Source organism: Clostridium sp. X, from assembly GCF_055755365.1.
Genome location: NZ_CM146912.1, coordinates 2,878,674 through 2,936,344 on the forward strand (window position 1 = coordinate 2,878,674; position 57,671 = coordinate 2,936,344).

At 29.8% G+C, this 57,671-nt stretch carries 57 protein-coding genes, 2 riboswitches and 1 other annotated feature (2 of these 60 cut by a window edge); of the genes, 14 read left to right on the plus strand and 43 right to left on the minus strand.

All coding sequences use genetic code 11. The features are described from left to right. The 3 genes from ACX0KU_RS14470 to ACX0KU_RS14480 form a co-directional block, all read right to left on the minus strand. Positions 1 to 1,318 carry the 5' portion of a P-type ATPase actuator domain-containing protein gene (locus ACX0KU_RS14470; protein WP_472990674.1) on the minus strand. The gene continues 1,271 nt to the left of window position 1, outside the view, so 1,318 of the gene's 2,589 nt are visible here — the first part of the coding sequence; its start codon is at positions 1,316 to 1,318; its stop codon lies beyond the left edge, outside the window. Positions 1,319 to 1,464: 146 nt separating this feature from the next. Continuing rightward, positions 1,465 to 1,704, minus strand: coding sequence for a hypothetical protein (locus tag ACX0KU_RS14475; RefSeq protein ID WP_472990675.1), 240 nt, complete (start codon positions 1,702 to 1,704; stop codon positions 1,465 to 1,467). A gap of 187 nt (positions 1,705 to 1,891) precedes the next feature. Beyond that, positions 1,892 to 2,554 (minus strand): helix-hairpin-helix domain-containing protein, encoded by a 663-nt coding sequence (locus ACX0KU_RS14480; RefSeq protein ID WP_472990676.1) that lies wholly within the window; start codon positions 2,552 to 2,554, stop codon positions 1,892 to 1,894. 154 nt (positions 2,555 to 2,708) lie between these two features. Between ACX0KU_RS14480 and ACX0KU_RS14485 the strand changes: the two genes are divergently transcribed. Next, positions 2,709 to 4,016, plus strand: coding sequence for a D-alanyl-D-alanine carboxypeptidase family protein (locus tag ACX0KU_RS14485; protein ID WP_472990677.1), 1,308 nt, complete (start codon positions 2,709 to 2,711; stop codon positions 4,014 to 4,016). Positions 4,017 to 4,039: 23 nt separating this feature from the next. Here the strand turns inward: ACX0KU_RS14485 and ACX0KU_RS14490 are convergent, their stop codons facing one another. The 7 genes from ACX0KU_RS14490 to ACX0KU_RS14520 form a co-directional block, all read right to left on the minus strand. Next, complete coding sequence (locus tag ACX0KU_RS14490) at positions 4,040 to 4,951, minus strand: RluA family pseudouridine synthase (RefSeq protein ID WP_472990678.1); 912 nt, start codon at positions 4,949 to 4,951, stop codon at positions 4,040 to 4,042. Then, positions 4,944 to 5,327 carry a RidA family protein gene (locus tag ACX0KU_RS14495; RefSeq protein ID WP_472990679.1) on the minus strand — a complete coding sequence of 128 codons (384 nt, stop codon included), beginning with the start codon at positions 5,325 to 5,327 and terminating at the stop codon, positions 4,944 to 4,946. The genes ACX0KU_RS14490 and ACX0KU_RS14495 overlap by 8 nt, the downstream gene beginning before the upstream one ends. Before the next feature lie 24 nt (positions 5,328 to 5,351). Beyond that, complete coding sequence (locus tag ACX0KU_RS14500; RefSeq protein ID WP_472990680.1) at positions 5,352 to 6,620, minus strand: LCP family protein; 1,269 nt, start codon at positions 6,618 to 6,620, stop codon at positions 5,352 to 5,354. Positions 6,621 to 6,631: 11 nt separating this feature from the next. Beyond that, positions 6,632 to 7,201, minus strand: a complete 570-nt coding sequence (gene yqeK / locus ACX0KU_RS14505) for a bis(5'-nucleosyl)-tetraphosphatase (symmetrical) YqeK (protein ID WP_472990681.1) — start codon at positions 7,199 to 7,201, stop codon at positions 6,632 to 6,634. 15 nt (positions 7,202 to 7,216) lie between these two features. Further along, positions 7,217 to 7,819 carry a nicotinate-nucleotide adenylyltransferase gene (gene nadD / locus ACX0KU_RS14510; protein ID WP_472990682.1) on the minus strand — a complete coding sequence of 201 codons (603 nt, stop codon included), beginning with the start codon at positions 7,817 to 7,819 and terminating at the stop codon, positions 7,217 to 7,219. 116 nt (positions 7,820 to 7,935) lie between these two features. Beyond that, entirely contained in the window at positions 7,936 to 9,066 is a 1,131-nt protein-coding gene (locus tag ACX0KU_RS14515) for a Ger(x)C family spore germination protein (protein WP_472990683.1), read from the minus strand. Next, positions 9,063 to 10,463, minus strand: a complete 1,401-nt coding sequence (locus ACX0KU_RS14520; RefSeq protein ID WP_472990685.1) for a spore germination protein — start codon at positions 10,461 to 10,463, stop codon at positions 9,063 to 9,065. Before ACX0KU_RS14520 ends, ACX0KU_RS14515 begins: the two co-directional genes overlap by 4 nt. 120 nt (positions 10,464 to 10,583) lie before the next feature. Here ACX0KU_RS14520 and ACX0KU_RS14525 point away from each other — a divergent pair, with 120 nt between their 5' ends. Then, the gene (locus ACX0KU_RS14525) at positions 10,584 to 11,678 is read left to right on the plus strand and encodes a GerAB/ArcD/ProY family transporter (protein WP_472990686.1); all 1,095 of its coding nucleotides are present in this window, start codon (positions 10,584 to 10,586) and stop codon (positions 11,676 to 11,678) included. 47 nt (positions 11,679 to 11,725) lie between these two features. Here the strand turns inward: ACX0KU_RS14525 and yhbY are convergent, their stop codons facing one another. From yhbY to ACX0KU_RS14625, 20 genes are all read right to left on the minus strand, one after another. Then, a complete protein-coding gene (gene yhbY / locus ACX0KU_RS14530; protein WP_472990687.1) occupies positions 11,726 to 12,016 on the minus strand; it encodes a ribosome assembly RNA-binding protein YhbY in 291 nt (96 codons plus the stop codon). 11 nt (positions 12,017 to 12,027) lie between these two features. Continuing rightward, positions 12,028 to 13,302, minus strand: coding sequence for a GTPase ObgE (gene obgE, locus ACX0KU_RS14535; RefSeq protein ID WP_472990688.1), 1,275 nt, complete (start codon positions 13,300 to 13,302; stop codon positions 12,028 to 12,030). A gap of 54 nt (positions 13,303 to 13,356) precedes the next feature. Beyond that, complete coding sequence (locus ACX0KU_RS14540) at positions 13,357 to 13,896, minus strand: Spo0B domain-containing protein (protein ID WP_472990689.1); 540 nt, start codon at positions 13,894 to 13,896, stop codon at positions 13,357 to 13,359. 52 nt (positions 13,897 to 13,948) lie between these two features. Then, on the minus strand, positions 13,949 to 14,248 hold the full coding sequence (gene rpmA, locus ACX0KU_RS14545) for a 50S ribosomal protein L27 (protein ID WP_472990690.1): 300 nt from the start codon (positions 14,246 to 14,248) through the stop codon (positions 13,949 to 13,951). A gap of 3 nt (positions 14,249 to 14,251) precedes the next feature. After that, positions 14,252 to 14,578 carry a ribosomal-processing cysteine protease Prp gene (locus tag ACX0KU_RS14550; protein WP_472990691.1) on the minus strand — a complete coding sequence of 109 codons (327 nt, stop codon included), beginning with the start codon at positions 14,576 to 14,578 and terminating at the stop codon, positions 14,252 to 14,254. A 2-nt stretch (positions 14,579 to 14,580) separates the two neighbouring features. After that, on the minus strand, positions 14,581 to 14,892 hold the full coding sequence (gene rplU, locus ACX0KU_RS14555) for a 50S ribosomal protein L21 (protein WP_472990692.1): 312 nt from the start codon (positions 14,890 to 14,892) through the stop codon (positions 14,581 to 14,583). Between the two features lie 122 nt (positions 14,893 to 15,014). Further along, positions 15,015 to 16,460: an Rne/Rng family ribonuclease gene (locus ACX0KU_RS14560; RefSeq protein ID WP_472990693.1), complete on the minus strand. Its 1,446-nt coding sequence runs from the start codon at positions 16,458 to 16,460 to the stop codon at positions 15,015 to 15,017. A 23-nt stretch (positions 16,461 to 16,483) separates the two neighbouring features. Then, the gene (locus tag ACX0KU_RS14565; protein WP_472990694.1) at positions 16,484 to 17,104 is read right to left on the minus strand and encodes an exonuclease; all 621 of its coding nucleotides are present in this window, start codon (positions 17,102 to 17,104) and stop codon (positions 16,484 to 16,486) included. A 162-nt stretch (positions 17,105 to 17,266) separates the two neighbouring features. Continuing rightward, positions 17,267 to 17,965, minus strand: a complete 699-nt coding sequence (locus ACX0KU_RS14570; RefSeq protein ID WP_472990695.1) for a TIGR03936 family radical SAM-associated protein — start codon at positions 17,963 to 17,965, stop codon at positions 17,267 to 17,269. Next, positions 17,940 to 19,811 carry a TIGR03960 family B12-binding radical SAM protein gene (locus ACX0KU_RS14575; protein ID WP_472990696.1) on the minus strand — a complete coding sequence of 624 codons (1,872 nt, stop codon included), beginning with the start codon at positions 19,809 to 19,811 and terminating at the stop codon, positions 17,940 to 17,942. The genes ACX0KU_RS14570 and ACX0KU_RS14575 overlap by 26 nt, the downstream gene beginning before the upstream one ends. A gap of 81 nt (positions 19,812 to 19,892) precedes the next feature. Then, positions 19,893 to 20,840 carry a M50 family metallopeptidase gene (locus ACX0KU_RS14580; RefSeq protein WP_472990697.1) on the minus strand — a complete coding sequence of 316 codons (948 nt, stop codon included), beginning with the start codon at positions 20,838 to 20,840 and terminating at the stop codon, positions 19,893 to 19,895. 3 nt (positions 20,841 to 20,843) lie between these two features. Beyond that, positions 20,844 to 21,569, minus strand: a complete 726-nt coding sequence (locus ACX0KU_RS14585) for a peptidoglycan DD-metalloendopeptidase family protein (protein ID WP_472990698.1) — start codon at positions 21,567 to 21,569, stop codon at positions 20,844 to 20,846. Positions 21,570 to 21,716: 147 nt separating this feature from the next. Further along, positions 21,717 to 23,489: a M3 family oligoendopeptidase gene (locus tag ACX0KU_RS14590; RefSeq protein WP_472990699.1), complete on the minus strand. Its 1,773-nt coding sequence runs from the start codon at positions 23,487 to 23,489 to the stop codon at positions 21,717 to 21,719. Between the two features lie 168 nt (positions 23,490 to 23,657). Then, on the minus strand, positions 23,658 to 24,083 hold the full coding sequence (locus ACX0KU_RS14595; protein WP_472990700.1) for a SoxR reducing system RseC family protein: 426 nt from the start codon (positions 24,081 to 24,083) through the stop codon (positions 23,658 to 23,660). A 99-nt stretch (positions 24,084 to 24,182) separates the two neighbouring features. After that, positions 24,183 to 25,739: an ABC-F family ATP-binding cassette domain-containing protein gene (locus ACX0KU_RS14600; protein ID WP_472990701.1), complete on the minus strand. Its 1,557-nt coding sequence runs from the start codon at positions 25,737 to 25,739 to the stop codon at positions 24,183 to 24,185. Positions 25,740 to 25,927: 188 nt separating this feature from the next. After that, the gene (gene gdhA / locus ACX0KU_RS14605) at positions 25,928 to 27,271 is read right to left on the minus strand and encodes an NADP-specific glutamate dehydrogenase (RefSeq protein WP_472990702.1); all 1,344 of its coding nucleotides are present in this window, start codon (positions 27,269 to 27,271) and stop codon (positions 25,928 to 25,930) included. A 190-nt stretch (positions 27,272 to 27,461) separates the two neighbouring features. Next, positions 27,462 to 28,220 (minus strand): tRNA threonylcarbamoyladenosine dehydratase, encoded by a 759-nt coding sequence (locus ACX0KU_RS14610; RefSeq protein ID WP_472990703.1) that lies wholly within the window; start codon positions 28,218 to 28,220, stop codon positions 27,462 to 27,464. A 108-nt stretch (positions 28,221 to 28,328) separates the two neighbouring features. After that, positions 28,329 to 29,498 carry a glycosyltransferase family 4 protein gene (locus ACX0KU_RS14615; protein WP_472990705.1) on the minus strand — a complete coding sequence of 390 codons (1,170 nt, stop codon included), beginning with the start codon at positions 29,496 to 29,498 and terminating at the stop codon, positions 28,329 to 28,331. Between the two features lie 160 nt (positions 29,499 to 29,658). Beyond that, positions 29,659 to 30,597 (minus strand): SPFH domain-containing protein, encoded by a 939-nt coding sequence (locus ACX0KU_RS14620; RefSeq protein ID WP_472990706.1) that lies wholly within the window; start codon positions 30,595 to 30,597, stop codon positions 29,659 to 29,661. Positions 30,598 to 30,637: 40 nt separating this feature from the next. Continuing rightward, complete coding sequence (locus tag ACX0KU_RS14625; RefSeq protein ID WP_472990707.1) at positions 30,638 to 31,066, minus strand: NfeD family protein; 429 nt, start codon at positions 31,064 to 31,066, stop codon at positions 30,638 to 30,640. Between the two features lie 380 nt (positions 31,067 to 31,446). Between ACX0KU_RS14625 and ACX0KU_RS14630 the strand changes: the two genes are divergently transcribed. Further along, positions 31,447 to 33,351 carry an NAD(+) synthase gene (locus ACX0KU_RS14630; protein WP_472990709.1) on the plus strand — a complete coding sequence of 635 codons (1,905 nt, stop codon included), beginning with the start codon at positions 31,447 to 31,449 and terminating at the stop codon, positions 33,349 to 33,351. Between the two features lie 36 nt (positions 33,352 to 33,387). Here the strand turns inward: ACX0KU_RS14630 and ACX0KU_RS14635 are convergent, their stop codons facing one another. Continuing rightward, positions 33,388 to 33,810, minus strand: coding sequence for a YaaR family protein (locus tag ACX0KU_RS14635; RefSeq protein ID WP_472990710.1), 423 nt, complete (start codon positions 33,808 to 33,810; stop codon positions 33,388 to 33,390). 187 nt (positions 33,811 to 33,997) lie between these two features. Here ACX0KU_RS14635 and ACX0KU_RS14640 point away from each other — a divergent pair, with 187 nt between their 5' ends. Beyond that, positions 33,998 to 34,510 (plus strand): chromate transporter, encoded by a 513-nt coding sequence (locus ACX0KU_RS14640; RefSeq protein ID WP_472990711.1) that lies wholly within the window; start codon positions 33,998 to 34,000, stop codon positions 34,508 to 34,510. Further along, positions 34,510 to 35,040 (plus strand): chromate transporter, encoded by a 531-nt coding sequence (locus ACX0KU_RS14645; RefSeq protein ID WP_472990713.1) that lies wholly within the window; start codon positions 34,510 to 34,512, stop codon positions 35,038 to 35,040. Before ACX0KU_RS14640 ends, ACX0KU_RS14645 begins: the two co-directional genes overlap by 1 nt. A 32-nt stretch (positions 35,041 to 35,072) precedes the next feature. Here ACX0KU_RS14645 and ACX0KU_RS14650 read toward each other — a convergent pair whose 3' ends face one another. The 3 genes from ACX0KU_RS14650 to ACX0KU_RS14660 all read right to left on the minus strand — a co-directional run bounded on the left by ACX0KU_RS14650 (position 35,073) and on the right by ACX0KU_RS14660 (position 37,496). After that, positions 35,073 to 35,534, minus strand: a complete 462-nt coding sequence (locus tag ACX0KU_RS14650) for a GAF domain-containing protein (RefSeq protein ID WP_472990715.1) — start codon at positions 35,532 to 35,534, stop codon at positions 35,073 to 35,075. A 53-nt stretch (positions 35,535 to 35,587) separates the two neighbouring features. After that, positions 35,588 to 36,766: a cation:proton antiporter gene (locus ACX0KU_RS14655; protein WP_472990716.1), complete on the minus strand. Its 1,179-nt coding sequence runs from the start codon at positions 36,764 to 36,766 to the stop codon at positions 35,588 to 35,590. A 73-nt stretch (positions 36,767 to 36,839) separates the two neighbouring features. Beyond that, a riboswitch (Fluoride riboswitch) is annotated at positions 36,840 to 36,912 on the minus strand. 50 nt (positions 36,913 to 36,962) lie between these two features. Continuing rightward, complete coding sequence (locus ACX0KU_RS14660) at positions 36,963 to 37,496, minus strand: gamma carbonic anhydrase family protein (protein WP_472990717.1); 534 nt, start codon at positions 37,494 to 37,496, stop codon at positions 36,963 to 36,965. Between the two features lie 251 nt (positions 37,497 to 37,747). Here ACX0KU_RS14660 and ACX0KU_RS14665 point away from each other — a divergent pair, with 251 nt between their 5' ends. The 5 genes from ACX0KU_RS14665 (at position 37,748) to ACX0KU_RS14685 (ending at position 45,307) form a co-directional block, all read left to right on the plus strand. Beyond that, positions 37,748 to 40,735, plus strand: a complete 2,988-nt coding sequence (locus ACX0KU_RS14665; protein ID WP_472990719.1) for a vitamin B12-dependent ribonucleotide reductase — start codon at positions 37,748 to 37,750, stop codon at positions 40,733 to 40,735. 189 nt (positions 40,736 to 40,924) lie between these two features. Continuing rightward, positions 40,925 to 41,416 (plus strand): hypothetical protein, encoded by a 492-nt coding sequence (locus ACX0KU_RS14670; RefSeq protein ID WP_472990720.1) that lies wholly within the window; start codon positions 40,925 to 40,927, stop codon positions 41,414 to 41,416. A 366-nt stretch (positions 41,417 to 41,782) separates the two neighbouring features. Beyond that, positions 41,783 to 43,405 (plus strand): tetratricopeptide repeat protein, encoded by a 1,623-nt coding sequence (locus ACX0KU_RS14675; RefSeq protein WP_472990721.1) that lies wholly within the window; start codon positions 41,783 to 41,785, stop codon positions 43,403 to 43,405. Between the two features lie 359 nt (positions 43,406 to 43,764). Next, on the plus strand, positions 43,765 to 44,721 hold the full coding sequence (bioB, locus tag ACX0KU_RS14680; RefSeq protein ID WP_472990722.1) for a biotin synthase BioB: 957 nt from the start codon (positions 43,765 to 43,767) through the stop codon (positions 44,719 to 44,721). A gap of 37 nt (positions 44,722 to 44,758) precedes the next feature. Then, positions 44,759 to 45,307 carry a biotin transporter BioY gene (locus ACX0KU_RS14685; RefSeq protein WP_472990723.1) on the plus strand — a complete coding sequence of 183 codons (549 nt, stop codon included), beginning with the start codon at positions 44,759 to 44,761 and terminating at the stop codon, positions 45,305 to 45,307. Positions 45,308 to 45,722: 415 nt separating this feature from the next. Here the strand turns inward: ACX0KU_RS14685 and ACX0KU_RS14690 are convergent, their stop codons facing one another. The 4 genes from ACX0KU_RS14690 to ACX0KU_RS14705 all read right to left on the minus strand — a co-directional run bounded on the left by ACX0KU_RS14690 (position 45,723) and on the right by ACX0KU_RS14705 (position 48,850). Next, complete coding sequence (locus ACX0KU_RS14690) at positions 45,723 to 46,187, minus strand: GreA/GreB family elongation factor (protein WP_472990724.1); 465 nt, start codon at positions 46,185 to 46,187, stop codon at positions 45,723 to 45,725. Positions 46,188 to 46,464: 277 nt separating this feature from the next. Next, positions 46,465 to 47,148 carry a YsnF/AvaK domain-containing protein gene (locus ACX0KU_RS14695; protein ID WP_472990725.1) on the minus strand — a complete coding sequence of 228 codons (684 nt, stop codon included), beginning with the start codon at positions 47,146 to 47,148 and terminating at the stop codon, positions 46,465 to 46,467. A 68-nt stretch (positions 47,149 to 47,216) separates the two neighbouring features. Next, on the minus strand, positions 47,217 to 47,660 hold the full coding sequence (locus ACX0KU_RS14700; protein WP_472990726.1) for a YsnF/AvaK domain-containing protein: 444 nt from the start codon (positions 47,658 to 47,660) through the stop codon (positions 47,217 to 47,219). A gap of 131 nt (positions 47,661 to 47,791) precedes the next feature. Further along, positions 47,792 to 48,850 carry an HD-GYP domain-containing protein gene (locus ACX0KU_RS14705; RefSeq protein WP_472990728.1) on the minus strand — a complete coding sequence of 353 codons (1,059 nt, stop codon included), beginning with the start codon at positions 48,848 to 48,850 and terminating at the stop codon, positions 47,792 to 47,794. A gap of 148 nt (positions 48,851 to 48,998) precedes the next feature. Between ACX0KU_RS14705 and ACX0KU_RS14710 the strand changes: the two genes are divergently transcribed. Further along, positions 48,999 to 50,258: a CehA/McbA family metallohydrolase gene (locus ACX0KU_RS14710; protein ID WP_472990729.1), complete on the plus strand. Its 1,260-nt coding sequence runs from the start codon at positions 48,999 to 49,001 to the stop codon at positions 50,256 to 50,258. Positions 50,259 to 50,319: 61 nt separating this feature from the next. Here ACX0KU_RS14710 and ACX0KU_RS14715 read toward each other — a convergent pair whose 3' ends face one another. Further along, the gene (locus tag ACX0KU_RS14715; protein WP_472990731.1) at positions 50,320 to 51,087 is read right to left on the minus strand and encodes a histidinol phosphate phosphatase; all 768 of its coding nucleotides are present in this window, start codon (positions 51,085 to 51,087) and stop codon (positions 50,320 to 50,322) included. A 56-nt stretch (positions 51,088 to 51,143) separates the two neighbouring features. Beyond that, on the minus strand, positions 51,144 to 51,527 hold the full coding sequence (locus tag ACX0KU_RS14720) for a hypothetical protein (RefSeq protein WP_472990732.1): 384 nt from the start codon (positions 51,525 to 51,527) through the stop codon (positions 51,144 to 51,146). Between the two features lie 335 nt (positions 51,528 to 51,862). Between ACX0KU_RS14720 and ACX0KU_RS14725 the strand changes: the two genes are divergently transcribed. The 3 genes from ACX0KU_RS14725 (at position 51,863) to ACX0KU_RS14735 (ending at position 53,726) form a co-directional block, all read left to right on the plus strand. After that, entirely contained in the window at positions 51,863 to 52,327 is a 465-nt protein-coding gene (locus ACX0KU_RS14725) for an Lrp/AsnC ligand binding domain-containing protein (RefSeq protein WP_472990734.1), read from the plus strand. 154 nt (positions 52,328 to 52,481) lie between these two features. Beyond that, entirely contained in the window at positions 52,482 to 52,691 is a 210-nt protein-coding gene (locus ACX0KU_RS14730) for a DUF378 domain-containing protein (protein WP_472990736.1), read from the plus strand. A 126-nt stretch (positions 52,692 to 52,817) separates the two neighbouring features. Then, positions 52,818 to 53,077: a binding site (T-box leader), on the plus strand. Between the two features lie 121 nt (positions 53,078 to 53,198). Next, entirely contained in the window at positions 53,199 to 53,726 is a 528-nt protein-coding gene (locus ACX0KU_RS14735) for a tryptophan transporter (RefSeq protein ID WP_472990737.1), read from the plus strand. 57 nt (positions 53,727 to 53,783) lie between these two features. Here the strand turns inward: ACX0KU_RS14735 and ACX0KU_RS14740 are convergent, their stop codons facing one another. From ACX0KU_RS14740 to ACX0KU_RS14750, 3 genes are all read right to left on the minus strand, one after another. After that, a complete protein-coding gene (locus ACX0KU_RS14740) occupies positions 53,784 to 55,499 on the minus strand; it encodes a Na+/H+ antiporter NhaC family protein (RefSeq protein WP_472992471.1) in 1,716 nt (571 codons plus the stop codon). 128 nt (positions 55,500 to 55,627) lie between these two features. Continuing rightward, positions 55,628 to 55,802, minus strand: a riboswitch (Lysine riboswitch). A 92-nt stretch (positions 55,803 to 55,894) separates the two neighbouring features. Then, a complete protein-coding gene (gene argH, locus ACX0KU_RS14745; protein WP_472990739.1) occupies positions 55,895 to 57,232 on the minus strand; it encodes an argininosuccinate lyase in 1,338 nt (445 codons plus the stop codon). Positions 57,233 to 57,343: 111 nt separating this feature from the next. After that, positions 57,344 to 57,671: the 3' end of an argininosuccinate synthase gene (locus ACX0KU_RS14750; RefSeq protein ID WP_472990741.1), read on the minus strand. 875 nt of this gene lie beyond the right edge of the window; only the last 328 of its 1,203 coding nucleotides appear in the window; its start codon lies beyond the right edge, outside the window — the gene reads right to left on this strand; its stop codon occupies positions 57,344 to 57,346.

The window sequence follows — 57,671 nt, forward strand, 5'->3', positions numbered from 1 at the left end:
TTACATTAGCTCTATACTTATCTTCCACTCTATTCAATGTAGTCTTTATTCTTTTATCCATATCAAAAGGTATTTGAAAAAGTCTTACTTGTTCTTTATCTAAAACCATTTTATCTATTTTTTTTTGTAATCCATATTTTATAATTGCTTTTTCAATTAAATTTTCTCTTTCTATTTCAGAGTTTATTTTAGAATCATTACATAATAATCCTATACTTATGATTCTATCCAAATTATCCTTATCTTCTTCAATCTCTTCCTGACTTGACTCTATGAGCTTAGAGTTAGTATAGAAACTATCTACATACATAATCTCTTCTGAGAATGTACCTACTTTATCAGTAAACACAATATTCGCACTTGATAATAATTCAACAGAAAACAGTCCTTCAATTTTTACACCTCTTCTATCCATAAGCTTTTTAATTATAAAAGAAAGTATACTTATAGTTAGTATAAGTTCAATCGGGACTAAAATTAAATAACAAAGAACTATTAAATCTATTGCCTTTTTTAAGCTCTCTCCTATTGATATATTATAAATAAATACGCTAATAGATAAACCTATACATATCAAAGAAAATTTACTTACAAATTTGAAAATACTATTTTGAACTTCACTTTTAATATAGTTTGCTTCTAATAGACCCTTTATTATATCATCTATTTGAGCAGTGCTTCCTACTTCTACTACTACCCCTTTACCTCTTCCCTCAATTACAAAAGAGGACTTAAATGCTATATTTTTCATTTCACTTAAAGATATCTCTTTATCTTCAATTTTGGTTTCATACTTTTCTATTATTTCATTATTACCGGTAATTGCCGACTCTTTAATTTTTAAATCCGTACACTCTATAAGTCTTAAATCTCCTGGTACAATATCTCCCTTTTCTAAATATACTATATCTCCTACCACAAGCTCCTCAGCATTAATGCTAATTGTTTTACCAGCTCGAATTACTAAAGCCTTATTAGGTGTAATTTTTGTTATATGTTTTATCTTATTTTCATTATTAAAGTCCTTTACAGAAAAAAATATCGAAGACGCCAAAATAAAGATTAATAGAATCGAGGCAGTTGAATACTCATTAATATAACTTAGTAATAAAACTGTCCCCATTCCACTTAAAGAATATAATTTTGTTATATATTTGATAAATATCCTTATAAAACTCTTACTTTTTAAATCTATACTTTTATTTTCTCCAAATATTGATCTGTTCTCTTGAACTTTTTCTTCTGAAAGACCTTTTTTAATGTCTATATCTAATTCTTTAACTACATCATTCCAACTACTATTATACCAAGCTTTCATAAAAAACCTCATTCACTTATTTTCACTTATAAATTCTATAAATATAGTCGTCTATGGAAAAATATACTTTAGCCAATCTTTGCCATAGATTTTATAAATAATCTAGAAAGTATAAATGAGCCCTTATTAGGCTCATTTATACTTATTTATTTAACTCTAAAACAATTTGAAAGAAAATAGTGTTTCTCTCCTAAATCATCCTTTATTAAAAATAACATAGCATTATCAACTGCTGGCTTAATCTCATACTGAGCAGGCATTCTTACACTTAAAACTTCATACTCCTTACCTTTCGTTAAGTTAACTTCTACTCCTAACTGTTCTTGAGTATTACTATAAAATGTAACTTTTTGAATAGGTCTAATATTTTCTAACATTTCTTCCATAATATTATTCTCCTTTACCCTTTTCATTTTATATCCAATTATTTTTAGCATAAACATAGCTTTGGCTTTCTTTAGAGTCTTTACACTCCATCTTAAGCTTAAACATCGCTATTCCACTTCGGATAAACAGTATTATAACATTTTTATACACTTAATTCAAAATTGATTATTCTATTATATATTATATCTACCTAACTTCTATCTTATCTATAAATTTCTCTATGGTTTTATCTCCTATTCTACTTATGTTTTTCAACTCATCTATAGATAAAAATCCACCTTTTTCCTGTCGGTAATCTATTATTTTTTGAGCAGTTACCTCACCTACACCGGGCAAAGTCATCAATTCTTCTTTTGTTGCCCTATTAAGATTTATTTTATCATTCGAACTTCCTGTCAAATTACTTTTACTTAAATTTGTATTTATTTTATTGCTAGGAAGAGTTGTATTACTAAAATTCATGTCATAAACTTGTTCTCTACTATAGACTATTATACAATCCTCATCATTTAATTTCATAGAAGAATTTATATTCATAGTATCTGCTTTTTCTGTAAATCCTCCAGCTTTATTAATTAAATCATATATTCTGCTCCCATAGTTTAGGGTATAAACATTTGGATTTTTTACTTCCCCTTTAATTTCTACCATAATGCTTTTTAAATCTTCAATATTGGTATTATCTACAATAACTTTATTCTCCATACTTTTAAGATTTGTATTATTTTTAGCTAATACATCCTTTTCATTCTTATTGCTTGGTTGTGATAAGGTATACCCTATAATTAAAAATACTATACACCCTATAATCATTACAATAGACCCAATAAGTTTTTCTTTCTTTTCCATGATAAACCTCCAAATTATATAAGGTATGTTTTTAAAATTCTTGCCATTATTTTAAAAATAATAACCTACATTTGTAATATTTATAAAGGTGATTATCTTTGATATAATTCTCTTTTTTTGGTATACTATTGGTATAATAACAAGGAGGTAGTTTATGCGTAGACTTATAAATTTCATGCTAATATTTGTATTAACGTTATCCTTATTGTCATATAAATCATTTGCAAAGGATTCCATTTCTAATATATCAGCTGATGGAATCATATTAATGGATGCAAAAACTGGTGAAATTTTATATTCTAAAAATATAGATGTCCAGTATCCTCCGGCTTCAACCACTAAGATTATGACAGCCCTTATGGTACTTGAAAATTGTAAATTGGATGATATAGTTAAGGTTGGTAAAAAACCTCCCTTTGCAGACGGTAGTAAAATATACATATTCGAAGATGAAGAGTTTAAAGTAAAAGATTTATTGCATGCTCTTCTCTTGCGATCAGCTAATGATGTAGCAGAAGCACTAGCTGAACATATATCCGGCTCTGTTGAGGAATTCGCCGCTCTCATGAATAAAAGAGCTTCTGAACTCGGAGCCGTTAATACAAACTTTGTAAATCCTAGTGGTCTTTATGATGAAAATCATAGAACTACAGCTAAAGACTTAGCTATAATAATGAAAGAATTATCCAAACATCCTGAATTTATAGAAATTGCTACAACTCCTATGTATTATATTGAACCTACAAATAAAAGTGAAAAAAGACGCCCTCTATCTAACGAAAATAGACTTCTGCAAAAAAATTCTATTTACTATTATGAAGGTTGTGAAGGTGGTAAAACGGGTTACACCGTGCAGTCTAAACATTCTTATGTTGCTATAGCTTCTAAAAATGGTCAAAAACTTATAGCTGTATTACTTCACGACGCTAAGAAGACTTATTGGTCTGACGTTAGAAAGCTTTTTGATTATGGTTTTGAAAACTTCACTTTAAAGACCTTCTGCTCTAAAGGTGATTTATTAGGAAATTTTAATGTAACTGATACTATTAAACTCCCTCTTTTAGCAGCTGATGATTTTTATTATGTTGAATCTAAAGATAATCCTTCAACACCTGAATTCACTATTAATTCAAAAGACATAAGTAAAGATTCTTTTTCCAGAGGAGATAAGATCTTAACTGCTTCTATAACCTATAATAATAAAGAAATTGGCACCTTAGACTTAGCTAGCGGAGAAGATTATTCAACTAAATCTACATTTTTATCTTTAAATAGCGATTCTAATGAGGAATCTAATAATATATTTAATAGCATATTTAGAATTATACTGTCTATTTTCTCTACACTAGCTATTTTAGTTATGGCATTAAGAATTAGACGAAATAGAATTCACAGGAAAAGAAATAGAGAAAATAAATTAATTAGAGATATTTATACTCAAAGATATAGAGATAAAGATTAATTAAAGATAAAAACTGTTATGCATTAATGCACAACAGTTAATTTTTTTATTAAACTTGCAATATCTTCTGGTATTTGACTTTCTAACTTTATTATTTCTCTACTAGTTGGATGTGGAAATTCTAACCTATATGCATGTAGAGCTTGTCTATCAATATATTCTACCTCTTCTTCTCCATATATAGAATCTCCAAAGATAGGATGACCCATACTGCTAAGATGTACTCTTATCTGATGAGTTCTGCCTGTTTCAAGAGTTAACTTAACTAGATCTGCATCATTATAATTATCTATAACTTGAAATCTAGTTATGCTTCTCTGTCCTCTATCATCTATTATTCTTTTTATAGTGCCTTCCCCAACTCTATATATAGGTTTATCGATTACTCCGCTTTTTTCATCAAAATTTCCATGAACAACAGCTAAATAGCTTTTCACAAATTCATCTTTCACCATGTCTCTTGAAAGAGCCATATGACTATAAGAATTTTTAGCTACTAATATTAGCCCTGAAGTATCCATATCAAGTCGATTTACAAGTCTCACTATACTATTTTCACCTTTTTCTTTGAAATAATATAATAATCCATTTGATAAAGTTCCTGAAAAATGTCGTTTAGTTGGATGAACCACTATTCCTTTAGGTTTATCTACTACTATTATATCTTTATCTTCATATATTATTTTAAGTTCCATTTTTTCCGGAATTATATTCTGTTCTTCTTCTCTATTAATTTGTGCCTCTATTATATCTCCAACTTTTAATTTATAGGATAGTCTTTCAATATTTTTATTAACACTTATTCTTCCTTCTCTTATAGCTTTTTTAATGAATCTACTAGATAATTCTCCAACATTCCTTAAATATTCACTAAGTGCAAGACCTTCTTCTTCTTTTTTCACATTAAATTCCAAATTATTATTTTTACTATTCAATTGTAGCTATTACCTCTATTTCTAATAAAGAGTCTTTTGGAAGCTTCGCCACTTGAAAGCAAGATCTTGCAGGTTGTTTTTCAGCAAAAAACTTTCCATAAATTTCATTTACCTTATCAAAATCATCCATATTCTTTAGAAGAACTGTAGTTTTTACTACATTATCTAGATTTGTTCCACCTTCTTCTAATATAGCTTTAATATTTAACATAACTCTTTCTGTTGCCTTTGTTATATCATCATTAATTAGTTCTCCTGTTGATGGATCTAGAGGGATTTGACCTGAAGTAAATAGTAGTTTTCCAACTATAACTCCTTGTGAATATGGTCCTATTGCTGATGGTGCATTCTTTGTGTTTACTATTTGTTTTGTCATATTATTTCTCCTTACTTATTTAAATTATTTCTTATCTTCACCTAGCATGACTATTATATCAAAATCCTCATTATTATTATCAATATTTTTTGAAGTATTTATTTTAAAATCAGTTTTGATATAATTTTGTTGTTTTTTATTAAAACTATTGTTAATCAGAATTGTGCTCTTCTTTGAGGCACTGGTATTTCCTATTTTTATGTTACTATACCCCTTACTTTGAAGATATTTTCTATAACTAGATGCTAATCCTGATTTATTAGTTCCATTTAGCACTTTTATTTTTATATCTTTTTTATTTATATTTTCTTCTACTATATTATCATTTTCATCATAAATTTTATCTAATATTTCTTTATTACTATTCTTATCATATATAAAATACGATATGCCTTTTAAATACTGGGACTCTCCTTTTAGTGTTTCCATACTAACACCCCTAGCTCTTATAAAGTAAAATCCATATTTAATTATTTCATCTGCACTCATATTAGTTTCACAATACTTTGGCACTGTCATAAATATAGTAGGTATTTTAGGAATGATCCAAGGACTTTTTAGTTCTTCAAGAAGTTTTGCCATAAACATATGCTGATTTTCTATTCTTCCTAAATCTCCATCAGCAAGCCCTGTTCCATTATTATTTTTACGCCATCTAAAAAATTGTTCTGCTTTTACTCCATCTAAATTCACAATTTCACCTTTTTTAAAGTGAATGTGTAAGTTTTGAGAAGGATCATCATAGTTCATATTGTGTTCTATCTTCATTTCTACTCCTCCAATAGAATCAATAAGTTTCCTAAATCCTTCATAGTTGACTTTTCCATAGTAATCTATGTCTATATTTAATAGCTTTTCAACTGCATCTACTGCATATTCTACTCCACCTACAGCATGAGCTGAATTTATTTTTATATTTTTTCCATTAAGTCTTATTAATGTATCTCTTGGAATTGATACCACATTTATTTCATCTATTTCACCATTATAGTGAAGCAATATCATAGTATCTGTTCTTTTAGGATCATTTTTATCTTCTACTCCTGGTGTACCCGTATCTACTCCCAGAGCTAATATATTTATAGATCTTTTATTTTCCTCATCTTCTTCAGGAATAGCATTTTTTATCATGGAACTACTTCCATTTATTTTTTTATCGATTTTCTTTGCACCGTCACTTAACCTGGAAAGACCTTGATAAAAATACACACCTCCAACTACAATCACAAAAATCATCATGGTAGAAAGAGCTAATACTATTCTTTTAAATATATTTTTTCTTTTTTTCACCATAGTGTTTCCACCTATCTATTTTGAAGTAAATGATTCCTAGCTTCCACAGTATTTATATGTAAAAGTTGCCCTTTTTCAATTATGTATTTTATAGTTTTGTTAAACGACAACAAAAGCGCTTTATCTAATTCTCCTTTATATGCCATTTCTCTCACCTCATCAACTCCTGGAAAATTTCTGTATGGCTCAATATAATCTGCAAGATAAATTGTCTTTTCTAATAAAGTCATATTTTTTCTTCCAGTAGTATGATATGTTATTGCATTTAAAATATCCTCATCCTGTACTCCCATAGTTATTTTGGCTATGTAAGCCCCCACCGGAGCATGTAATATCTCTTTTATCTGAGTATCTGCTTCAATATTATTATATCCACATTTTTCTATAATATTTAACATTTCCTTGAAATTTACGTATTTTGCACAATCATGTATGATCGCTGCTATTGTAGCCTTTTTTACGTCTTCTCCATATATTTCTGCTAACTTAATAGCTGTATCTTTAACTCTTAGGCTATGTTTTACTCTAGCATCCTTTAGATTCTCTTTCAAATACTCTATCATTTTTTCTTCTGTCCACATATCCATTCCCCCACTTTATTTATATAAATTCATGCTTTCAATTAACATTTCTGCTTTTTGTGGCAATAAATAACTTATATTTTTTCCGCACTTAATTTTTTCTCTTATACTAGTAGAAGAAATATCAAGAATAGGCAATTCTAAAAAAATTATTTCCTTTTCATATATATTCTCTACTTCTTGCTTTTGTCTTAAAATATCTTCTCTATTGTAACCATTTCTACTGAAAACCACGAATTTGCAACTATTTAATATTCCCTGTATATTTTTCCAAGTATATAAATTCATTAGGCAATCTACTCCAGTAATAAAATACCACTGAGTATCGGGTTCTAACTTATTTAAATACCTTAAAGTTTCATATGTATAACTCAAGCCTTTTTTACATATTTCATAATCACTAATTTCAAATCTTTTCTCATTTCTGATTACTTCTTCTATAAGCTTATATCTTATCCATGCATCAGTAATAACTTTATCTGTCTTATGTGGTGGATTTCCTGAAGGCATAAATATAATTTTGTCTAAATTTAAATTATATAAAGCCTCATATACAATGTGTAAGTGTCCATTATGTATCGGATCAAAAGTTCCTCCAAATATGCCCTTTCTCATCATTTATCACCAGCCTTTATGTCTTTTATTATATTATAATGAAAAGTATATCATAAACAAGTATAAACTTATAATTTCCTATAAACTAAAAAAGTAAATTTTAAAGGTAAGAGGTTATATTATAACCTCTCACTCTCCTCTTCTTCTGCATTTATAAAATCTAAATCATCCACTCCTGATTCTATATCCACTTGTACATTAAGTATTAAGTCAGTCTCTTTAATAATATTAGATTTTTTCTTATTAGGAAATCTTCTTTCAAATTCTTCTTGAATATCAAAAATATCAGTTCCCTTTTCTTTATATTCCTCAAATATTTGGTAGCAAGCATCTTTAATATTATTTTCAGCTATCTCCTTAATTTCCTTTAGATTTTGTTCATTTATATGTAACCCCATTTGAACTTCACCTATAATTGTGCTAACTTTAACATTTTTTATAAGCTTTACTTTATCTCCTTCATACTTTAAATCAGTTTTTGTTTTACTTTTCAAAATCTCTAAAGTAACGAAATTCTTTGGAAATTCTGGATTTCTTATTTCAAGTGTTCCTGATTGTATAATATTAAGTAAGAAATTAAATCCTTGCCCTTTTTCTTTAGAAATAGTATCTATCATTTTGTCATTTTTTACTACCGCTCCACCATTTATGTATAATTTATCCTCTCCTCCAACATCCTTTAGAATCTCCAAAAGAGTTACAACACTAGTTCTATCACCTATTAATCTTTGTTTGTAATAATCATGCATTCTCATCTCTACAGCTCTAGATGCTGCTCCAATATTATCTAAAAGTCTATCAATGAAAAGACCGATATATTTAGTTTCTTTAACATCTAGTGCCATAAGTCCAGCAGGATCACCTGCATAAATGCAAATATAGGGCCTTATTAAAAACTCTTGATCCCTATGAAAAAAATCTATAAAGTTGTCTATCCCATATTCCGCTGCCTTTTGTGAAAATACATACACCTTAGCCTGTGTTACGTTAATTTTATAGCTAGTTCTTAAAGTTATTGTTCTTAAAGCTTCAAAAACTGTTTTTCCTTCTCCTCTAAAAGCCACTCGTTCTCCACTAGCAGTGCCTTCAACACTTCTAAAAGCTTCTATATATACAATAGGATTATTATTGTTATCTATATCTATAACTATAGCAGTTGCGAATATTAGCTTATTTATATCTCTGTAATTAAAGCATCCCGTAAATAGCAAAGATAGAGCTATCCATAAACATAATATAACTTTTCTCATTTATTATCATCCCCATCAAATAATATATTTGATATTTTGTTTAAGTCACCTCTAAATATAACATCTTTATATCCTAAAGTTTCCATACTACCTATAGGGTATAGATGTGGATAACCACAACTTCTTAGTGATGCCATGTGAGCTAAAAGTATAAACACTCCTGTATAAAAACCTGGTAATCCACACATTGCTGCTAGAATTAATATGAGGTTATTCCATATTCCTATAGCCCTATAAAGATTAGGAATTAAAAATGTTGAAATAGCCACTATGGATACCATAACTATAGTGGCTTGAGATGCAAGTCCTGCTCCAACTGCTGCCTCTCCTAGGATAAGTGCTCCAACTATACTCATAGTCTGACCTGTAGGCGCTGGAAGCCTAATTCCGGCCTCTCTTAATAATCTAAAGAAAAATGTCATTAGCAATACCTCTACCACTGTAGGAATAGGAACTCCAGCTCTTGATATTCCAAGCCTAAAAATAAATTCAGTAGGTACAAGCTGAAAATGGTGCGTTGTTAATGCCATATATAATCCTGGTAAAAACATAGATAAGAAAAAGGCTAACCATCTTTCTATTCTTGCAGCATAGGCGTAATACTTATTTAAGTAATAATCATCTGATGCCATTAGATTTTCTATAAAGAAAAAGGGAGCCGTTAGTACAGTAGGACTTCCTTCAACTATAATAGCTACTCTTCCTTCAAGTAATCTTGAAGATACCTTATCTGGTCTTTCGGTATATCCTATAGTATCAAAAATCGTGTGCTGTTGCTCAAGTGCTTCCTCAATATAATTACTATTCATCACAAAATCATTATTCATATTTTGAACCTTATTTTTTACATAGTTCACCAACTTCTCAGGTGCAACTCCTTTTATATACACTATTGCTACTGTAGTATTTGATTTTTTGCCTAAAATTAGGGTTTCAAATTTTAAATTTTCATTTTTTACTCTTTTTCTTATTAATCCTACATTATCAATAAATGATTCATTAAAAGCTTCTAGAGAACCTTTTATTACATTTTCCTTTACTGATTCCGGTACATTTCTTTTAGGATAATTTCTAGCTTCACAATATATAGCAGAATTCCAAAAATCAAAAATTAGCACTACATTTCCAGCTAATATTTGCATAACAGCCTCTTCTTTTGACTTTACATCTCCCAGAATATTTGCATGAAGAATTTGCTCTTTTACAGCATTTATGTCCGTATATTCATTATCTTCCATTAAACTTTGGAATATATGTTCACTTATAAATTTTTTGTCACTTAATGTGTCTATAAATACTCCATATATTGTGCCTTTTTTTACTGTAATTTCTCTAATATTAACATCAAAACTATCCTTCAATTTTTCTTTTATATAATCAATATAATTTTCTTTCATTTTAATCACCCTTAATATTGTTTGAGAGAAAGCAGAATATTATTCCTATGATTTGTTTATAATACTAATCATAGGAAATGTATTCCATAATTATTCACAAATTAATGAAAGGCGGATAAAATGGATAAATTCAATACAAAACATTTAATGTTTGCACTATGGGGCGTTTCTATAATTTCTCTTAAAACCTATCCTAATATTATTATAAAATACGGGAAAAGAGATTCTTGGATTGCTGTCATAGTAGCTTCTATATTAATTTTTCTCTTTATGGTTTATGTTATGAAGATTTGTGTTAAGACTAACTCTTATAATATGTATGAAATTTATACTAAAGCGGTTGGTAGAGATTTTGGGCATGTATTTTATTTTTTATTTATGTTCACCTTATTTTTAACCTTAATAGAGTGTGGTGCTGTAGAGTCAAATTCTATGCATCAAAATATGCTTTTGGAGTCACCAGTATGGTATATATTGATATTCTTTATTTTAGGAAGTATGTATTGTGTAAAAAAAGGTCTTAGATCTCTTATTATCATTACTATAGTAGGAATTGTAGGGGTAATGATAGCCGGAATCAACTTAGGAATATTAACCGCAAAGTATAAACAAAATAAATTTCTCTATCCTATTTTAGAGAATGGTTTCGATCTTAATATGGTTATGGCTAGTATTAAAGCACTAGGGTCCTATGCCGGTGTAGCTATTGTATTTCCATACATTAATGAAGTTTTCAATAAAAAGCACTTAGTAAGATTTTCTGCTGCGGCTTTAATTATAGTAATTCAAATGGAAGTATACGCTATGATAGGAATAATCACTACCTTCGGATATAAAAGAGCCCTAACAATTTACTATCCTAAACTTATACAAACTCAATTAGTAAGTCATTTTGACTTCCTAGAAAGTGGTGAGCTATGGGTAATGCTTCAAATCGTTGGAGGATGGTTTTTGAAGTACTGTCTTACTTTCTATGCTTTATTAAAGCTTTTAGAATCCATTTCTGACATTCCTAAGAAAATTCTCATCCCCCTTATTTCTATAATAGTATTTCCATTGTCTTATTTTTCTGGAAAAAATGGTTTTCTATTATTAAAGTTACTAGATATTTATAATTATATTTCTTTAGTAAATTTTGTAGTAATACCTGCTATAATATTTAGTATCTACATGCTAAGATCTTCGAAAAAAACATCTAAAAAAGAACAAAAATAAGGCTAAACTGTTATATATTTTAACAGTTTAGCCTTATTTTTGTTTGTTTAAGGTAATTCTATTTTAGGTTTATTTTTAGATCTTTTATATAAAACAAATATACTACCTATTGCCTGAACACCTTCACATCTTATTTCTTCACATATAATATCCGAAGCTTCTCTTGCCGTTATACCACTATTGTTCAAAACCTTTAGTTTAATAATTTCTCTAGCTTCTAATGCATCTTCTATTTGTTTTAAAAAAGTTTCTTCTATACCATTTTTTCCAACTTGAAAAATAGGTTCCATGGTATTTGCAAGCCCTCTTAAATAACTTCTTTGTCTACTACTAATCATTAATCTTCCTCCTACATTAAGAATTCGAATTCAAAATCATTAAGTTTAACAATATCACCATCTTGAATTCCTAATTCCTTTAACTTATCCATTACGCCTTTATTTTTTAATACTTTATGGAAGTATCTTAATGAGTCTGGATCATTTACATTTACACTAGCTAATAATCTATCCACAAAACTTCCTTCAATTGTATATACTCCATCTTGAACATGTATATCATAAGTAAATTTCTTCTCTTCTTCAATGTACATCTCTTCTGGATCTATTTCTAAATCTTTTACAGGTATAGTGCTCAATTTCCTTGCAACTTCTTTAATTAAAGAGTCTACTCCTTCTCTTGTTGCAGCAGAAATCTTAAACACTTCATTGTATCCCATTTCATTTAGCTTTGTCTTAAAAGTTTGAAAAACCTCTTCATCATATAGCATATCACTTTTATTTGCAGCAACAATCTGAGGTACATCTTCTAGTTTTATATTATAATTCTTAAGTTCTTCATTTATTTTTATAAAATCTTCAATAGGATCTCTTCCTTCAACTCCTGATATATCTACTACATGAACTAAAAGTCTAGTTCTTTCAATATGTCTTAAAAAGTCAAATCCAAGTCCAACACCTTCTGAAGCTCCTTCTATTAGTCCTGGAATATCTGCCATTACAAAGGCTGGTATTCCTTCTAATTTTACAACTCCTAAATTAGGTTTTAAAGTTGTAAAATGATAGTTAGCTATTTTAGGTTTCGCTTTGCTCACCATTGATAATAGAGTTGATTTACCTACATTAGGGAATCCGATAAGTCCAACATCTGCAAGAAGTTTAATCTCTAAGCGTATCCATCGCTCTTCTCCCGGCATTCCCGGTTCTGCAAAAGTAGGCGCTTGTCTTGTAGATGTAGCGAAATGAGTGTTTCCTCTTCCACCCTTACCTCCTCTAGATATTACATACGTATCCCCATCATGAGCTAAGTCTACCATTATTCTATTGCTATCAGCATCTCTAACAATAGTACCCATAGGTACACTTATATATAAATCTTCTCCCTTTTTACCATAACATTTAGAGCCTGAACCACTTTCCCCATTTTCTGCAAGATATTTCTTTTTATAAGTGAAGTCTAAAAGAGTAGTTAAATTTCTATCAGCCTTAATGATTACACTACCCCCATTACCGCCATCTCCACCATCTGGTCCACCTAAAGGAATATATTTCTCTCTTCTAAAAGAAATGGAACCGTTGCCGCCATCTCCAGACTTTACAAAAATTTTAGCTGTATCAATAAACATGTAATATCACCTTACCTTAATTATTTACTGAAAGTTTTTATGAATTTTTATGGATTAAATAAAAGTTAGCCTATACGCAAAAGTATTATTTACTATATATTTGTGTATTTTAACATCACTTAAGTCTGAGCTGATTTCTTCCCAATCATCCATCCATTCTAATTCATTTACACTAGATTCATTATTAGCTATTAACAAGCTTTCTCCAATTTCATCTTCAAAGATATATATATACACAAACTTAAATTTGTTATTTTCTATCTCATTAAATATATTATTTACTAAAATATTTTTTTTATTGTATTCGTATGAAAACACTTCTTTAGAAAAAACTTCAATTTCTATATCTAATTCTACTGTAATTTCTTTCTCCCATAAGTTTCTAATATTTTGTTCCATAAAGAAACCTAGATACTGATCTCCTAATGCATATATTTTACTAATGGTTTTATTTTCTTCTATAACCTTGTCTAGATATTTCTTCATCTCTTCTTCTTTTTTTAATTGCAAATATCCATAAATCACCTGGACATTATTCATAAAGTCATGTCTTTGTTTCCTATACAGATCTATAAATTTATGAAAATATTCCATTTTTCTCCCCCACCAATGAATTTTAAAAAAGCACCCTATTGGGTGCCTTTAATTATTCAGCTACTTCTTCAATATCAACAGGATATACGCTTGCTTGCTTCTTATCTCTGCCAACTCTTTCGTATTTAACTATACCGTCTACTTTAGCGAAAAGAGTATCATCTCCGCCTCTTCCAACGTTGTTACCTGGGTGGATTTTTGTTCCTCTTTGTCTTACAAGAATGTTTCCAGCAAGAACAAATTGTCCATCTCCGCATTTAGTTCCAAGTCTTTTAGATTCAGAATCTCTACCGTTCTTAGAGCTACCTACTCCTTTTTTATGAGCAAATAATTGAAGGTTCATTAGTATCATTGACTACACCTCCTCTACCTTTACATTTATATAATCGCAATAATTCATTTCCATACTTTTAAGTCCAAGTACCATCGTCTGAAGTAAAACCTGGCATCTATCTATGTCTTCCATGGATTTCTTCTCTAGGCTTAAACTTAAAAATCCATCTTTTATGTAGTATTCTACATGGATTTCAAGAACTTCTAGAATCCCAATTAGAGTGGTTTGTGAAATTGCTGATATAGCACTACATACTATATCTTCTCCCTCTACATCAAACCCTGCATGGCCTTCTATTTTAAAAGCTACTAGCTTTTCATTTTTCTTCTTAAAAATAACATTTGTCATAATTAAGCTTGTATTTTTTCGATTTGTAATTTAGTGTATGGTTGTCTATGTCCATTTTTCTTTCTTGAATCTTTCTTTGGCTTGTATTTAAACACGATTACTTTCTTAGCTTTTCCTTGTTTAAGTACTTTAGCAACAACCTTAGCTCCATCAACTACAGGAGATCCAACTACTAAACCTCCATCTTTGCTTACAGCAATAACTTCAGTTATTTCAACGTTTGAATCTACTTCAACATCAAGTTTTTCAACGAATAAAACGTCTCCTTCTTGAACCTTGTATTGTTTTCCACCAGTTTGAATAATAGCGTACATTTAAGAACACCTCCTTATAAGAGTCTCGCCGCCGTCGGTACACATAATATGTGATTTTAGACCTTATGCGCGCGGTTACAAATGCCATTTTATCACATATAATTTCATTTGTAAAGAAATTTTCAGCCATATATTTTGATATCTTCAAATTTCTTTACTTGACTTGCAAATATTAGAGCTTCTACTTTAAAATTCTCTAAATTTTTCATGAAATTTATATATACTTTTTTATCAAGAGCATCTATTTCTTTAACAAAATTTATAACGTCACCTAATATATCATTTTTATAAGTTTCATCCATTTCAATGTATATATCAGTAATTTCATACCCTTTATTAATTTTAATTATCTCATTCTTTATTAAACTATTAACATAAGAGAGTTTTACCCGAGTTCCTTTACTATTACAATGTTTACACTCTTCTTCAATATAATCATAGATTGATTTACCTCTTCTTTTTCTAGCAATTTGAACTAGGTTTAGCTGAGTAAATGGATATATAACTGTCTTCTTTTTATCTTGTTTAAATTCTTCTTTCAATATATTTAAAATTCGTTTTCTATTTTCATAGTTATCTATATCAATAAAATCAATAATTATGATTCCACTTAGATTTCTTATCATTATTTGCTTTGCAATTTCTTTAGCTGCCTCTAAATTAGTTATTAGTGCTGTTTTATCTATAGATGTTTCTTTTACATTTTTTCCCGAATTAACATCTATTACATACATAGCTTCTGTTTTCTCAATAATTATATTGCCTCCACTATGAAGCACTACTTTACTATTTCTTAATGATAATATTTCTTTCTCAATATTGTAATAACTAAATAGTCCTTGTTCATCGGTATAAAGAACTATCTCAAAATCTAAATCAGGTTTATTATCTATAAAATTTACTATATAATCATAATCATCTTTATTATTTACTATAACTTTGTCAGTATTGTCACTTAGTATATCTATTAATACTTTTCCTAAGCTTCCTCCGCCATTATATAAGAGTTTTGACTTTATAGAATATGTGCCTTCTCTAACTATCTTAGTGTATTTATTGTATAAATCTTCTATTTCTGTATTAATATGTTCAATATTAACTTCTATTGCATTTGTTCTAATCATTACTCCTACATCAATAGGTTTACTTATATTTTGTACTATATAATCTTTAAATTCTTCATTTTCTTCTATCTTCTTGGAAAAATTTATATCTTTATTATCCGTTACTAAAACTACATATCTTCCTGGTACACTTATTTGACTAGTTACCTTTGGCCCCTTTTCTCCAAGTGCTTCTTTCATAACTTCTACTAATATATCATCACCCTTTTTTATGTTGTCATTTTTAAATCTATGATGAAGATACATATAAGCATTTTTCTTGTATCCAATATCAATAAATGCACATTTTATAGCTGGTACTATGCTTTTAACTACACCCTTGTATATTTCTCCTGGCATAGGTTCTTCATTGTCTTCCTCAATAAAGCACTCAGTAATTTTGCCTTCTTCTCTAAGTGCAATTCTTAAAATCTCTTTTTCTCTTTCAATAAATATTTCTTCCAATCACTTCACCTCATTTTGTTATCCTAAAAAATTTTTATACTCCTATCATTGAGTCTATATCCATCTTGAAACATTTTATTTATTATATCTATCAGAGCCCTTGCATCTGGCAATGCTCTATGTCTTTCTCCACTTGAAATATTTAAATAGCTTAAAGCCTTATCTAAAGATACATTGTGTTCAATCCTATAAAACTCTTTTAATTCTATAGATAAATCCAAATAATCCTCTTTTAATAAAGGCATGTTTTTGTTATAATCCTTATATACTTTTTTTAAAGTATCATATTCTGCCTTTCCCCAAGATATCCAAATAGTCTCTTCAGGAACATACATATTAGTTATCTTACTCAAAATTTCTTTTAAATCTACCCCGTTTTTTATTTCTTCATAAGAAAATCTTTCTGAATAAATACTACTTTTATCTCTATTTTTGGATTCTATAAAATACCTTGGACGTACAATAGAACTATATTCATGGATTCCAATTTCATTTTCAAGAACTAAACCTGCCTCTACTATCTCTTGAAAATACTTTTTAGATTTATTTTGTATAACTTTTGTAGTTATAAATTCAAAATCTAAGGCTAGTAAATTATATGGAACAAAAATAAGTTCTTCTCCATGTATTAAATAAAAGCTCATTCCCCTCAATCGTCTCCTTAAAAGTCTAAAGTTTTTATTATAATTATACCCTAAGTTCACATGATTAGTAAGCATTTACCACTTTTTTCTTCAAAATTAAAACCATAAGTGTACTAAATATTACACTTATGGCCTTTTATTCTACAACTTTATAAATCTAATTTACTTTAAATACTCACTAAGTGGAAGAAGGTTCTCTCCTTTATATGCAAACATTTCTTCCCTTTCAATGTTTATAAAAGCATCTTTATTTATTCCATGTACCATTTCTCTTATATATTCTCCTAGAAGTTGCGCTGACAAATTTGATTTACTTCCACAATCTAATATTGTATTTATAACTAGCATATTGTCATCAAACTTATAGTTAATATCTTTAACTAAAGGCTTTATATCTACTTCTTTTTTTTCTCTCTTAGTTTCTTTTATAGTTGTCCATTGCTCTAATTTTAAAAGCTCTTTAATGCCTTCCTCAACTTTTTGATTTTCAAGGCACTTGAATTTTAATGTATATTGAGCAGCATCTATAAACGCCATAGACTGAGGAACTTTCTTTTCACTTTCATCTACTTTTACTACTTTTAAAAATTTAATAGTTGGAGTAGATGCTTCATTTAATTTTTCTATCATATCATTTTCATTTAGCTCCTCTTGAAAATGAACATCTAAGTATTCCCCTCTTGAATATACTCCTACAGCTAGTGGTTGCGCTATAGATAAAATCATATGTGGATTATATCCCTTTGAATATTCTACCGGCAATCCGGATCTTCTAATTATTCTTTGAATAGTTCTCATTAATTCTAAGTGGGCAACGTATTTGATATCGCTTCCCTTAGTGTATTTGATCAAATATCGCATTTTCGAAACATGCCCCCTCTTTAAAATTCTCTTTTGTATTCATTCCACAGTTACTACATCCAAGTCTACAATCTGGAGTTAATTCTACCCTTCTTGCTTTCTCATTTTCACTTATTAAGAATTCCTTTGTAACTCCTATATCTATAAAGTCCCATGGAAGTATTTCATCATATTCTCTTTCACGACAAGCATAGAAATCTCCATCTAATCCAAACTTCTCCATAGAATTCATCCATACATCAAACTTAAAATGCTCTCCCCATCCATCAAACTTAGCTCCATTTTCAAAAGCATCAACTATTACATCACATAATTTTCTATCTCCTCTAGCAATAATAGCTTCTACATAGCTAACAGGAGATTCATGCCAGTTATATGCAATCTGTCTGCTCTTAATAGAGTTTCTCAATAATTTAATTTTCTCCTTCACTACTTCCATTTTATCTTGTGCCGCCCATTGGAATGGAGTAAATGGCTTTGGAACAAATATTGAGCTACTCAATGTTACTTTAAGACCCTTTTTTCTTTCTTCCTTAGGAACTTTAAAATATTCCCTAACAACCTTTTCTCCAAGTTCTGCTATTCCAACTACATCTTCTTTTATTTCATATGGAAGTCCAATCATAAAATAAAGTTTTATTGTGGACCAACCTGATTTAAAAGCATTAGATACTGATTCAATAAGATTTTCTTCAGTAACACCTTTATTTATAATATCTCTCATTCTTTGACTACCAGCTTCTGGCGCAAAAGTTAATCCTGTTTTTCTAACCTTTTGAATTTCATTTATTAAGTCTACCGCAAAGGAATCTATTCTAATTGAAGGAAGAGATACTCCTACCTTCTTATCACTATGTTTATCAATTATTGACTTTACAAGATTTTGTATATCAGAATAATCACAAATACTCAAAGAAACTAGTGATACCTCTTCATATCCTGTAGCTTTTAGAAGCATATCAATCTGCTCCATAAGCTTATCTGTGCCTTTTTCTCTAACTGGTCTATAAACCATCCCAGCTTGACAAAATCTGCACCCTCTCGAACACCCTCTAAATGTTTCAACTGTCACTCTATCATGTACTATTTCACCATAAGGAACGATTAATTTATCCGGAAAATCAACTTCATTAAGGTTTTTTATTACTGCTTTTGTAACCTTCTCTGGAACATCTTCATATTTAGGCTTAAATTCCTTTATGGTTCCGTCTTCATTATAAGTAACATCATAAAGACTCGGAACATATATTCCTCTTATTTTAGTAGCCTTTCTCAAGAATTCCTTTTTACTTATACCAGCATGCTTACATTCTTTATATAAGTCTATGACCTCACCTAGCTGAACTTCGCCCTCTCCAATAGCAAATATTTCAGCAATATCATAAAGAGGTTCAGGATTATAAGCCGAAGGACCTCCACATATAACTATAGGATCCTCTTCTTTTCTATCAGAAGCTCTAACAGGAATATCTGCCATATCTAACATGTTTAGTATATTAGTGTAACTCATCTCATATTGCAGAGTAAAACCTACAAAGTCAAACTTCTTTAAAGAATCCTTAGTTTCAAGAGTATACATTGGAATATCATTTTCTCTCATAAGCTTCTCCATATCTGGCCAAGGAGTAAAAGCTCTTTCACAATATGTATCTTCTCTTCTATTTAATATGTAATACAATATTTTTGTTCCCAGATGTGACATACCAACTTCATACACATCTGGGAAGCAAAATGCAAATCTTATGTCTACACTATCTTTATCTTTATAGAAGGAATTTAATTCTCCTCCTGTATATCTTGCAGGTTTTTCCACCTTATACAATATATCATCTGAAATTACGTTCATTCAATTTCCTCCTAAGTTAATCATAAATAAATTAAATCAATACATTTTATCATATATTATGTTAAAAGAAAAATCAATTAACTATTGACTTCTGCTACATTCTTCTTTCCACTCGTTCCATTCATTCATTGTCATTTGAGCTAGTTTATCCATTTTATCCGCCTCATGTGCTGTCTTTAAATAATCCTCTATACTTATATTTCCATAACTTTTTATTGCTTCTATAAGTTCTCCTTCATATATAACATTTGTGGCTTTCATATCATTATCTAAAACTATAAATATATTATATTTGTTTTTATCTACTATACTTAATGCCTCTAAAAGTGTTTTCTTATGATATATAGATATACTCCTATTTTCCATATATCCCTTTTTCATAAACTTAGATTTCTTTTTTATAATATCTCCCATAATTAAATATACTATCCTTTCTTTCTCTTTATATGATGCAATTATTATAAAAACCCCTATAATTATAAAACTAATACTTTTTTTATTTTGGAAAACCGACACCAAAGAGTAAATTAACATTAAACTTCCTATAACATAACTTATACCTACAGTTATTCTATTAGCTCTTTTGTAAAAAGTTTTTAACGCTAAAATATCTCTTACAATTCTTCCCCCATCCAAAGGAAATGCTGGTACTAAATTGAAGATTCCTAATGATAAATTGCTCATATACAGTAAATATAAATAGTAGTTATTAAATTTTAAATTTAATAGAAAGGCAATAAGGGCAAATATTAAATTAAATAACGGTCCACTTATAGATATTATTAAATCTTCCTTAGGATCAGCATCATCCAAATCTTGAAGTCTAAGGACTGCCCCTATAGGAAGAATTTCTATATCGAATCCTTTAAATCCTAGTTTCTTAGCAACAATAAAATGAACACATTCATGCATTACCACTAGCATAAAAGCTATTATAATTTTCCCTTTAAATCCTATAATAATTAACAAAACGATATAAGGAACAAATAGTTTGCTTACTTTTATCAGCAATTCTTCTCTTTTTTTCATTCTCTAACTTTCAAGCCCTATAATACTTTCCAACCCGTTATTTTGTCCCATAAACAACACCTGAAAGTGAACATAATCCACACTCCTTGTCATCTTGTTTCGAGCTATGAGGTCTCCTTTTTTAACCGTATCATTCTGATTAACTATTATGTCCTCTATATTGGAATATCTTGTCTCTATACCCTGTCCATGATCTATTAAAATATAATTTCCTAGCTCTTTATCCACCCCACAGTCTTTAACTCTTCCATCAAAGCTAGCACTTATTCCTCCATCCTTAGTAGTTTCTATATTTATTCCATCATTTTGTTTACTTATAATGTCTCCATTAGCAGGTAAAGAAAAGTTTTCTTTAATCTTTTCTTTTATAGTCTTCCCCCCTGTAAATCTTGATTTTAAGTTATCAATGAAGTCAACAGCTTTATCTTGAAAACTTTCATTTGTATTAATACTTTTTGCCTTGTTTACTATATTTTTATAATCATAGTTACTATTTATAATGGTTTTAGAGTAGTTATATGCTGCTACAGTCTGTGGTGTTACTACAAATTTGCAAACTATTACGAATACTAGCATAACTAAAACTCCACATAATTCCTGCATTAACCTTCTTGCTATCCAACTCCCTTTATTCTTCTTCTCTCCAATTCCTCTCGAATAACCAGAGTTAGCTCTTTTGTTCACAATAGAACTATAATAGCTCTCATATTGAGAATTGTAGTGCCCCATCTTATCCCTCCTTATTTAATCACTATAATATATATTTTAAAAGATTTAACCATATTACATTAATATAAAAAATCTTATTATTAACTCAAAAAAATAAAAAAGCAGTAACCTTATAAAGTTACTGCTCCTTAAAAATAATAATTTTTTTTAACTACTCATCTTTATAAATTCTTCTATATCCTCTACTATAAGTTCTAATGAACTTCTCCAAAAATCTACTGATGAGATATCAATGTCCATAACTTTTCCTATATCTAATAAATTATTTTTTCCTGTAATAGACAGTAAATTATCATAATCTCTAATAAAATCCTTTCCCACTCCTAAGTATTTATTATAAAGTCCTTTAGAGAACAAAAGACCAAAAGCATAAGGAAAATTATAAAAATTAGTACTAGCATAGTAATAATGTGGCTTACAAACCCACATATAAGGATGAAGATAATTCCAGTCCAATCCATCTCCGTATGCCTCTTTTTGAGCATTTAGCATTATTTCTTTTAGCTCATCAACATTAAGAGAGCCTAGTTCCCTACGTTTAAATAATTCACTTTCAAATAAAAATCTGCTATAAATATCCACTATTACCTGACCTGCATCAGATATTTCACTTTCTAGGATAGAGAATGCCTCCTCTTTTGATGCATCTTTTAGAGCTGCCTTTTTTATAATAGTTTCACAGAAAGTAGATGCAGTTTCAGCTATAGGCATAGGGTAGTCACTATTTAAGATTCTTTCCTTCTTTAGACACTCTCCATGATATCCATGTCCCAGTTCATGAGCAAGAGTGACCACATCACTAAAGCTACCACTGAAATTACACATTATTCTACTCTCTCCTATAGGATGTATATTTTCACAAAATGCTCCTCCAACTTTTCCTTCTCTAGGCTCTACATCTATCCATTCTTCGTCAAAGGCCTTTTGAGCATAATCTGCAAGTTTATCACTAAAGCTTCTAAATTTTTTTACTATAAAATCTTTAGCTTCCTGATAAGTAAACTTCATATTCACCTCTCCTACTGGAGCAAATAAATCATAAAACGGAAGGCCTTCTTTGTGTCCTAGAAGTTCTCCTTTCTTTTTATAAAACCTCCTAAAGTGTGAAAAAAACTCCTTCATAGCATCTATCATAGAATTTAATATACTCTCATCCATTCTTGACTTTATAAGACTTTCTTCTAAAGGAGATTTATATCCTCTTAACTTACTTATAGTTATTACTTCCCCTTTTATTCCATTTAAGGTAGCTGCGGCAGTAGCATCTATTTTCTCATATGCCTTAAGCTCTGATAAGTAAGCTCTTTCTCTTACCTTTTGATCTTTATCATATGCCATATTTCTAATTAAACTTAAAGGAATTCTCTTTTCTTCTCCATCAATCTCTATATCTACTAAAAGTGTAGATGTTATTAGATCTTTTAACTTTGTCCAAGCACCTGATCCTGTGTTTTTCATTTTTGCAATAATGGCTTCTTCTTTATCACTTAAAAGGTACTTACTTTTTTCTACTATTTCTTTTAAATAAAAACTGTGCTCTTTAAGTAAATCTGACTGATTTATTACTGAGTCTATTTTATCTATATTAGAAATCCATTTCTCTGCCTTTGCAGTAGGTTCTGCTAATTCAGAAAGTTTATCTTCTACATTCTCCAAACTACTCATAGCCTTTGAATTTTTAGTATCTACACTCAGTGTTAATTGTGAAAAAGCCGCTAGTTTTATTGATATTTCTACAATTTTACTCGTAAGCTCAATATATTCTTCTAGCTTATTTAAAGAATTACTATAATCTTTTGTATTATTCTCTACCCAACTGTTAAATTCAGTTATGTAATTTATAAACAGCTGAATATCTTCCTTAAACCTATCACTTTCAAAAGATGTATACAAATTATCTAAATTCCATTTTAATTCCATTAACATATCCTCCTGTAAACTTTAACCATTAAATTCTTTACTAATGTTTTCTAAAGATAAACACATAGAATTATTGATATATAATTAATATTAACTTATGTCTAATTTAAATACATAAAATAAAATTAAGGTAGCTAGTGAATAGCTACCTTAATTTTATTTTATAATTTACTTAATAACCTCTGTAATCTGAAGAGTAAAATCTTTGTCTTTAGCAGTTTTCTTGCTTACTCTATTTAATACAGCAAAAGAAACAGCTAAAGCTAAAACACCAACTAAAAAGCTATATAATTCATAATTTGCATACCCTACGGCTTTAAATACTTCTGTACTTGCTATAATTCCAATAGCTAGCATAATTAAAGGAAATACATATACCCATAAAAGCATTTTATTATAAGCGTTTTGCTTCATCTCAACCTTTACTTGGTCACCAACTTTAGCTCCCATTGTATTTTTAATTTCAGTTGTTACATCTGGTACAGTACAACCACCTTTACAACTTGCACAGTGATCTCCACATCCTGATTTTCTCTTGAAGGAAACCAATGCATTTTCTCCGTTAATAGAATTTACATATCCAGTTTCTATCATATTATCAACTCCTAAATACCTTTTTTCTATACTAATTATAACATATATTTATAACTTTTATCAGTACTTTCGACACATTTCCAAAATTTTTAAGTATAATTAGAATACTTTAGTAGACCAATCCTCACAATTCCATATTTCTGTTACTACATCTCCATAAAATTCTGGTTCGTGAGAAACTAAGAGTATGCTACCTTTATATTCTCTAAGAGCCCTTTTTAATTCTTCCTTTGCATCAACATCTAAATGGTTTGTAGGCTCATCCAGTATTAATATATTAGTTTCTCTATTAATAAGCTTACAAAGCCTAACTTTAGCCTGCTCTCCACCACTTAAAACCATGATTTTACTTTCAATATGCTTTGTTGTAAGTCCACATTTAGCAAGAGCTGCCCTAACTTCGTATTGAGTAAGACTCGGAAACTCTTTCCAAACCTCTTCAATACAAGTACTTCTATTGTCCTTACTTGATTCTTGTTCAAAATATCCAACATATTGATACTCACCACGGTGTACACTACCACTTACTGGCTTAATTTCTCCTAGTAAGCTTTTAAGTAATGTTGACTTTCCAAGTCCATTTGCACCTTTAAGAGCTATTTTTTGACCTCTCTCCATTCTTATATTTAATGGTTTAGTTAATGGTTCATTATAACCTATTACTAAATCTGTAGTCTCAAAAATCACTTTTCCTGCAGCCCTGGCAGTCTTAAAGTTAAACTCTGGCTTTGGTTTTTCATCTGGAAGTTCAATAACCTCCATTTTATCTAATTGCTTCTGTCTAGACTTTGCTCTTCCTGTAGTAGAGATTCTAGCTTTATTTCTTGCAATAAAGTCTTCTAATTTTTCTATTTCTTGCTGTTGTCTTTTATAAGCTGATTCAAGTTGCTTTTTATTAGCCTCATGTATTCTTAAGAAATTATCATAATCACCTACATATCTTGTAAGCTTTTTATTTTCAACATGGTATATTAAATTTATAACACTATTTAGGAAAGGTATATCATGTGATATTAAAATAAAGGCATTTTCATATGCTTGAAGAAATCTTTTTAACCATTCAATGTGTTCTTCATCTAAATAGTTTGTAGGCTCATCTAAAAGTAATATATCTGGTTTTTCTAAAAGAAGTTTTCCAAGAAGAACCTTCGTTCTTTGCCCTCCACTTAACTCTGTAACATCTCTATCTAAACCTACATCTTTAAGACCAAGACCTCCTGCTACTTCTTCTACCTTTGAGTCTATTATATAAAAGTCATTATTATCTAATAAATCTTGAATATTCCCCATTTCTTCTAAAAGTTCTTCAAGTTCCTCTGGTGATGCTTCCCCCATCTTTTCAGTAATTTTTATCATTTCCTCTTCTAAATCAAAAAGATACTTAAAAGCATCTCTTAATACATCTCTTATAGTTCGCCCTTTATCAAGCACAGCATGTTGATCCATATATCCAACTCTAACTTTATTAGACCACTGTATTTCACCTTCATCAGGCATAAGCTTTCCTGTGATTATATTCATAAAGGTAGATTTTCCTTCTCCATTTGCTCCAACAAATCCAACATGCTCACCTTTTAATAATCTAAAAGAAACGTCTTCAAATATAGCCCTATCTCCAAAGCCGTGATTCATATTTTTAACTGTTAATATGCTCATTATCTATTCTTCTCCTTATTAATAAAAATTAACGCTAACAAAGTCGATTTTTACTGACACTGTATAGTTTAAGATATTTAAACATAGCTTGTCAAAAGAAATTTTTTATAGAAAATACAAAGGACTGCACTATATTATATAGAACAGTCCTTTGTATTTTAACTTTAGACATTAACTTTTACTTGTTTTTAAACTACTCCTTGTGCTACCATTGCATCAGCAACTTTTAAGAATCCAGCTATATTAGCACCTACAACAAGATTATCTTTATATCCATATTCATTAGCACATCTTACTGAGTTTTGATAAATATTCTTCATTATATCTTTTAATTTAGCGTCTACTTCTTCAAATGTCCAAGAGTATCTCATGCTATTTTGAGACATTTCTAATGCAGAACAAGCAACTCCACCAGCATTAGCTGCTTTTGCAGGTCCGAATAGTACTCCATTGTTAATAAATGTGTCTATAGCGTCTAATGTAGATGGCATATTAGCGCCTTCTCCTACAGCTACTACTCCATTTTTAACTAATATTTTAGCGTCTTCATCACTTATTTCGTTTTGAGTAGCGCATGGAAGAGCTACATCACAAGGTATGTTCCATACACCTTTTCCTTCAAAGTATTCAGCTTCTGGATGCTCTTTAACATACTCGCTTATTCTCTTTCTTTCTACTTCTTTTAATCTTTTTAGAGTTTCTAAATTGATTCCGTTTTTATCGATAACGTATCCATTAGAATCGCTACAAGATATTACTTTTCCACCTAATTGGTGAACTTTTTCTATAGCATATATTGCAACATTACCTGATCCTGAAACAACTACTGTCTTTCCTTCAAAAGTCATTCCTTTTCCTTTTAACATTTCATCAACAAAATATACTAATCCGTATCCAGTAGCTTCTGTTCTAACAAGACTTCCACCATAGTTTAAGCCTTTTCCAGTTAAAACTCCAGCTTCACTAGCACTTCTAATTCTTTTGTATTGACCAAACATGTATCCGATTTCTCTTCCACCAACACCAATGTCACCAGCAGGTACGTCTGTATCTAAACCTATGTACTTACATAATTCAGTCATAAAGCTTTGGCAAAATCTCATAATTTCTCTATCTGATTTTCCTTTAGGATCAAAGTCTGAACCACCTTTTCCTCCACCTATTGGAAGTCCAGTAAGAGAATTTTTAAATATTTGTTCAAAACCTAAGAACTTAACAATACTTAAGTTTACACTCGGATGAAATCTTAATCCTCCTTTGTAAGGTCCTATAGCACTGTTGAACTGAACTCTAAATCCTCTGTTAACTTTAACATTTCCTTGATCATCAGTCCAAGGCACTCTAAACATTAATTGTCTTTCAGGTTCAACTATAGTTTCTAAAATTCCATTTTCCATATACTCAGGGTGTTTTTCAAAAACTGAAACTAGAGAATATAAAACTTCTTTAGCTGCTTGCTGAAATTCTTCTTGACCAGCATTTCTTTGTACTAAATCTTGATAAACTTTTTCTACATAATCTTTTGCTAGCATAAAATAGCCCCCTATAAATTATTATAATAGTATCTGTCGACTTATGATATCATAAATTTAACATAATTTGTTTATAAATTTATTAGATTTTTGTTAAAAATTATTGGATTTTGTTATTAATTTGATAAAAATCTAAGCAAATTATTGCTTAGATTTTTATTTAATAATGATTATTATTAAACTTACTTTTTTAGGTATTAAATACTATATTCTTTATTACTTCTCCAGCTAGTATCATTCCAGCAACTGGTGGTACAAAAGATATACTTCCTGGTATTTGTCTTTTTTGAGAACATTTTTTGCTACCACTAGTACATACGCATCCTTCTATACATGTAACTACTTCTTCTAATTTAGGTTTTAAAGGCTTCTCTTCAGAATAAACTACAGTTAAATTCTTTATTCCTCTTTTCCTTAATTCACTTCTCATTACTTTTGCTAGTGGACATACTTTTGTACTATATATATCTGCAACCCTAAATTGTGTAGGATCTAATTTATTTCCAGTACCCATAGAACTTATAATATTAATACCCTTTTCCTTACACCAAACTATTGTTTCAAGCTTTGAAGAAACAGTATCAATTGCATCAATTACATAGTCTACATCTTCATCAATTATTTCATTAATATTATCTTCTTTTATAAAAGTATTATGCGCTTCAATATTACAATTAGGATTTATTTTTTCAATCCTTTCCTTCATTACCTCTGTTTTCGATTGACTTATTGTATCAAAATTAGCATGTATCTGTCTGTTTAAATTAGTTAAACATACCGTATCATCATCTACTAAAACTAATTTTCCAACTCCTGCTCTAGCTAATGCTTCTACTGCAAAGCTCCCTACTCCTCCTATTCCTAAAACTACAACCTTACTTTCCTTTAGCTTATCTAATCCATCTTTACCAATTAACAACTCTGTTCTCGAAAATAAATGTTGTTTCATAATTGCATCCTCCGCCTAGTACACCTATAGGTTTTATCTTTTAAATAATATATGAGTTTATTATATAAGTCAATATTATAAAACAAGCTACTAAACTTTAATTTTCAATTAGATTTCTAGCATCTTATTATACACATCTACTGTTAGTCTAGCCACTTTATCCCAAGAATATTTTTCTTGAACATCTAATTTTGCATTAATTTTTAAACTACTTGTTAATTCCTCATCTGTTAAAACATTAATTAAATTTTCTTTTAAACTATTAGTTGAATCTTTTATAAATTTCATACCTGTAACTCTATGTCTTATTATCTCAGTAATTCCACCCACATCTGCAGCTACTACAGGACAACCTGCTACCATAGCTTCCAAAACTACAATTCCAAAAGGTTCATATTGAGAAGGGAAAACTGCTACATCTGCAATTTTATATAGCTTTATCTTATCTCCCTCTTCTATATATCCTGTGAATTGTACTTTTTCTTCAAGTTTTATCTTCTTAACACGCTCTTTTAATTCCACTGTCATTGGTCCAACTCCACCAATAATAAATTTAACTCTTTGATAATCTTCTACTATAGATGGTATTGACTCTATTAAAACCTGAATCCCCTTTTCATGAACATGTCTTCCTATAAAAAAAACAATTTTTTCATCATCCTTAGCATATTTTCTTCTAATTTTTTTATAGTCTATCTCTCCTTGAAGTTCATTTCTTTCAATTCCATTAGGTATAACTTGTATTTTATCTAGTGATATAGAAAATAGCCTATTTATCTCATCTCTCATATAATAACTACAAGCCAATACCTTATTACATTCATGCACTAGCATAGCTTCACAAGAATCTATATATCTCTGCATATCTGTCTTTATTCCATTATTTCTTCCATACTCAGTAGCATGCATAGTACAAATAGTTGGTATATGAAAAGAATCTTTTATGCATTTTAATGCATATGCAGATAGCCAATCATGACCATGTATTATATCAAAGTTTCCAATTTCTCTTATTAGTCTTATAGATTCTTCTATCATTGCAAAATTAAGATGCATTACCCATTTTATAAAATCTTCTGTAGCTATATTGTACGGATTTATTCTATGAATAAATACACCGTTGTCATTCTCTTTAATAGCAGCTGTTCCATCTTGACAAGTAACTACATGTACTTCATGTCCTAACTTACTTAAACTACGTGAAATATAATAAACATGAGTTGATAATCCTCCTACATTTTTAGGAGGATATTCCCAAGATAGCATTAAAATTCTCATTCGCTTCCCCCTTAATGTATTATTTAGTTGCAGAATAATAGATTATACAATTATATTCACAACCATTTTTTGTAAGTACATAAATATGAAAAAGCTAATGGTATATTAAACACCAATAGCTTTTTTAGATTACTATAATATATTTTATACAACACAGTTATTATTTGTTACCTTTTAAAAGTTCTCCAATTGCTGCAATACTTCCTAGTGAAGATAAAGTCTCATTAGGTAATATAAGTTTATTTGAAGGTGAATTAGCCATCTCCTTAAGTGCTTCAACTTGTTTTAAAGCAATAACTGTTTCATTAGTTCCAGATTCAATTATAGCTTTATTTACATAACTAATAGCTTCTGCTTCAGCTTTTGCAACTATTTCTATAGCCTTTGCCCTACCTTCTGCTTCAAGTAGTTGTGATTCTCTAAGACCTTCTGCTCTTCTTATATTAGCTTCTTTCTCAGCTTCGGCTTGAAGTATTCTTGATTGCTTGTCACCTTCTGCTCTAGCTATTTCACTTTGCTTTTGTCCTTCAGCTTGTAATATAACAGCTCTTTTATCTCTCTCAGCTCTCATTTGTTTTTCCATAGCTTCTTGAATTTCATCTGGTGGAATTATGTTTTTAATTTCAACTGAAAGAATTTTAATACCATAAGCGTCTGTAATCTCATCAATTATTTCAAGAAGCTTAGAGTTCATTCTATCTCTTCCTGATAGTACTTCATCTAAAGTCATATCTCCAACTATATTTCTCATATTTGTAATTGTAGAATATACTATACCAGACTTATAGTCTTCTATATTATAAACTGCATCTTTTGAATTCAACACTTTATAAAATATAACATTATCAATTGATATTTTTACATTATCTTTAGTGATAACATTTTGTGGCTGAATGTCAAGAATTTGTTGCTTTGTAGATATTTTTCTTCTTACAAAGTCAGCAAAAGGAATTGTAAAATGCCAACCCGGCTCTAGAGTTCTTTGATATTGTCCAAACCTTTCAACAATATAAACATAACCTGTATTTACTATTTTTATAGATGCTATTACCGATGCCAACAAAATAACCAAAAGTACTATCCCAAAAATTTCAAACATATAAACAAACACCATCCTTAATATTTATTTTCTATAAAATTTAATTAGTTTTTTTAACCACTAACTTATTTCCTTCAATTCCTATTATTTCAACTTTATCTCCCTTTTTTATAAACTCACCATTATTTCTTACAGTCCAATATATGCCTTGAACTTTTATATTAGCTTTTATATCTATATCTTCATCTGCTATAAATTCCTGTCCTACATAACCTTCTTCCATAGTTGGAGTGATTGGTACTGTTTTCTTAATACTCTTCTTTACAATTGGATATCCTACTGCCATCAGTGATGCACTAATACCTATAAAAACAATTAGCTGTGTTGAAAAAGGTACATCAAACATAGATAGTATGATTGCCACTATTCCTCCAATTGTGAACCATATAAATAAAAAGCTACTTGTTATCATATCGATTGCTAATGCAACAACTGCCACTACAATCCACAACACCAAAGATCCCCACATAATTTCCCCTCCCTTCAATAGAATTCCATAATTTCTAATAATATTATATAATATTATTAGATTAATTAACATGCTTTAGCTACGATGATTAAATTTTGTTTCTCTGTAATTATTATTATACATCTTTTCGCTAAGTGTTAAGAGGTTTATTTTTACTCATTAAGAGTTATTTAAAACCTCTTTAAATGGTTTATTACCTTTCATATATCCTTATTGTAACTTTTCTATTTTTTTCTATACAATAAGTTGACAGATAAATATTCAAAGGTATAAAGTTTAATAAGTAACGCTTATCACTTAGTTTAATTAAAACCGTTGTTGAAAATACTATATAAAGATAAATAAATTAAAATATACATAAAATATGGAGAGTGAATTAAATGAATTTTATTAGAGTTGCTGCTGCCTGTCCTATCACCAAAGTAGCAGACATAGATTTTAATGTAGAAAAGATAAAAGAATGTATTGAAACTTCGCTAAAGGATAACTCTAAATTAATAGTTTTTCCCGAACTTTGTATAACTTCCTATACTTGTGGAGATTTATTTTTACAACAACAATTATTATTAAAGGCTGAGGAAGGATTAAGAGAACTTTGTAATTTTTCACTTAATAAAGATATACTTATCTCTATTGGTGCTCCTCTTATCTTTAACAATTGTTTATATAATTGTGCTTTCATAATATTTAACGGAAAAATACTAGGTATTGTTCCTAAAAGCTATATTCCAAACTATACAGAATTTTATGAAAAGCGTTGGTTTACTGAAGGCTATAATATAGTGGATAAATATGTCGATTTATCTTTTCAAAATAATATACCTTTTGGAGTTAATCTTATATTTAAAAGTAGTAATTTAAAATTTGGCTTTGAAGTTTGCGAAGATTTATGGACTGTAATTCCTCCAAGCTCTAATTTAAGCTTACTTGGTGCAAATATAATAGGCAATCTATCAGCCTCAAATGAACTTGTATCAAAAGCTAGCTATAGAAAAGCTATTGTTCAATCTCAAAGTGCTAGATGTATGTGCTCATATGTTTATTCTTCCTCTGGAGTATTCGAGTCTACAACAGATCTTGTATTTAGTGGTCATCTAATTATAGGAGAAAACGGTATAATACTTAATGAAAATGAGCGATTCCAAAGAGATAATGAAGTAATTTCTTATATTATAGATATAGATAAATTAAACAATGAAAGATTAAAAAATTTAAGTTTCAGAGATGCATCAAGACTTTCTCCTTTTAAAGCATTAGAAATAAATTTCACATTTATAAATACTAAACCTTCTATTTTTGATAGATATATAGATAAGCATCCTTTCGTACCTACTAACGAAAAAGAAAGAGAGGAACGCTCTAAAGAAATATTTAATATACAAGCTGCTGGTCTTGCTAAGAGACTAAATCATACCGGCATACCAAAAACTGTAATTGGTATCTCTGGTGGCCTTGATTCAACTCTAGCACTACTGGTATGTGTTAAGACTCTAGATATGCTAAACCTACCACGAAAAAATATTATAGCTATAACAATGCCTGGTTTTGGAACTACAGATAGAACTTATAATAATGCTCTTATTTTATGTAAGGAACTTGGAGTGGAGCTAAGAGAAATAAATATAGTTAATGCTTGTCTTCAACATTTTAAAGATATTGGTCACCCTATTGAAGTCCATGATGTAACCTATGAAAATGTTCAGGCTAGAGAAAGAACTCAAATCCTTATGGATATTTCAAACAAAGAAGGTGCACTTTTAGTTGGAACTGGTGATTTATCAGAACTTGCTTTAGGATGGGCTACTTATAATGGAGATCATATGTCAATGTACTCTGTGAATTGCTCTATTCCTAAGACCCTTGTTAGATACTTAGTAAAATATGTAGCAGATAAAGAAGTGTCCGGTGACGTTTCTAATGTTCTTTTAGATATTTTAGATACTCCTGTAAGCCCTGAGCTTCTTCCAAAAGACAATAAGGGAGAAATAGCTCAAAAAACCGAAGACATTGTTGGTCCTTATGAACTTCATGACTTTTTCTTATACTACTTTATAAGACAAAATGCTATACCTGAAAAAATACTATTCTTAGCTAAAGAAGCTTTTAAAGAAGAGTATTCTGATATGATTATTGAAAAATGGTTTGATAAATTTATTAAGAGATTTTTTACTCAACAATTTAAACGTTCTGCCCTGCCTGATGGTCCAAAGGTTGGAACAATAAGTCTATCACCAAGAGGTGACTGGAGAATGCCATCTGACGCAAGTTACAACTCCTGGACTTAAAACTGTAAATAAATAAAGCTCTCAATTATGAGGGCTTTATTTATATATATCTACCATAAGTCCTGTAATCTCATCTACGGTAGCAGCTATATTTAAATTTTCTATTTCTTGATTTATTAGCATTTGAGTAAGTTCTTCTAATTTACCATCAATAGTTTCAACAGTTATAAAATATTGTGTTTGCCAAAAACTAATGTCTTTCTTCACTCCATACATATAACTTAGTACAGAATCTAAGTATTCTTTTATCATTCTTTTATATGAAGCTACATCTCCGTAAGATTTAGTAATAGCTAATCTATTTCCTTTTTTCTTTATGTCTTCAAGCATTTTCTTAAGTTGCTCTTCTGATTTTCTTTGGTGAGCAAAGCTAAAGCTTTGAGAGAAATCTTTTTTAGTAGCAACTGTCTTCTTCTCGGGACTAATTTGTGTTCCTCTTCCAACCCTAGATATCTCCATATCTTCACCTCCATCTAAAAGTATATAGGTATATTATATAGCAAAGCAATAAAAATTCAAATCAAGTCATAAATATATTTAAAGCAATTTGATTAATATTGTATATATGTTTATAATTATTGTGTACAAACTAAATATTCAACATTAAAGATGGGGTGATAATTTGAATAAACTTTTCACAATGTTTATGAGCTTCTTTAAAATAGGTGCATTTACCTTCGGAGGTGGCTATGCCATGATTCCTCTAATAGAAAAGGAAGTTGTAGATAACCGTAAATGGATTAATAAAGAAGATTTTTTAGATATATTAGTAATTTCTCAGTCCTTTCCTGGAGTTCTTGCAGTAAACTCTTCAATATTTATAGGATATAAAATTGGTGGTATTATCGGTGCTATTATTGCGTTGCTTGGAGTTATTATACCTTCTTTTTTTATAATATTATTAATAGCTACCTTTTTTGTACAATTTAGAAATAATACTTTAGTAGATCTAATATTTAAAGGCATATCTGGAGCTGTTCCTATGCTAGTTTTAGTAGCTGTTATAAGTCTTTCAAAATCAATAGAAAAAAATACTATTAATTTAATCATCACTGCATTAACAGTTATAGGAATATCCATATTTAAAATTAATCCCGTTATTGCAATACTTCTCTCTGGACTTTATGGAGTAATTTCTATGAGAAAGAAGGTTCAATAATGAATATATTGTTTAAATTATATTTTACATTTTTAAAAATAGGAATGTTTAGCTTTGGTGGAGGTTATGCTATGATTCCTTTTATAGAAAAGGAAATTGTAGTAAATAACAAATGGATTGATCTTAAGACCTTTATAGATATAATAGGAATATCCCAAATGACTCCTGGTCCTGTTGCAATAAATTCTGCAACTTTTGTAGGTTTTACACTTAAGGGCGTAGCAGGAAGTGCTGCTGCAACCCTTGGAGTAATTTCTTTCTCTTTTGTACTAGTTTCTGTAGCAACTCATTACATGACTAAATTTAAAGAATCTAAAGCTTTAAAGGATGCCATGAAAGGGATGCGTCCTGCTCTCATTGGTCTTATAATATCTGCATTTATTTCTCTAGCTAAGGTTTCCTATAGCGTTAAAGATCTAAAGAGTATTATTATAGGTATAATAATCGGATTGCTTTTATTTAAAACTAAGCTTCATCCAATCTTAATTATAGTATTCTCAGGAGTACTTGGAATTATATTTTATAAATAAAAATGAAGTTGCATCGCAACTTCATTTTACTTTTACCAATTTAACTGTTTACTAAGTATGTCCACAAACTTAACAAAATACTCTTCTTCTAATTCTCCAAATCTTGAAAATTCTTCACTATCAATATCTAGTACCCCATATACCACATTATTATTTATTATTGGAATCACTATTTCTGAGTTTGATGCAGCATCACAGGCTATATGTCCCTCAAATTCATGGACATTTTCTATTCTTTTAACCTTCTTATCTAAAATTGCTGCACCACAAACACCTTTTCCTACCTTTATTCTATTACAAGCTGGTTTACCTTGAAAAGGTCCTACTACTAGTTCTCCACCCTTCATTAGATAAAATCCTGCCCAGTTAATATTATCTACCATCATATTTATAATAGATGAAGCATTAGATAGATTTGCTATCAAATCCGATTCTCCATCTAGCTGACCTTTCAACATAAGTAGCATAGTATCATAGTTATCTTTTCTATTCATCAGTAAATCCCCCTAATTTTTATATGAAGTTTAATTATACAATATTTCTATGTTTATTTGCTATCTAAAAGCTTAGGACCTGATAAGTTAATTCCTATAAGTCCAATAGGTGCAGTAATTATTATTGCAAGTACTGCTATAGCTAAGATTATGCCACCTGAAGAAATTCCAGCAGCTAGGGGTATCCCACCTATAGCTGCCTGAACTGTAGCTTTAGGCATATATGCTATAGCACAAAATATCTTTTCCTTTACATTTAGCTCAGAACCTCTAAGTGCAATTATAACTCCAATTGACCTTCCTATCAATCCAATTACTATAACTATTATACCAATTATACCTGCTTCCATAGCCACCTTTATATTTACCTCAGCTCCTATTAATACAAATAAAAATATTTGTGCAAAAGACCATATCTTATTTAATTTCCCTTCCAATTCTGAAGCTATTTTTCTATCTTTATTTAACAATGTAAATCCTAAGGTCATTACTGCTAATAATCCTGAAATATGAATTGCATCTCCTATAATAACAATTGCTATAGCTGTAGAAATAAGAATTATTAATTTTTCTAATTCAGATAATCCTAGTTTAACTAAAGAAAATACTTTATAAAGGATATACCCTGATATTGCTCCCAAAAGTATTCCCCCAATTATTTCTATAGGAATTTTTATAATTTGAGAAAGAATACCTTCATCATTATCTTTTGCCATGCCCAGAAAAGAAGTAAATATAGTTATCGCAAATACATCATCTATAGAAGCTCCTGCAAGAACAATTGTAGGTATTCCTTTCTTTGCTCCAAGTCCCTTTTCTTTAAAATAGAGCATAGAGGGAACTACAACTGCAGGAGATACAGCCGCAATAATAAACCCTAACATTCCAGCTTCTAGTATAGGGATCTTTAATAATTTATTTGCCACAAAAGTTATAGTAAAACCTTCTAGAAGACAAGGTATTGCACTCATTCTTATAGCTGGTCTCCCTACCCTCTTTAAAGTATCCTTGTCTAACCCAAGTCCTGCTCTTAATAAAATTATTATAAGTGCAAGCATTCTTATGCTCGCTGAATTGTTTAAAATACTTTTTGGGTCTAAGAGTCGATATCCATAGGGGCCTATTAATACTCCAACTAAAATCATTCCTAAAAGACCTGGTAGTTTTATCTTTTGAAAAATCTTACTTGCTACTGTTCCAAGTAATAAAATAAGCATTATACTGTTTAACATGTTTTGCCTCCTAATTTAATACTATTTTCCTTGAGATTTATATAAAAACAAAAAAAAGCTCCTACGACATTTTATAATCGTAGAAGCTATTAGCATTTCAGCAGTTTCGAAACATTTCCGAGGAGAGCTTCATCTCCCATATTATTAATTAATTTTACCATTCTATAACCTTAAAATCAATATTTAATACAATTAATTAGTCAATATTTACATGAGCTATTTTTTGCTCACTCAGATATTCTTTTGATACCTTCACATAATGTTCAGCATTCTCCATCATATACGCTTTTTCTTCTTCTGTAAGTTCTCTTATAACCTTAGCTGGAGATCCTACACATAATACACCTGCCGGTATTTTCTTTCCTAGTCCAACTACACTACCTGCCCCTATTAGAGTTCCCTCTCCTATTTCTGCACCATCTAATATGACACTACCAATTCCTATAAGACAACGTTTACCTACAGTACAAGCATGAACAATAGCATTATGTCCTATGTTTACATCTTCCCCAATATAAGTACTATATACTGGTGATACGTGTACAGTAACATTATCTTGAATATTTGTTCCTCTACCAATAAATATAGGATTTTCATCCCCTCTTACTACAGCCCCAAACCAAATACTTACATCTTCTTCTATAGTAACGTCTCCAACAAGATATGCATTCTCTGCTACAAAAGCATTTTTATGTACTTTTGGTTTTTTACCTTTAATAGTATATAACATGTTTTTCCCTCCTTAAAAATTCACTATTTTTCATTATAATAGAGAGACCCTATAATAATCAACTGTTTAAAATAATAAAGTTTATTAAATAAATTTTGTTCCTCTACTCTGCTCTCTTATTATCTTTAAACAAAAAATATTTTTTACATTTTTTCCCTTGAAGAACTTCTTTGATTGCTATATAATACTATATATAGTATATATTATTGTACTACTTACTACATATAGTATTAATTTTTAGGAGGATTTATATGAGTTCTATTTCAAATTTATTATCTAGATATTATACAAAAGAACTTGAGAAAGATAGATCAAAGACTGTTTATGATTTATTTAATTGGAAAAAAGTCGATGTAGTTTTAAAAGATTATAAGTCAGGTAAGACATTAACAGATATGAGGGATTTAGAATTTCCTGAGCACTATTCACAAAATGCCTGTGATATTATAGCTTCAAAATACTTTAGAAGAGCTGGTGTACCAACTGAACTTGGCTATGAAAATAGCCTGAGGATGATAGCTCACAGACTTGTTAGCTTTTGGTGTGAAGCTCTAAAAGATGAAAAACTAATAAAAACTGAAGATGAAGCTAAAATATTTTATGATGAAATGGTATATGGTCTTTTAAATCAAATGTATGCTCCAAACTCTCCTCAGTGGTTTAATACTGGACTTGCTTTAGCATACAGTCTTAATGGTTCAAAACAAGGTAATTTCTATTATGATGAAATACTACAAAAGGTTTTAGAAAGTGAAGATGCATATTCAAGAACTCAAGCCTCTGCTTGCTTTATACTTTCTATAGAAGACAAACTTTTAGGAGAACACTCTATATCTGAACAATATATAACTGAAACTAGATTATTTAAAGGCGGATCTGGTACTGGTACAAACTTCTCATCTATAAGAGCTAAGGGAGAACCATTATCTGGAGGTGGCTATTCTTCTGGACTTATGAGTTTCTTAAAGGGTCTTGATAGACATGCAGGAGCTATAAAATCCGGTGGAACTACAAGACGTGCAGCAAAAATGCTTTGCCTTGATGTAGATCATCCTGAAATTATGGATTATATAACCTGGAAAGCTAAAGAGGAAGATAAGGTTAGAGCTTTAGGAAAAATGGGCTATGATCTGCACTTTGAAGGTGAGGCCTACGAAACTGTATCTGGTCAGAATGGAAATAATTCAGTAAGATTTTCTAATGACTTTATGAAGAAAGTTAGTACTCTTAAAGAAGATCCTAACTCCACTATAGAACTAAAAGGTAGAGTTACGAGTTCAATTAATCAAAACATTAATGTATCAACTATTTGGGATGCTTTTAATGAATCTGCCTGGAAATGTGCTGATCCTGCTCCCCAATTTGATGATATCTTTAATGCATGGCATACCTGTCCTTCTGGAGAAGATGGTGAATATAACGCTCATCACAATAGAATAAACTCTACAAATCCATGTGGAGAGTATGCTTTTTTAGATGATACCTCTTGTAACCTAGCTTCAATAAATATTTATAAATTTTATGATCCTCAAACTAAAGCTTTTGACTTAGATGGATATATTCATATGGTATCTTTAATTCAACTTACTTTAGAAGCATCTATCCATTGGGGTCAATTCCCTACAGAAGATATAGCTAGAAAAACATATTTATTTAGAACCACAGGTCTTGGAATTGCAAATATAGCGTCTTTATTTATGGCTCTAAGTTACCCTTATGACTCAGAAGAAGCAAGAAATCTTTCTGCTGCCTTAATTGGTACAATGACAGGACATTCCTATTATGTATCTTCTCTAATGGCAAAGGAAGTAGGAAGTTTTGAAAAGTATACTATAAATAGAGAGCATATGCTTAGAGTAATGAGAAATCACAGTAGAGTAGCTGGTGCTTTAAATACACCTTATGAAAATTTAAACTACAATCCTGTAGAGGTTAACCATGCCCTTCTTGAAAAAGAAAACTTTAAAGATCTTAGCCTAGCTTTAAAGAATGCTTGGACCAATTCAGTATCCTGCGGTGAAAAATACGGATATAGAAATGCTCAAGTATCTGTTATAGCTCCAACTGGAACTATCTCTCTAGCAATGGATTGTGGTGGAACTTCTATAGAACCTTTCTTTAGTCATGTAGCTTATAAAAAACTAGCTGGTGGAGGCTTTATGACTATAGCAAATCCTGTTTTAGAAGTTTCTCTTAGAAACTTAGGTTATAGTGAAAGTCAGGTTAATGACATTGTTAACTATATTATGAGAACAGAGCTTGTTGATGATCATGCCTTTCAATACGAAAAAATTGTAGATGGAAAAATTGAAGGTGCTCCTCACCTTAAGGAAGAACATCTACCAATATTTGATACTGCAAATAAATGTGGTAGCGGAAAAAGATATATATCTCCTATGGGGCATGTAAAACTAGTAGCAGCTATAACTCCTCTTATATCTGGAGCTGTATCTAAAACAGTAAATCTTCCAAACGATGCTACCATAGATGATTTTAAGAATGTAATACTAACCTCTTGGGAACTCGGTATAAAAGGTATCACTTTATATAGAGATGCATCAAAAGCAAGTCAGCCATTAAACACTAGCTTATCAGAGGATGGTGGAAAGAGTTTAGAAGATTTAAGTTATTATGAACTCTTAGAAAGAGTTAAGGATATTCAAATAGCAAACCACTATTCAAGAAGAGATAAATTAGTAGGCATAAGACAAGGTACTACACACCCTGCTCAAATAGATGATGTTAAAATATATACTACAGTTAATAGAAACTCTTACGGTGAAATATCTGAGATTTATATAACTACAGATAGAGAAGGAACTATAATCACTGGATTATTAAATTCCCTATCGAAATCAATTTCAGTTATGCTTCAATATCATGTACCACCTCAAGATATAGCAAAGATGCTAAGAGGACAAAAATATGAGCCTTATGGTTTTGTACAGAAACATCCTTATATTAAGTCTGTAACCTCAATATCGGATTTAATAAGTAAGATAATTGATATTGAACTAGGTGACTTCACAAGATGCCAAGTAAAGGATGAGGAATACTTAGACAAGATGTTTTCTCTTAATTTAGAAGCTGCTGCTGACACTTCTAATGATGATAAGAAAAAGGTTCAAGGAGAACGTCTTTATGACAGTACCTGCCCTACTTGCTCTAGTACAAGAATGATGAAAAACGGGACTTGTAAGGTTTGTGCTGATTGTGGCTCTACTACGGGGTGCAGCTAGATACGTATACCTTAATATAAAATAAATGTTCATTTATAATTTTACACATCGCCCTCTAGCGAAAATTCTAGAGGGTTTTTCTTTTAATAAATTAATGAATAATGGCCTCTATTGCACTTAAGTGTAACATAAACCATTGTCAATTCATAAATTATACAATCTATAAATTTTAATGAGGATGAAGTAAAAATGAAAAAGTTTCTATCCTTTAAAGGTGTTATCACTATGATTAATGATTTTTACACAGGTAATAATGATGTAGGAATGGGATGTTATAAATTAATATCTGTGGAAAACGAATATGGTAATTTAGTAAATTTCGTTGTCACTCCAACTACTTACTTTGTAAATCATATAACTGTGTCACTTGGAGACATAGTAACTGGGTTCTATGATGGAAATGCACCTGTTCCTCTAATTTTTCCACCACAATATACTGCCCTTGTAATGGCAAAGGATACGCCCTATGAAAATGTGAAAGTAGACTATTTTAATAGTAACTTAGTAAGTAGCGATAATATATTAAAATTAAATATTGCTCCTTATACTCGTATACTACTTGAAAATGACCAGTCTTTTATCCAAAATCCTTCAAATCGATATCTAATTGTTGTATATGGTGCTACCACAAAGAGTATCCCAGCCCAAACCGTACCATATAAAATTATTGTAATGTGCTAAACTTTATTTAATAATTTTTTATATATTCTATGTAATTATTCTATAAGAAAAAGGTTCAAGGAGAACATCTTTATGACAGTACCTGCCCTACTTGTTCTAGCATAAGAATGATGAAAAATATGACTTGTAAGGTTTGTGCAGATTGTGGCTCTACTACTGGGTGCAGTTAGAGTAATTAGAATTTAAGAGTTATAAGTAAGTGTAGGCATTCACCCTTGCGCTTTACTATTAATATATACTTATTCATGATTTTGCACAAACTAGTAATACTATATGTCCTATGGTATGATGTTTCTATTGTAATAATACTAATGATAATTAGTTAAATCACTATAAATTAATTGTTTCAACTTAGGAGGAATAGTTTTGGATCAAAAAATTAAAAAATATAGTATTAGCAAAGCTAGCAATTCAAAAACCTTAGAAAATTCTGGAGTTATGCTTGAAGCTAAAAAACCTTTATCCCAATCTATGTTGTGGAAATTGCAGACGGATTTCTTTGCAAATCAAGGTCCCGAAGCATGGATTAAAGGAATTGTACCTCAATATATAACAACAAATCCTTATATTGCAAACCTATATGCTAAAACAGTATTTGGGTACTTTAGAGACTATGCATCCAGAGAGGATTTTGACAGAAATACTACCATCTACATAATGGAACTTGCATCCGGTGTAGGGCGATTTACCTATACTTTTCTCAAGAGATTCTTACATATAATTGAAAATTCTTCATTAAAGGGATTAAAGTTTAAATACATAGTAACGGATCTTGCTGAGAGAAACATCGAGTATTGGCAAAGCCACAGCTTTTTAAAGCCATATTTTGAAAGTGGTATACTTGACTGCGCAACCTTTGATATGGCAAATGATGAAGAGATTAAATTAAGAAATAGTGGTGAGGTTCTAAACAAAGGAAATCTAAAAAATCCATTAATCTTATTTGCTAATTATACATTTGATAGTCTTCCTCAAGATACTTTCTATGTAAATAACGGAGAGCTTTATGAAGGTTTAATTACAGTAAATTCTTTAGGTGAAAAAATTGATCCTTCAGATAAGTCTATACTTGCAGGATTAGATTATTACTATACAGATAATGAAATACAGGGTAAGGATTATTACGAAGACTCTAATTTTAATGATATACTTTTATACTATAAAAATCAGTTAGAAGATACAGCCTTTTCCCTACCTATAATTGCTTTAAGATGCATTGCTAGATTGAAAAAGCTATTTAATGATGACATTATCATGATTTCTGCTGATAAAGGTTATAAAAATGAAGAAGATATGTATAAAAACTATCACCCATATTTATCAAAGCATGGATGTATATCTATGACTGTAAACTTTCATGCTCTTGAACTATACTTTAAGGGACTTGGCGGAAAAGCAATACATAGCATATATGATCATGAAAATGTAAATATGTCTTTGTTTTTATTAAATGAAAGTTCTCATGATTTTATAGAAACTACAATGGCCTATAATGAGATTATTGAAAGCATAGGACCAGATGATTTTTATATTATAAAAAAAGGCGTTGTACCACTAAATAAGTCTCTTACAACAAAAGAACTGCTAACTTTTCTAAGGTTTACAGTTTGGGACGGAAGAACCTTCCTTGAATTCTATAACACACTACTTGAAAGAATAGAAAATGAAGAGGATTTTCCTAAAGACGAACTGGTAGCTGCAATACATAATATTTGGTATCATTATTTCCCTATTGGAGAAGAGGGAGATTTAGCCTATTATTTAGGTACAATACTTGCTTATTTTGGCTATGATAGTGATGCTATTAATCTTTTTGAGTCTTCTATAGAATTTTATGGTGAAGATGCAGCTATATATTACGAAATTGCACTATGTAATTACAACTTACAAGAAATCGAAAAGGCCCTAGAGTATATAGAAAAATCTCTATCTTTAGACCCTGCCTTTGAAGAGAGTAAAAACTTAAAAAACTTTATTGAAGAGGATTAATTTAACTTATATCACTAATTATTGAAGCTAAAGTAGCTATACCTTAAGGTATAGCTACTTTTTTAGGTGCGCCCAGTATATAATTATTTCTTCAAGAAAATCCAAAGTATCCTTAAATATTTCCTTCGTATACTAAGTTGTTACATCCTCGAAGGTTATAGTATAACTAATAACATAAATTTCCAGTTTGTACCATTAGCTATTGTAAACTTTTATGGCCAAACTGGTTGACAATGTTTTTCTATTAATATATACTTCAATATAATGATAATAATTGTTTTATTAATATATAATTAGTAATTTAGGTTACTCTTGGTGTGTTTTGTATAGATTTAAATATTTACATGGAGGAATTTAATATGAAAGATTTAGCAAAAGAAATTATTGCGGGCAGACGTTTAAATAGAGAAGAAGATTTCAGTTTCTTTTTAACTGCATATTCTAATGAACTATTTGAAGGTGCTAATATGATTCGTGAGGCATTATGTGGCAACAAGGTTGACCTTTGTACTATTATTAATGCTCGTAGCGGTGGTTGTAGTGAAAACTGTAAATTCTGTGCCCAATCCTCTCATCATCACACTGGAATTAATGAATATAAATTTTTAGACCCTGATGTAATTTTGGAAGATTGTAAAAAAAATGAAGCAAATGGCATACACCGCTATTCTATTGTTACCGCTGGAAGAACCTTAACAGGCAAGGATTTTGATAAAGCTATTCAGTCATACAAAAAAATGCATGTGGAGTGCAATATTCAACTTTGTGCCTCTCATGGTCTTTTAAATGAAGAAAAATTTGTTCGTTTAAAAGAGGCTGGAGTTTCAATGTATCATGAAAATATAGAAACCTCCAAACGTAACTTTCCAAACGTCTGTACCACTCATACATATGAAGATAAAATTCATGAAATCAAGCTGGCAAAAAAAGTAGGTCTTCGAGTTTGCTCTGGCGGTATTATTGGTATGGGAGAAACTTGGGATGACCGTATTGATATGGCTGTAAGCCTGTCTGAATTAAAAGTAGAGTCTATTCCTATCAATGCCCTTATGCCTATTAAAGGGACATACTATGAAGATTTGAAACCTCTTTCTGAAGATGATATTTTAAGAACAATTGCTATATTTCGTTATATTAATCCTGATGCATATATTCGTATGGCAGCAGGGAGAAACTATTTTGCAGACGGTGGCGCAAAGATATTCCTATCTGGTGCTAATGCTACAATCACCGGGGACATGCTAACCACTATAGGTAGCAATACCTCACAGGATAAAAAAATGTTAACTAATTTAGGTTTTGATATATTAAAATAGCATTTAGCTATTAATAAAATTGAAATGGAGAAAAGTTATGGAAAAGAAATCTAATGTATATCAAATGGCAATTATCGGGGTTATGGCTGCAGTCATCTGTATTCTTGGACCTTTATCAATCCCTATTGGTGTAGTACCAATTTCCTTCACAAATCTAGCAATCTATTTTGTACTTTACACACTTGGTATGAAAAAAGGCACTATCAGTTACGTAATATATATATTAATCGGTTTTATTGGTCTTCCCGTATTTTCCGGTTTTACTAGCGGTCCATCTAAACTCTTAGGCCCAACCGGTGGGTATATTATCGGATTTATCTTTATGTCACTAATTGCAGGATTTTTCATTGATAATTTTTTTGATAAATGGTATTTATGCTTTGTAGGTATGGTACTGGGTACCGTTGTCTGTTATATGTTTGGTACTATTTGGTTATCATATCAGGCTAATTTGTCAGCAAGTTCAGCACTCGCTGCAGGTGTAATTCCTTTTATACCTGGAGACCTTGTTAAAATTTTAATTGCTACTTTTATAGGTTCTCAAATTCGTAAGCGACTAATTAAAGCTAATTTATTTCATGCATAATTAACCTAAATTATTATTGCACTTAATTATGCATCTGCAAAAATATACTGTTATTTATATAAATCTTTCAAAATTTGATACTCACCTTTATCATGATGTATAAAGATTACGCTACTGGAATTTTCTATAGTCATGAATATAATGTAGCTGATGAACCCTATACAATTAGGTTATAGTTCATCAGCTTTTTTCGTGAAATATTATTATCGCAACCTCAAAGGTTGTAGCATATTTTTAGGAGTGTAGACTACATCTGTTCTAGCTTAATATATAAAATTTACGATGAATAAGTTTTTTTACTAAAGTATTTTATTGTTGGTAAAATACATATTAATCCTATTATTGTTGCTATAGTGTTTTGATAAAATGATTGTTGTCTACTTTATCGAAATGAAATAATAATTCTAATAACTTCTTATAATATCTCTAATATTTCTACTGTATATTCTCCACTTGGGGCATTAACTTCAACTATATCTCCAACTTTCTTACCTGTTAATGCTTTTCCTAAATCGGATTCTATACTTATAACCATATTTTCCGGGTCAGAATCTATAGTAGTTACTAATGTTATAATATCTTCATCCTCATCCTCTATAAATTTAATTCTAGCTCTACTATTAATCCCTAATATTGATTTATCTATATTTTTATCATCTATTACAATTGCTGTTGAAATCATCGTTAACAAATACTGAATTCTATTATCATTTTCTCTATAATTTGCACAAGCTTCTTTATATTCTGCATTTTCCGATCTATCCCCATGTGCCGCAGCTACCAATTTTTCCTTTGCTATTTCAGCTCTTTTTACGGTCATTCTATAATCTAACTCTTCTCTTAATTTACTAATATTTTCTTCTGTCAATATATTATTCATAAAAATTAATCCTCTCTAAAATATATTATATATTGTGTAAAGCAACACTTTCTATTTAAATATCGAATTTATTATTTACAGATTATTGTTTCTTATTTTGCTATATAATTTAACATTTAAATCCAATATCTTATTAATTATATCATATCTAATTATCCTATATAAGCTTCAAGGAAGATTCTTTATACCAATATAAAAACTTTTAAGCATACTAAAAAATTGTAGTTATACTAGTTAAGTATAACTACAATTTTTAGATTTACTACAAAATGTACCTTTACTCCTCTTTTAATCGTGGATCTCCAAATACTTTAACTTTGACCTTCTGTTTTTTCAATGTCTCTTCGATGTGTTTTATCTCTTCTATCTGTTGCTTGTATATAGATATATCTTCTAACTTAACATTGTGTTTTGTGAATTCAACCTTCTCTTCGCTAACAGGTATACGGATAACTTCTGGAGATACCTCTTTATTTTCTAATATATCTGAATCAATAACCTTTTTCTCAATTACTAATATTTTTTTTGTAACAGGTACAGTGAAAGTTTTTTCCTCAGTCAATGTCTCCATATGAATCTTTACGTCCCCTGTTTGTACTAACTTTTTTGATATATCAAGTTCTTCCTCTTTAATTTGAAGGCTCACATTATCACTATCATTATTCATATTTTTTTTAGTTGAGCTTATTTCTCCTATGTACTCAGTATTTGTATCATTTTTTAAATACGATGTCAAAATACTTCCTATAAGTCCTCCAATTATGATACCAAGTAAAGTCACTGCAATAGTTTCATTTAAAGGAATAACTGAAAGTACAGTACTAAAACCTAAAATAACCAAAATGCCCATACTGTGAAGTAAAGCAATGAATATTCCTATAATGCCTCCAATTATTGCTCCTGTAATTATGTATTTTAAATCATATGTTCTTCTATGATTAACTGATGAATTTTTTATCATACTATACCCTCCAATTATTTTTAAAACACCCACTAATCCTAAATAGGATTTGAAGGTGTTTATTAGTTTTATTCTATACTATTGTCAATTACATCAGGGGTACCAACTCTATTTATTCGTGCTTCTTCTCGTTTAAGAGTTTCGTCTACATGCTCTGTCTCTTCTATAACTCGTTTATGAGCTAAGATTTCACCTGTTACTACTGTATGTTTATCTACATCAACTTTTTCTTCAGAGACAGGGATTCGAATAATCTCTTCGTCAGTTATAGGCGAATCGCTTATCTCATTATTTAAAGTTCTTCTTTCAATTACCACTTCTTCACGTGTTACAGGAACATCAACTGTTTTTTGTTCTTCGATAATTTCCTTGCTAATTTCTACTTCACCTTTTTGTACACTACTTTTAATGATATCAAGTTCTTCCTTGCGAAGACTTAGCTTTGCTGCATCATTAGTAGTTTCATGTTTATTATTCTCATCTTCTCCTAAAATTCCTCCAAATATGCCCATCTATAAATACCTCCATCACTATATATTTTAAATCAATTTATATAATTCCCTTAATAGAAATGTATTATCCTATGTAAATTTTTATAAATTTTAGTTAAGATAGAGGCAAATATATTATTAATTTAACTAAATTAGTCTACAATTGAATCTATTGTTATTGATAGACTTTTGATTAAATCTATTTCATAGATTTGAATAGATTCTTTTGAAATGCTATCATATACCACTCTTATAACCGGCCTGTCAGGAAAACTTGTATTTTGTTTCACTACATAGCCCTCTATACCATTAGAAAGCTTTACGCAACATCCTAAAGGATAAATTGCAAAGTTCTTTCTAAAATTCTCTACAATACCGGAATCAAATTTACTTCCAACTCCTCCAAGTATAAGCTCATATGCCTCTTTTGGATCAAACTTTTTTCTATAGCTTCTGTTTGCACTGATAGCTGTAAATACATCACTAACAGCTATTATCTTAGCATAATCTGATATATGATTTTTACTTAATCCGTATGGGTACCCTGTTCCATCAATCTTTTCATGATGTTGAAGAACACCATCTATAATCTTATTAGAGAATACGCCTGTTCTCTCTAAAATCTCTTTTCCATATATAGGGTGCTTTTTTATCTCTCTAAACTCTTCTGTTGTAAGTGGTCCTCTTTTATTAATTACTTTATTAGCAATTTTTATTTTTCCTATATCATGAAGAATAGCTGCAAGACCTAACTCCTTTATTTGCAAATGATTAAAATTTAAACAAGTACCAAGATATATGGCCATTATACTTGTATCTACACAATGAATATATGTATAGTTATCGTAAGCCTTAACTTCGTATAAATTTATATTTATACTCTTTTGAGCAATAATATCTTCTATTAATTCATCAACCATTCCAATAGACTTTGTAGAGATGGCTCTATCCCATTCGAGAAGTTCATTAAATAAATTAGGCATTATTTCTAAGGTAGTTTTCTTTAATTCTATAAAGTCTTCTCCTTTAGATATATCACTTAATCTATCATCTTCCACATACACCATGAATACTCCATGCTTTTTCAACTTTGTTATCAAGTTCAAACTAATTCTTAGTCCATCCTTGAGAAGAATCTCTCCTGTTTCAGTAATTATACTTTTAGCTAAAATCTCATTTCCCTTTAAATTTTTAACAAATTCAAGTCTCATAAAACTTCCTCCCAGGATTAAACAATTTACATTATAGTTAAATTATAGCACAGCTCTAAGATCATACACATAAATTTTTTCAAATTAATACAATAGTAATAGGCTACTGATTACTATACATTTAACTTATTTGCGAGGAGAATTAGTTATGTTAAAAAACTTATATATAATTACGCCTAAAAATAAATCTAATATAAATAATAAGCAACCTGAAATCTCTATAACTTTTTTTGATAGAAATATATTAAACAATATGCAAAATATTAAAATGTATTTAAATAAAAAAGAAGTGTCTATAACTATCAAAGAAAATAATATAATTTATATACCAAAAAAACCTCTTCGTTCTGGTAAATATAAGGTTAGAATCAAGACGCGATACTCAGATGGAGAAAAAAGAACCTTTGAGTGGTCCTTTTTCGTTACTACTTCTAGAACTCAACAGGAACCTAGCTATAATTTCTACTACGGAATACCTCACTCTCATACTTCCTTATCAACTGGAAAAGGAAGTCCCCTTGAAGCATTAAATTATGCTCAAAAGAAAAATTTAGACTTTTTAGCTATTACAGATCACGCAAATCATCTTAATAAAAAAACTACTTATAAAACTTCAACCTCAAATAAATGGGATATATTAAAAACTGTTATAGCTAATTTTAATAAAAATAAAAAAAAGCTTTTAGGAATATCTGGTTTTGAATTAACCTCTAATAACTATGGAGATTTTAATGTTTTCAATTCAGATAGAATTTTTAAAGGAAGAATTCGAAATCTTAACGATTTTCTTATTTGGCTGGAGAAGGAAGGTAGTCCTATTGTAGCTATAAATCATCCCCACAAATATATAGAGAGTCTCCCATATAATGAACGGTTAGATAAATTTATAAATCTTATCGAAGTAGGAAACGGTTCTTTTCAAGGTAAATATTTGGACTGCGAAAAATACTATTATAAACTATTAGATAAAGGTTGGCATTTAGGAGCAATAAATGGCCAAGATAACCATAAATTTAATTGGGGAGACAGTGACAATTTAACAGCAGTTTTATCACCTTCTTTAGAAAATGCAGATTTACTTTCAGCATTGAAAAACAGAAGAACTTATTCAACAGAAACAAGAGATTTAAAACTTATATTCAATATAAATAACTCACCAATGGGTAGCATAATAAAAGATAACAGTAAAAATTTGGAGTTTAGTATTAGAGCTGAAGATAAAAACTCTCCTATTGAAAAGATTCAAATAGTAACGAATGAAGGTAAAATTCTCAGAGAAAAGGTTTATAATAATAAGACCAAAGTAAAATGGACATTTTCAATACCTAAAGTTAAAAATCAATGGTTCGTAACCAAGATTATTCATAATAACGGAAGATGTGGAATATCCTCAGCTATTTTTATATGATGTCACTTATAGTTAAAGGGTTATCTTATAAGCACTTATAAAATAACCCTTTAACTATATACTAAATAATTTCTCGTTTCCTATTCTTATAATAAGTCGTCTTTAAATTACAAAAGGCTGCAATTTCTGAAGCTACATGAAAGTGGTTACCTATACTATCAGTAGTATGTGCATCGGAACCTATGGTTATATACCTTCCCCCAAGTTCATTGTACCTTCTGTATATCTTAATTAGATTTTCCACTGCACTATTGTCCCCTAGTCGTCTAGCATTTATCTCAAGGCTAATATCTTTATCAACTAAGGTTTTTAGTACCTCATCAATGTATTCTTTAAATTCATCATAGTACATTTCTCGATCTTCATATTGAGCACATCTTGAAAGATAATCAATATGTCCTAGACTATCTATAAATTTATGTTCATTTAACCGTTCTACTATTTGAATAAAGTATTCTTCATATAGTTCACTTTTACTCTTACTTTTATATAGCTCATCTGCTTCATAAAGGTCAAAATCATACATTTCATGTAGAGATCCAATTACATAATCAAAGGGAAATTCTTTACATATACTTTCATATTCTTTTGAGTACTCATTACACATTCCAACTTCAATTCCTAAAAGCAACTTATTACTTCTATACTTTTCATAATTATTAAAATAATCTTTAGGGTTAAATCTAAACTGCTTATCATCTTTATAGTTCAAATCCATATGTTCAGTTATTATTGCTCCTAAATTATATTTTGTGCTCCTATCAACAACCTCTTCTATAGTCATTTTAGAATCAGTAGAATAAGTTGTATGTATATGAGTATCAAACATGACTTAGCCTCCTTAAAAAAATAGCAAAACATAATTATGTTTTGCTTTGTTATTAGTTATTTCTTTTTACTGTTGTTATTTTGTATAACTTCAATATCATTATTTTTAACTCTATTAGGCTTAGCCTTAGCTTTAATTACATTGTTTTTTTGAATTTCACGTTTAGTAAGTGTTCCTTTACCTCTTGATGAGAATCCTATTAAATCCATAAACCATAAAAAGAAAATTAAAAATATACCCGTCTGTATGTATTTCAAAACACCTGTCATTCTCTCTGGCCAAACTACAATTGGAACTATATATACTACTAAAGCTATAGCTAGTATTATCCACTTATTTATTTTAATATTGTCCAACACATATAGTTTGAGTAAGTTGTAAATTACTAGAACAATCACAACCAATATCAACATTGGTAATAACACTTTAACAAAAGTCATTATGCTTCCTCCTTTTTGCCTTGCTTTATAATATTATACATTTATATATATATATTTAGCAAGTTTAATATATACAACTATATATTAATTTATTTTTATAACAAAATATTTGCTATAATTCAATTATTCGAGTTTGTAATTTTAATAATTCTTTCTCTATTTTATTGATAATACATTAAAAAACATCAAACTATTTTTTTAACTTAGCGGTTATATTTTATAGCTAAACATATTTTGATAATATAAAGTTTTAAATACTTTGTTTTTCCTTTGATAAACTATTAATAACTCTGTTATAATGTTATTAAATACTATTGTCTTTAGAGGTGGTTCCTATGGATTTAAAAATAAATGGACTTGATGATTTAGATATTCAAATTTTAGAAATCTTAATACGAGATTCAAGAACTCCATATTTAGAAATTGCAAGAAAATGTCATGTTAGTGGTGGTACTATTCATGTCAGAATGAAAAAAATGGAAGATTTAGGTATAATCAAGGGCACAAAACTCATTCTTGATAATAATAAATTAGGATATGATGTATGTTGTTTTATAGGTATATTTTTAGATAAAGCTTCTTCCTATACTCATGTTTTAGGCGAGCTAGAAAAAATTAAAGAAGTTGTAGAACTTCACTATACTACTGGTGGATATTCTATTTTTACAAAGGTGATATGTAAGAGTATTACTGATCTTCAAGATTTATTAATGAATAAAATTCAAGTAATAGAAGAAATTCAAAGAACAGATACCTTCATCTCCTTGTCTCAACCGATAGAACGAAATGTTCAGTTATAAAACTATCATACATAAAAATACATTGCTATTAATAGCAATGTATTTTTTCATTTAATTATATTTTTATTAATTCCTTTATTTTAATACTAATAATTTTTTTCAAATTGCAAATAATAGACTTGTAAAATTTATTTTAAAGGAGATGTAATCTTTTATGAGAACATTAGATGTACTCGCACTTATCTTAGTTGTAATAGGCTCAATAAACTGGGGCCTTATTGGATTTTTTAGATTTGACCTTGTTGCATCCTTATTTGGAGATATGTCAGGATTTAGTAGAATAATTTATGCTCTAGTAGGTTTAGCTGGACTTTATGCTATATCTTTCTTTGGTAGAGATAGAGAATCTAGAGAAATTAAATAATTAGCTAAAATAATAAATAATTCAAAAAAAATCTCAAGTATTATTAAATATTGGAGATTTTTTTTTATTTAGTTGTTGACTTTATAACTTTATTATACTAAAATAGAAACATCAAAATTTTTCATTTTAAAATCTTTGATCAGGAATAGTAGCTATGTGATTTAGTTTCAGAGAGTTGAGGATGGTGGGATCTCAACACGATATCTATAGTGAATGGACCTGTTAGATGTAAACCGAAATCCTCTTTGGAAAGTAGTATTTACCGTATTTCGCACGTTATAGCGATAGGATATGTTAGTATCTGAAATGAGATGTATTTAAAATATCTATTTTTAGTGTTTTAAATATAATTTAGGTGGCAACGCGAATAATACTTCGCCCTATTGTATAGGGCGGAGTTTTTTTATTTTTAAATATAAATTTAGGAGGTGAATTAATATGGCATGAAAGAAAGATACTCTTAAAAATAATTTAACTAATATGAAATTAAGGAAGGAAGATGTTATTATGAAATCAAATTTAAAAAAATCTATTATTAATTCACTATTTATTGCTATAGGACTTATATTACACCAAATTGCTCCACCACTATTCCTTGGCATGAAACCAGACATATCATTAACTATGATGTTTATTATAATATTAATAAATCATGACTATAAAAGCACATTATTATCAGGAATTGTCTGTGGAATATTGACTGCTCTTACAACTACATTCCCTGGTGGTCAATTACCAAATGTTATTGATAAGATTATTACTGCTCATATAATTTATTTAATGTTGTTACCTCTAAGAAATAGAGTAAATAACCAAATTCAAACTATAATTATTTCTATAATTGGTACATTAATTAGTGGAACTATTTTCTTAGGTTCAGCAGCCTTACTCGCAGGATTACCTGGTTCATTCTCTGCACTATTTATTACTGCTGTACTCCCTGCTACACTAGTTAATACTTTAGTAGCACCTATATTATACAACGCTATTAATTTATCTATAAAAAAATCTAACGTTAAAATCTTTGAACAATAGAGCTATAGTCTAAAAAATAACGCATATGGATTCCCTCTTCCACATGCGTTATTTTAACTAAATTTCTACTGGTTTACCTACAAATCTAACTATTAAACCTATTAAAACTATATTTATTGGTAATACAATAGCTACTGGAGCTCCAAGACCTACTGGTATATATCCACCAAGTACAGCAACAACTGCAACAGCTAAAGCATAGTATAGCTGAGTTCTTGTATGATCTATATGGTCACAGGCTGATCCCATAGAAGAAAGAATCGTTGTATCTGAAATTGGAGAGCAATGATCTCCAAATATTGCACCTGTAAGCACTGCACTTATAGCCACAACCATATATGAATGTTCAGGATTTAATGCAAAAGCAAGAGGTATTGTAAGTGGCATTAATATACCCATCGTTCCATAAGAAGTCCCTGTTGCAAAAGATATTATTGAAGCTAGTATAAATATAAGCGATGGTAATATAAAAGCAGGCATATTAAATTTTAATACCTGTGATACTATAAAATGTGATGTTCCAAGTTCCTTAATTACTCCACTTAATGACCAAGCTAAAAGAAGAATTACACCAGTTATTATAAGTGATTTCATTCCAGTAATCCAAGTGTCAATAGCTTCCCCTATAGTAAATATCTTTTGGCTTATTCCCATAACCATAGCAACAATACTTGCTAATACTGCTGCTTGGAATAAAACTATACTAGCATCAGATGCTCCAAAAGTTTCTTGTATAGCTTTAAAAGAAGCCGGACTAGTTTTTATAAAATCAATTAAGGCTGTATCTTCTCCACCCATTATTCCAACATAACCATTGTAATAGAAACCAGCAAAGGCACCAACTATTAGAACCATTATTGGCACTACTGCATTTCTAACTTTTAATACAATACCTTCTTTTGGTTCAATATCTGTAGTTTCTTCTGAAACCATTGGCTTTGCAGTATCACTTAATACTTTCCCTGTTGTTCTAGCACGTCTTTCTGCTTGTAGCATAGGTCCAAATTCTCTTAAGAAGTACGCTGTGAATACTATAAATATTAAAATTAATATATTATAAAATCTATACGGAATCGTTTCTAGAAATATATTATATGCATTAGCTTCCTGTCCAATTAACTCATATCCACCTTTAATTAAACTAAGCTCATACCCAACCCAAGTTGAAATAACTGCTATTCCTGCAATCGGAGCTGCCGTAGCATCAATTATAAAAGCTAATTTTTCTCTTGATATTTTCATCTTATCTGAAACTGGTCTCATTATAGGTCCAACGATTAGAGCATTAGCATAGTCATCAAAGAATACGAATAGTCCAAGAAGCCAAGTAATTATTTGTGTACTAACTGGTGACTTTGCCTTTTTTGCTAAAGATTCAGCAACCGCTTTTGCACCACCCATTTTAGTAACTAGTGCAATAAGTCCACCTATTGCTAAACATTGAAGTATAATACCTGCATTCCATGGATCTGCTAAAGAATTTAGTATTTGAGATACAATACTTAAGAATCCTTGAAATAATGCACCAAAAATATTAAATCCATTTAATTGAAGTAAAAATGTTCCTGAGAATACTCCTATGAATAAAGATAAAACAACATTTTTAGTTATAAATGCTAAAACTATTGCAACTAATGGTGGTATAATTGTCCAAAAACCAAACTTAGCTGCATTTGCTTGTGCTACTTCTACATCAACTCCTAGTGCTGTTGTAGCAAATACTAGAAGCATGGCTAATAAAGAAATTGTAAAAACACTTCTTCTTTTCATTATTTTTCCCCCTGTATAAAATTTTTCATACATCGAATTTTAGCGGAGTGTAACTTCAAAAAACAAAAGCCTTGAGTTCTCACTCAAGGCTTATTAAATACTATACTTGTAAAACAATAGTACCCAATAAGTTGAATGATAGCTCTCCACAATACTAATTGTGACAGTCTTACACATATTCTATGCAAAACCAGCAATATAACCTTTAAGCACGGGCTATATACTTCGGCGGCATCTCCTTTCCTGTTGCATCATTGTGCTTTCCTCAACAACAGTACTATTAAATACCGCGCCTCTATCACTAAACTTCGATATACGCATGTCTTATATTTTATAAAATTTTTTAAAAATAGTCAAGCTTTATTACTTAATTTCATAACATTACCGTATAAATTTATTTATACTAATTCATTATTTTTATACTCTATATTTTTCTTAATACCTCTATTAAGGGTACTGCTATAATCAATAAATTCATATACGTCTTCTGCAAAAATCTCATTAAACTCTTTAAGTTTAGGCAAATCTATATCTTCTATAGCTATTTGATTTTCTTCACAATATAAAACTATAGACCCAATAACTCCATGAGCATCTCTAAAAGCCATACCCTTATTTACTAAGTAATCTGCAGCTTCTGTAGCATTTAAAAATCCTTTTTTCACAGACTTAAACATATTTTCTTCTTTTACTTTTAAACTACCTACCATTCCACTCATAACTTTTAAGGATTTCAAAACGGTGTCTAGCGCGTCAAAGAACACCTCTTTATCTTCTTGCATATCTTTGTTATAAGCTAATGGTATACCCTTCATAGTAGTAAGAAGACTCATTAAATCTCCATATACTCTTCCGCTCTTTCCTCTTATAAGTTCTGCTGCATCAGGATTTTTCTTTTGAGGCATAATGCTGCTTCCTGTAGAGAATTCATCACTAATTTGTATAAAATCAAACTCTTTACTACTCCATAAAATAATTTCTTCACTTAATCTGCTTAAATGCATCATTATTATAGAAAAAGAAGATAAAAGACTTATTAAATAATCTCTATCACTTACCCCGTCCATAAAATTGTCTACAGGTTTTTTAAATCCTAATTCCTTTGCTGTAAACTCTCTATCAATATTGTAAGTTGTTCCTGCTAATGCTCCACATCCAAGAGGACTTTCATCCATTATTTCAATATCACTTAAAATTCTCTTCTTATCTCTTTGAAGCATACTATAGTAAGCCATCATATGAAATTTAAAAGTCACTACTTGAGCTCGTTGAAGATGAGTATATCCTGGCATTATTACATTATTGTTTTCTCCTACACTTTTAACTGTTTGTAAAAGAGTTTCTATGTTTTCAATAACTTCAAATGCTTTTTTCTTTGCATACATTCTCATATCCACAGCCACTTGATCATTTCTGCTTCTTCCAGTATGAAGTTTCTTTCCAACTTCACCTATTCTTTTTATTAAATTAATCTCTACAAAGCTGTGAATATCTTCATAGTCTCCTTCAATTACTAGATTACCATTATTAATATCATCCAATATTGATTTTAGACCTGCTGATATACTAGCACCTTCTTCTTCAGTTAAAACACCGCATTTAGCTAACATCTTAACATGAGCTAGGCTTCCAGTAATATCTTCACTGTATAATCTTTTATCAAAACTTAAAGAACTATTAAAGTCCTCCATAAGCTTACTTTCCTCGTTTTTAAATCGTCCACCCCAAAGCTTCATATGTACAATCACTCCGTTCTTTTAATAGCTAATCGCTACCCACCATTTTCTACATAATTATAGAAACTGGCGACTAGCGATTAGTTGTTATATTTTCTTAGTATTTACTAACTATTTGTTTTTATTATTAAGTATTGCATTAATTTTATATGGAAGACCAAAAAGGTTTATAAAGCCTTCTGCATCTTTATGATCATATAATTCACTTGCTCCGAAAGAAGATATTGTCTCTTCATATAGTGCATAAGGTGATTCCATACCAGCAATCATTATATTTCCTTTATATAGCTTTAATTTTACACTTCCAGTTACCTTCTCTTGAGTCTTATCTACAAAAGCGTCTAGAGCTTCTTTTATATTTGTAAACCATAATCCATTATAAACTAACTCTCCATATTTTTGTGATACCATTTCTTTAAAATGGAAAGATTCCTTTTCA

Coding starts and splice junctions, on each gene's coding strand:
- ACX0KU_RS14615 (WP_472990705.1), bottom strand. CDS start 29,498: ATGAGAATTTTAATGCTATCTTGGGAATATCCTCCTAAAAATGTAGGA.
- ACX0KU_RS14520 (WP_472990685.1), bottom strand. CDS start 10,463: ATGAAAGAAAATTATATTGATTATATAAAAGAAAAATTGAAGGATAGT.
- ACX0KU_RS14670 (WP_472990720.1), top strand. CDS start 40,925: ATGAAAAAGTTTCTATCCTTTAAAGGTGTTATCACTATGATTAATGAT.
- rplU (WP_472990692.1), bottom strand. CDS start 14,892: ATGTACGCTATTATTCAAACTGGTGGAAAACAATACAAGGTTCAAGAA.
- ACX0KU_RS14525 (WP_472990686.1), top strand. CDS start 10,584: ATGGATAAATTCAATACAAAACATTTAATGTTTGCACTATGGGGCGTT.
- obgE (WP_472990688.1), bottom strand. CDS start 13,302: ATGTTTATTGATACAGCTAAAATTTTTGTAAAGTCTGGAGATGGCGGC.
- ACX0KU_RS14515 (WP_472990683.1), bottom strand. CDS start 9,066: ATGAGAAAAGTTATATTATGTTTATGGATAGCTCTATCTTTGCTATTT.
- ACX0KU_RS14720 (WP_472990732.1), bottom strand. CDS start 51,527: ATGACTTTTGTTAAAGTGTTATTACCAATGTTGATATTGGTTGTGATT.
- ACX0KU_RS14595 (WP_472990700.1), bottom strand. CDS start 24,083: ATGATAGAAACTGGATATGTAAATTCTATTAACGGAGAAAATGCATTG.
- ACX0KU_RS14565 (WP_472990694.1), bottom strand. CDS start 17,104: ATGAGCTTTTATTTAATACATGGAGAAGAACTTATTTTTGTTCCATAT.
- ACX0KU_RS14585 (WP_472990698.1), bottom strand. CDS start 21,569: ATGGGGCACTACAATTCTCAATATGAGAGCTATTATAGTTCTATTGTG.
- ACX0KU_RS14710 (WP_472990729.1), top strand. CDS start 48,999: ATGTTAAAAAACTTATATATAATTACGCCTAAAAATAAATCTAATATA.
- ACX0KU_RS14570 (WP_472990695.1), bottom strand. CDS start 17,965: ATGCGATATTTGATCAAATACACTAAGGGAAGCGATATCAAATACGTT.
- ACX0KU_RS14685 (WP_472990723.1), top strand. CDS start 44,759: ATGGAAAAGAAATCTAATGTATATCAAATGGCAATTATCGGGGTTATG.
- ACX0KU_RS14575 (WP_472990696.1), bottom strand. CDS start 19,811: ATGAACGTAATTTCAGATGATATATTGTATAAGGTGGAAAAACCTGCA.
- ACX0KU_RS14700 (WP_472990726.1), bottom strand. CDS start 47,660: ATGGGCATATTTGGAGGAATTTTAGGAGAAGATGAGAATAATAAACAT.
- nadD (WP_472990682.1), bottom strand. CDS start 7,819: ATGATGAGAAAGGGCATATTTGGAGGAACTTTTGATCCGATACATAAT.
- ACX0KU_RS14655 (WP_472990716.1), bottom strand. CDS start 36,766: ATGTTAAACAGTATAATGCTTATTTTATTACTTGGAACAGTAGCAAGT.
- ACX0KU_RS14645 (WP_472990713.1), top strand. CDS start 34,510: ATGAATATATTGTTTAAATTATATTTTACATTTTTAAAAATAGGAATG.
- ACX0KU_RS14695 (WP_472990725.1), bottom strand. CDS start 47,148: ATGATAAAAAATTCATCAGTTAATCATAGAAGAACATATGATTTAAAA.
- ACX0KU_RS14620 (WP_472990706.1), bottom strand. CDS start 30,597: ATGTTTGAAATTTTTGGGATAGTACTTTTGGTTATTTTGTTGGCATCG.
- ACX0KU_RS14665 (WP_472990719.1), top strand. CDS start 37,748: ATGAGTTCTATTTCAAATTTATTATCTAGATATTATACAAAAGAACTT.
- argH (WP_472990739.1), bottom strand. CDS start 57,232: ATGAAGCTTTGGGGTGGACGATTTAAAAACGAGGAAAGTAAGCTTATG.
- ACX0KU_RS14730 (WP_472990736.1), top strand. CDS start 52,482: ATGAGAACATTAGATGTACTCGCACTTATCTTAGTTGTAATAGGCTCA.
- ACX0KU_RS14630 (WP_472990709.1), top strand. CDS start 31,447: ATGAATTTTATTAGAGTTGCTGCTGCCTGTCCTATCACCAAAGTAGCA.
- ACX0KU_RS14610 (WP_472990703.1), bottom strand. CDS start 28,220: ATGAAACAACATTTATTTTCGAGAACAGAGTTGTTAATTGGTAAAGAT.
- ACX0KU_RS14625 (WP_472990707.1), bottom strand. CDS start 31,066: ATGTGGGGATCTTTGGTGTTGTGGATTGTAGTGGCAGTTGTTGCATTA.
- ACX0KU_RS14480 (WP_472990676.1), bottom strand. CDS start 2,554: ATGGAAAAGAAAGAAAAACTTATTGGGTCTATTGTAATGATTATAGGG.
- ACX0KU_RS14725 (WP_472990734.1), top strand. CDS start 51,863: ATGGATTTAAAAATAAATGGACTTGATGATTTAGATATTCAAATTTTA.
- ACX0KU_RS14690 (WP_472990724.1), bottom strand. CDS start 46,187: ATGAATAATATATTGACAGAAGAAAATATTAGTAAATTAAGAGAAGAG.
- ACX0KU_RS14600 (WP_472990701.1), bottom strand. CDS start 25,739: ATGAGCATATTAACAGTTAAAAATATGAATCACGGCTTTGGAGATAGG.
- rpmA (WP_472990690.1), bottom strand. CDS start 14,248: ATGATACTAATGAACCTTCAATTATTTGCTCATAAAAAAGGAGTAGGT.
- ACX0KU_RS14650 (WP_472990715.1), bottom strand. CDS start 35,534: ATGAATAGAAAAGATAACTATGATACTATGCTACTTATGTTGAAAGGT.
- ACX0KU_RS14540 (WP_472990689.1), bottom strand. CDS start 13,896: ATGGAATATTTTCATAAATTTATAGATCTGTATAGGAAACAAAGACAT.
- yhbY (WP_472990687.1), bottom strand. CDS start 12,016: ATGATTAGTAGTAGACAAAGAAGTTATTTAAGAGGGCTTGCAAATACC.
- ACX0KU_RS14640 (WP_472990711.1), top strand. CDS start 33,998: ATGAGCTTCTTTAAAATAGGTGCATTTACCTTCGGAGGTGGCTATGCC.
- yqeK (WP_472990681.1), bottom strand. CDS start 7,201: ATGTGGACAGAAGAAAAAATGATAGAGTATTTGAAAGAGAATCTAAAG.
- ACX0KU_RS14485 (WP_472990677.1), top strand. CDS start 2,709: ATGCGTAGACTTATAAATTTCATGCTAATATTTGTATTAACGTTATCC.
- ACX0KU_RS14580 (WP_472990697.1), bottom strand. CDS start 20,840: ATGAAAAAAAGAGAAGAATTGCTGATAAAAGTAAGCAAACTATTTGTT.
- ACX0KU_RS14500 (WP_472990680.1), bottom strand. CDS start 6,620: ATGGTGAAAAAAAGAAAAAATATATTTAAAAGAATAGTATTAGCTCTT.
- ACX0KU_RS14495 (WP_472990679.1), bottom strand. CDS start 5,327: ATGACAAAACAAATAGTAAACACAAAGAATGCACCATCAGCAATAGGA.
- gdhA (WP_472990702.1), bottom strand. CDS start 27,271: ATGCTAGCAAAAGATTATGTAGAAAAAGTTTATCAAGATTTAGTACAA.
- ACX0KU_RS14660 (WP_472990717.1), bottom strand. CDS start 37,496: ATGTTATATACTATTAAAGGTAAAAAACCAAAAGTACATAAAAATGCT.
- ACX0KU_RS14475 (WP_472990675.1), bottom strand. CDS start 1,704: ATGGAAGAAATGTTAGAAAATATTAGACCTATTCAAAAAGTTACATTT.
- ACX0KU_RS14715 (WP_472990731.1), bottom strand. CDS start 51,087: ATGTTTGATACTCATATACATACAACTTATTCTACTGATTCTAAAATG.
- ACX0KU_RS14735 (WP_472990737.1), top strand. CDS start 53,199: ATGAAATCAAATTTAAAAAAATCTATTATTAATTCACTATTTATTGCT.
- ACX0KU_RS14705 (WP_472990728.1), bottom strand. CDS start 48,850: ATGAGACTTGAATTTGTTAAAAATTTAAAGGGAAATGAGATTTTAGCT.
- bioB (WP_472990722.1), top strand. CDS start 43,765: ATGAAAGATTTAGCAAAAGAAATTATTGCGGGCAGACGTTTAAATAGA.
- ACX0KU_RS14635 (WP_472990710.1), bottom strand. CDS start 33,810: ATGGAGATATCTAGGGTTGGAAGAGGAACACAAATTAGTCCCGAGAAG.
- ACX0KU_RS14590 (WP_472990699.1), bottom strand. CDS start 23,489: ATGGAATTAAAATGGAATTTAGATAATTTGTATACATCTTTTGAAAGT.
- ACX0KU_RS14550 (WP_472990691.1), bottom strand. CDS start 14,578: ATGACAAATGTTATTTTTAAGAAGAAAAATGAAAAGCTAGTAGCTTTT.